This is a genomic window from Rhizobium ruizarguesonis (assembly GCF_017357285.1).
GTDB classification, from domain to species: domain Bacteria; phylum Pseudomonadota; class Alphaproteobacteria; order Rhizobiales; family Rhizobiaceae; genus Rhizobium; species Rhizobium ruizarguesonis.
This window is the reverse complement of record NZ_CP071679.1, coordinates 228,901-286,363: the sequence shown is the minus strand read 5'-3', so window position 1 is coordinate 286,363 and position 57,463 is coordinate 228,901. Positions and strand designations below refer to the sequence as shown.

Here is a 57,463-nt window from a genome sequence, read left to right as displayed (position 1 = left end):
AACGAGCTCAACACATATGATTTTGCCGGCCTCTCCCCCGAGACCACGATTGCCGTTCTGCCCATCGCCTCGACGGAACAGCACGGCCCGCATCTGCCGATCGCAACGGATGTCGCGATCGCGACCGGCATGCTGGCGGAGCTGAAGCGGCAGCGGCCGGAGGATCTGGACATCCTGGTCCTTCCGACACAGGAGATCGGCAAGGCCAACGAACACATCTACGGCCCCGGCACGCTGTCGCTCAGTGCCGAGCTGCTCATCCCCGTCTGGACGGCGATCGGTGCAAAGGTTGCCGAAGCCGGGCTGCGGAAGATGGTGATCGTCAATTCCCACGGCGGCAATGTCGACATCATGAGCATCGTCGCGCGCGAACTGCGCGTGCGCCATCAAATGGCGGTGGTCTCCACGCAATGGGGCCGTTTCGGCCACCCGGAAGGTATGGTCAGCGACCACGAGAGCAAATACGGCATCCACGGCGGCGATGTCGAGACGTCGTTGATGCTGCACTTCCGCCCCGAACTGGTGCGCATGGACAAGGCCCAAAACTTTGCCTCGAAGGCCGAAGGGATGCGGGAGCAATCCAAATTTCTTCAGCCTCTGCCGCCGCATTCGCTGGCCTGGATCGCGCATGACCTCAATCCCTTCGGCGTGGTCGGCAATGCCTCGATCGCCACAGCCGAAAAGGGCGAGGCGATCTGCCGCCATCAGGTCAAGGGATTTGTCGAACTGCTCCAGGATCTCAAGGCCTATCCGCTTTCGAATCTCTATGTGAAATAGGCTCAGCCGCGGGTTTCACATCCGGTGGGATATGACCCTTGGCCTGTAACTCCTGCACCAAGCCGAGCAGTTCGGCGAGCAGATATTCGACGAAAAGGCTGGTGGCCGCGTCGAGGGGCGCGCGGGCGCGGGCAAACAGCTTCATCTGCTGGTAACGCGCATGCGGCTCAGCGATCGGCCGGAAGACGAGTTCACCGCGCCGGCATTCGGTGATGACGTCGAGCGGATTGAGCAGCGTCAGCCCCGTGCCGCATTTGACGAGCTGTTTCAGCATCTCCGATGCATTGGTTTCCAGCACCGGCTCGACCGAGATCGGCAGGCGCGCAAAAGCAAGGTTGATCACCTCGCGCAGGCTGGTGCCCGGCTGCGCCAGAACCAGCTTTTCCTGGGTGACATCGGCAAGGTTGATCGGCCCGGGGCCGATCAGCTGATGCCCTGGCGGCAGCACGACACCGATCGGGATATCGAAATTTCCGAGCGTGCGGATGCCGGGCATGGCGGGGATGTTGAAGCCCAGACCGATATCCACCTCGCCTGATACAACAGGGCTGGCCGTCGTGCCGCCGGTATCGTTACGCAGCTGGACGAAGACGCGCGGATGCTCTGAAAGAAAGCGCGCGATGATTTCGGGCAGCGGCCCGGCGGCAAGCCCAACGGTCGTCACCATGCGCACCTTTCCTGCCTGCTGCATCTTGAGGCTGCGGATGCGCCCCTCCAGGCGCTCGTAATTCTTCAGCACGTCCCGAATATGCTCGATGCAGAGTTCGCCGGCAGCCGTCAGCCGCAGGCCACGCGGCAGCCGCTCGAAAAGCGGCGCCCCGATTTCCTCCTCCAGCGCCAAAACCTGCCTGTTGACCGCCGATGACGCCACGTTGAGGCGCGCGGCCGCCTTGCGGATCGAACCGCAACGGGCGATCTCGTTGATGTAAAGAAGGCGTCTGGAGTGCAACATGATCTCTCCAATGCATAAATTTTGCGCAGGGCGCACAAATTATCTTCAGCTTTCCCAGAGATGCCGAAAAGGCATCAATGCGCACGAATTTTGATGCTTTTCAAAGCGCATGGCAATGGCTCAAATTCCCTCAAAAGGGGGCCGAGCAAGGCTTCCCTCGGCTCAAAAGGGGAACTGCCAACCATGTTGAAAGCACAGACGAAGATGCAATTCCTGGGCTGCCTCGGCCTCGCCTCGATGCTTGCCGCCGCCTCGCCGGCGCTCGCCCTCGACAAGGTGAGCTACGGGACGAACTGGCTTGCCCAGGCGGAACATGGCGGCTTCTACCAAGCCGTCGCCGACGGCACCTATGCTAAATATGGCCTCGACGTCACCATCGTCCAGGGCGGCCCGAATGCTGCAAACAGCGCGCTGCTGATCTCAGGCAAGCTCGATTTCTACATGGGCGGCCCGCAGGGCGAGATATCCGCCGTCGAGCAAGGCATTCCGCTGGTCGATGTCGCCGCGATCTTCCAAAAGGATCCGCAAGTGCTGATCGCCCATCCGGATAACGGCGTCGACAAGTTCGAGGATCTCGCCAAGCTGAAAACGTTGTTCCTCAGCAAGGACGGCTACCTCACCTATTTCGAATGGATGAAGGCCAACTTCAAAGGCTTCAAGGACGAGCAGTACAAGCCCTATAACTTCAGTCCCGCCCCCTTCCTTGCAGACAAGGACTCTGCTCAGCAGGGGTACCTGACCTCCGAACCCTACGAGATCCAGAAGCAGGCAGGCTTCGAGCCGAAGGTCTTCCTGCTCGCCGACAACGGCTATTCGCCCTACTCGACGATGATCACGACGACGCAGACAATGATCGACGGCAAACCCGACGTCGTGCAGCGCTTCGTCGATGCCTCGATCGAAGGCTGGTACAACTACCTCTACGGCGACAACGCCAAGGCGAACGGACTGATCAAGAAGGATAATCCTGAAATGACGGATGGCCAGCTCGCCTACTCCATCGCCAAAATGAAGGAATATGGCATCATCGAATCCGGCGACAGCCTCGACAAGGGCATCGGCTGCATCACTGATGCGCACTACAAGACGTTCTTCAACGAGATGGTGGCGATCAAGGTCTTCAAGCCGGAGACGGATTACACCAAAGCGTTTACGACGAAGTTCGTCTGCAAGAGCACCGGCGTGGCACTGAAGAAGTAGTCCGACCGACGGCTTTCCTGGTCCGCCATTAAGGACGTGGCGGGCCGTATCCTCCCGCATGAACGAGACAGCAATGCTCCCAGCAGACGCCCAGGCGGTATCCCCGAAAGAGACGCGCAAGCGGCCGCTTGTTGTCATGCAGTCGGTCTCGAAGGTCTTTTCCAGCGGCACTGCCGCCCTTTCGAACATGTCGCTGACAGTCGAAAGCGGCGAGTTCGTCAGCCTGCTCGGCCCTTCCGGCTGCGGCAAGTCGACGGCGCTGCGCATCATAGCCGGTCTTGGCGATGTCACCTCGGGAACGATCGACTGGCCGAGTTCGCGCATCAACTCCAGGGGTCTGCCGGAGGGCGATATCGGCTTTGTCTTCCAGGAGCCGACGTTGATGCCCTGGAAGAACGTGTTCGACAATGTCCATCTGCCGCTGAGGTTGAGGCGCGTTTCGAAGGCAGCCGCGCATGATCAGATCATGGAAGTGCTGACCACCGTCGGCCTTCAGGATTTTGCCAAGGCCTATCCGCGCGAGCTTTCCGGCGGCATGAAGATGCGCGTCTCGATCGCCCGTGCGCTGGTGACGAAGCCGAAGCTGCTGCTGATGGACGAGCCTTTCGCCGCGCTCGATGAGATCACCCGCCAGAAGCTCAACGACGACGTGCTGCGGCTGTGGAAGGCGACCGGCATTACGGTGATTTTCGTGACGCATTCGGTCTTCGAGTCCGCCTATCTCTCGAACCGCATCGTCGTGATGAAGGCAAGGCCCGGGCGCGTGCATGCCGACGTCCCGCTGATCACCAGCCTCGAACGCGACGCGCACTACCGCACCTCGGAAGAATACCGCAAGGCCTGCGAAACGGTATCGCGTTCGCTGATCGGGGCGATCAATTCGGCAGGGGATCATTGATGAGTGACGAAACTGGCACATCGCCGCTGCTCGTTAAGGGTACCGCAAGCGCAAGGCGCCGCGATCTTGCGCTGCGCATCGCCATCCCCTTCCTCGTCATCGCCCTGATGATCCTCGTCTGGTACGCCTATGTGAAACTGTCCGGCGTGCCGCCCTATATCCTGCCAGGACCGGCCGCTGTGGCAAACGCCTTCGTGACGGATTGGGGTACGCTTGCCCCTGCCCTCTGGGTCACCACCAAGATCACCTTCATCTCATTGATGCTGGCGCTTGTCGGCGGCGTCGGTTTTGCGATCTTTCTCGTGCAGTCGCGCTGGGTCGAGCTTGCCTTCTATCCCCTTGCCGTCATCCTGCAGGTAACGCCGATCGTCGCCATCTCGCCGCTGATCCTGATCTACGCTCCCTCCACGCAGGTAGCGCTGCTGATCTGCGCCTTCCTCGTCGCCTTTTTCCCGATCCTGTCGAATATGGTCCAGGGCCTGAAGAGCGTCGACCACAATCTGATCAACCTCTTTGAGCTCTACGGCGCCTCGCGCTGGCAGACGCTGCTCTTTCTCAAACTGCCTGCCGCCCAACCCTATTTCATGACCGGTCTTCGCATCGGCGGCGGCCTCGCGCTGATCGCCGCCGTCGTCGCCGAATTTGCCGCGGGCTCTGCCGGTGCCGGCTCCGGTCTTGCCTTCCGCCTGCTGGAAGCGCAGTACCGGATGAACATACCGCGGCTCTTTGCGGCGCTCTTGATGCTCTCCATGCTTGGGGTGGCGATCTTCGGCCTCACCACCTTCATCGCCTGGCTGAGCCTTCATCGCTGGCATGAAAGCAGCATCAAACGGGAAAACTGATGACCTATTCCTTCATATCCCCGCCGAATGCGGCCCGCTTCGTGCTGAGCAATGCGACAGTGCCCGCCGTCACCGTCGAGCAAGTCGACGTGCCGGTCACGGAAGGGCTGGCCACGGTCGATATCGTCATCAGCGACGGCATGATTGCCGCCATCCGGCCGGCCGGCACCGCACCCACCGATTATGCCAGGACCGATCTTAAGGACGGCATGGTCTGGCCGTGCTTTGCTGATATCCATACCCATCTCGACAAAGGCCATATCTGGCCGCGCCAGGCCAATCCCGACGGCAGCTTCATGGGCGCGCTCGATGCCGTCAGGGCCGACCGGGAAGCCAACTGGTCAGCCGCAGACGTCAAACGGCGCATGGAATTCTCGCTCCGCTCCGCCTATGCCCATGGCACCAGCCTGATCCGCACGCACCTGGATTCGCTTGCGCCCCAGCATCGCATCTCCTTCGGGGTTTTTGCCGAAATCCGGGATGCCTGGAAGGACAGGATTGCGCTGCAGGCGGTCGCCCTCTTCCCGCTGGATGCCATGGCAGACAGCGCCTTCTTTACCGATCTCGTCACAACAATCCGACAGAACGGCGGCCTGCTTGGCGGTGTCACCCGGATGGGGCCGGAGCTTGTCTGGCAGCTCGACACACTCTTCGGGACGGCCGCAGAGCAGGGCCTGGATGTCGATCTGCATGTCGACGAGACGGATGATCGCGGCGCGGAAACACTGAAGGCAATCGCCGAGGCCGTGCTGCGCAACGGGTTCGAGGGCAAGGTGACCGCCGGCCATTGCTGCTCGCTCGCCCGCCAGGACGAAGACACCGCCGCGCGGACCGTCGAGTTGGTCGCCAAGGCGGGTATCGCGGTCATTTCACTGCCGATGTGCAACATGTATCTGCAGGATCGCCACCCCGGCCGCACCCCGCGCTGGCGCGGCGTCACGCTGTTCAAGGAACTGGCCGCCGCCGGTGTCGCGACCGCGGTCGCATCCGATAATACCCGCGACCCCTTCTATGCCTATGGCGATCTCGATCCGGTGGAAGTCTTCCGCGAGGCCGTACGGATTCTGCATCTCGATCACCCGCTCGATACTGCCGCCCGTGTCGTCACCACCTCGGCCGCCGCCATCGTCGGACGGCCGGACAAGGGCCGCATCGCCGCCGGCGATCCTGCCGATCTCGTGCTCTTCAGCGCGCGGCGCTGGAGTGAATTCCTGTCCCGTCCGCAGTCTGACCGCGTCGTGCTTCGCCGCGGCAAGGTGATCGACCGCAGCCTGCCGGATTACCGTGAACTCGATAACGTCGTTGGAGCCTGACATGGCCGATTATCAGAAGATCAAAAAGGAACTCGAAGGCATCGCCGTTGAGGATAATCCGGCGTTGGTTCGCCAGAAGAGCCGGGATTTCTACTGGTATTCGCCTGTACTCAAAGCTCAGCTCGACAATGTGACGGCCGATCTCGTCGTCACACCGAAGACCGAGGAAGAGGTCATCCGGACGCTGAAGGTCGCCTATGCCCATGGCGTACCGGTCACGCCGCGCGGCGCCGGCACTGGCAATTACGGCCAGGCCATGCCGCTTTCCGGCGGCATCGTTCTCAATCTTGCCGCCATGGACAAGATCAAGGAGATCCATCCCGGCCGCGTCATCTGCGAACCGGGCATCGTGCTTGCTCAGCTCGACAAGCAGACCAAGGCCCATTCCGGCCAGGAGCTGCGTTTCCACCCCTCCACCGCCCAGACGGCGACGGTCGGCGGCTTCATCGCCGGCGGCTCGGGCGGCGTCGGCTCGATCACCTGGGGCGGCTTGCGCGACCTCGGCAACATCCTGCGCCTGCGCGTCGTTACCATGGAGGCCGAACCGCGCGTCCTCGATCTCACCGGCTGGGATCTCCAGAAGGTGAGCCACGCCTACGGCACCAACGGTATCATCACCGAGATCGAGATGCCGCTTGCACCTGCCTATGACTGGGTCGATGTGCTCGTCGGCTATGACGACTTCATGGAAGCGGTGCGCTTCTCCGACGCACTGGCGAAATGCAACGGCATCCTCGTCAAGGAGATCGCGCCGATCGCCGCTCCCATTCCTTTCGACTATTTCACCCGCCACAAGCCTTACATCCGTCAGGGCCAGTCGATCGTCGTGCTGATGATCGCGCCGCACTCCATGGATGCTTTTCTTGCCTTCACGGCGGCGCAGAAGGGCGAGATCATGTTCCGCTCCGACAAGGTGGAAAGCATGCGCGGCATCCCGCATGCCTACGAGCTTGCCTGGAACCACACGACATTGCGTGCGCTCAAGGTCGATCCGAGCTTCACCTATCTGCAGGTGCAATATCCGGGACCGGATCATGTCGCCAAGGTTCGGAAGATGGTCGAAATCTTTGGTGACGAAGTGCCGGGTCATCTCGAATTCATCAAATTCGACGGCCAGATCCAGTGCTCCGGCCTGCCGCTGGTGCGCTATACCACCGAGGAGCGGCTGGAGGAGATCATCAAGATCCATCAGGACAATGGATGCCCGATCTTCAACCCGCACCGCTATACGCTCGAAGAAGGCGGCATGAAGCGCACCGACGCGGTGCAGCTCGCCTTCAAGCAGGAAACCGATCCGAAGGGCCTGCTCAATCCCGGCAAGATGATCGCGTGGGACAATCCCGATTTCGATTTCAACGCCGGCAAGAACTATCTCTTCCCTGGTCTGGCGGCCCTGATGGAGGCCTCATGAGGGTTCTCGTCCTCCACTCTCACCCGGTCGAGGAAAGTTACGGCAAGGCGCTTTACCGGCAAACCGTCGAGAGCCTGCAGAAGGCCGGGCATACAGTGGATGGCTGCGACCTCTATGAAGAGCAGTTCGATCCGGTGCTCTCGCGCCGCGACCGGCTCGTCTATCACGACTATCCGGAAAATCTGAAGTTGGTGGAATCGCATGTCGAAAGGTTGAAGGCGGCCGAGGGGCTGGTGATCTGCACCCCGATCTGGAACTTCGGCTTTCCGGCGATCCTGAAGGGATATTTCGACCGAGTCTGGCTGCCGGGCGTTTCCTTCGAGCTAGTCAACGGCAAGGTGGAATCGCGGCTGCGTCACATCCGCAAGCTCGCAGCCGTCCTGACTTATGGCGCAACGCCCTTCCGGGCCTTCGCCGCCGGCAACCCGCCAAAGAAAATCGTCAAGCGCGTACTGAGGGCGCAGATCAATCCGGTGAGGCCGGTGACCTTCCTCGCCCATTACGACATGAACAACTGCACGCCGGAGACGCGGGCAAAATTCCTCGCCCGCGTCGGAGGGGCAATGGAGCGATTCTAGAGCAGTTCCAGCAAAAGTGCGCCGCAGTTTTGCCAGGCAAAGCGCGAAGCGCCTTTGCCTGGAATTGCATGAAAACAAAGAGGTAGAGCATCTCCGTGCTTCGAAGAAAAAAGGAAATGCTCTACAAGATTTTCGCGGCCGTCACCTCGACCTCGACGAGGAACTCGGGGCGCGTAAAGCCGCCTATGACGAGCAAGGTGGAAACCGGCTTCGGATCGAGCGTATAGCGATCCCGTACAGCCATATAGGCCGGGAAGTCCTCGCGGCGGGTGACGAAGCCCGAAATGCGGATCACATCGGCAAAACTCATCTCCGCCTCTTCGAGGATCGCCTTGATCGCCTCGAAGCAGAGTTCCGCCTGAGCAGTGACATCGCTCGGAACGGCATCGTCGAGACCGATACCAAGCTGGCCCGACGTGACGAGCAGCGCTGCGCCAGGCGGCACCAGCAGGCCGTGATTGTAATTTCCAAAAGGCCGGCGCACCGAGGCCGGATTGAAGATCTTCCTCATCGATCGCTCTGAAATTTTCCCATAGGTCGGCAGATACCGCGACCCTACAGGATGCGGCAGGATATGAGAATATCGCTGCCGCTCATGATGCCTTGCGAGGAGTAATGCGGGACAACCGCCTTGGAGGGATCGAGCCGATGATCGTCCAGGCGCCAGGTCACTATCTTTCGGTATTTGATCTGACGTTAGCCGCGCGTCATCTTTGCGTCACGCGCCGCGAAGCGACCAAGTGGATTGGCCGGTTGCCTTCGAAGGCCCGTCCGCTGCGCTGCCCGTCCGCCGCGCTTTTGTCGCCGTCCAATTGAAACTGGTTGACCAGATCCCGTAGGCGGCCTGCCTCGGAGGACAATGAGGCAACGGCAGCCGTCGACTGCTCGACCATCGCCGCATTTTGCTGGGTCGCCTGGTCCATCTGATTGACCGCCGTGTTGATCTCAGCAAGTCCCGTCGACTGCTCGCGCGCCGATGTGGCAATCGCATCCATGAGTTGGTTGATCTGTACGACGTACTCACCGATCGACTTCAGCGACGTTCCGGTTTCGAGAACCAGTTTCACGCCATTTTGCACGTCAGTTGACGACTTTTGAATAAAGCCCTTGATCTCCTTGGCCGCTTGAGCGGCGCGCTGGGCAAGCTCGCGGACTTCCTGGGCGACAACGGCAAAACCCTTGCCCGCCTCACCCGCACGGGCAGCCTCAACGCCGGCGTTCAACGCCAAGAGGTTCGTCTGAAAGGCGATTTCATCAATTGCACCAATGATATTTGAAATCTGCTGTGAACTGTCCTCGATGCGTCGCATCGCCCCTTCGGCCTCCGAGACGACAGTTGCCGACCGCTGAGCGCTGATATCGGCTTCTTTGGCGACATTGCGCGCTTCGTCGGTGCGTTTGGTCGCCATCGTCACATTGGACGTGATCTCGTCCAGGGCTGCTGCCGTCTCCTCGAGAGAAGCTGCTTGTTGTTCGGTACGCTTGGAAAGATCCTGCGCGGCAGATGCAATCTCACCGGTACCATTATCGATGCTATGCACCGTCTCGAGCACTGCGCCGATCGTAGCGCCCAATTGCCGGAGCGAGGCGTTGAAGTCTTCGCGCAAGGCTTCATATTCAGCCGCAAATTGTTCTGAAAGCTGGAAGGATATGTCGCCTGCTGCAAGCCGCCGGAGACCTTCGCCCAATGTCGTGGTCGCGAAGCGCAATTGTTCCGCCTCGCGTTCGGTGCGCTGCTGGGCTGCGGCGCGCGCTGCCTCGCTCTCGCTGCGGGATTCAGCGGCTTCCTTCTCGAGCCTGACGACGTTGAGGGCATTCTGACGAAAGATTTCAACCGCACCGGCCATTTCGCCGACTTCATCGGCGCGACCGGCATAGGGAATATCACTGTCAAGATCGCCATCCGACAGGCGCCTCATGGCGGAGGCGATGCTTCGGATTGGGTTGGCGATGCCCGATATCGCAAAGAAGATGCCGGCTATGGCAAGAAGCACGGCCAGCGCTGCGATCGCGGCCGTCAGCAGGAAAGCGGATTGTGCGGTATCACCGCTCGCGGTCACAAAGCCTTCGGCCTGGTTGAGAATGAAAGCGACCAGATCCGCCACCGCCTTGTTCACCAGCTCGGCTTGCGGCTCCATATTTTCCTTGAAGAGGCGGATTGCTTCAGGCGTCTTCCCGTCATTTTCAAACGCGGTCATTTGCTCTGCCAGCGCGCGATATTTGGCGAGTTCCGGCTTGATCTGGTTGATCAGTTCGCGCCCCCGCTCCGTGCGGACGCCTTTTTCGTATTCGCCGACAACCGTGTCCAGCGCAACGCCAGCAGCGTCGATCTCTTGCTGTCCGGCCTTCTTTTGCTCCGCTGTGTCCACGAGAAGGTATTGCCCATAGACGAGTTTCAGACCGAGGAAGTCGTCCTTGATCTCGCGAGCCGTCACAAGCCGCTGCATCCAGAAGGTCCCGATCTGCTCGGTATTGGCACGAAGTGTCGAAATCGTGCTCAGCGAAACATAGGACAGGCCAACCATGAACAGACTGATGATCGACAGCTTTAAGATCAGGGCTTGCTTGATACTCGGGCGTTTCATGCGGGTCTCCTCGAAGCTACTGGGACGACCGGTGTGCCGGCTGATGCAAGATCTCGCACCAGATTCGATAATTTAGTATTAACTAAACAATGATCCCGCTCTATTTTCCGAGATCTTCTGAGTGGGTCCATACTTCCGCGATCAATTAAACGCCATGCGACTTAGAGTTCCTGGAAATCAAAGGAAATAGCAGCCATGGCGAGCGAAAATGCCAGCGCCATCGGGTCTCGATAACAAGACAAGGAATCGGTCGACATTGACCCGGCTTTGGACATTGAGATCGGCACGATCTGGTCATCTTCGCCATGGAGAACCAATCCTGCCGTCTGCGAGATCGGCAAGCACCTGCAGGCTTGCCAATCGGTCCACGGAACACATACTGGGTCCGTGCAGCAATCTGACAACCAACTTGCCGGCATTGAAATCGCGCTCTGGTAGTATTCCAAGGACGAAGGCGACTGGAACCGCTGGATGCAGTCGCTTTCACCGGATGAACGGGGGCGCGCCGCGACCTATCGGTTTGAACGAGACCGGGCCTCTTTCATTGCCGGCCGGTATATCGGCAACTGTTGAGCGTGCAAACCGGGATATCGCCGAGCAAGCTCCCATTGTCTCCAGACAAGCACGGCAAGCTAAGACTTGAGGGAGATGACAGGCTGCAGTTCAGCCTCGCCAACGCCGACGGGCTTGTGGCGGTCGCTGTCGCTTCAGCATGTGATCACCTGGGAATAGACTGCGAACGCGCCGACGTCGAGATCGAGGAGGCGGCGTTGGATAACTATTGCAGTGCAGACGAACGGCGCTGGCTGATGGAATTGCCTGCGCGCGAACGCGCGCGTGCGGCTAAGGCACTCGGCGTCGGGCTGCGCGAGGATCCCCCGCAACGTCACCTTTTCCTGGAAGGATGGCATCCCTGTCATGGTCGGCGGCGACCGCGATCGGCGATGGCATCACCATCTGGTCGAAAGCGGCAGCCAGCACGTCGTCGCGCTGGCTGCTTGCTCTCAATCCGAGTTTCCCGGCATTTCTATCAGCCTATTTCAGGACGACAGCAGGCCGTCCGATACCGCGCACCCGCCACCGCTAGGGATGGGCAGGTTGTCTTGCTCGACTACGACTGGTCTCGACAGAGTGTTTCATGACAGGGGCGACCGTCTCGGCAAGCAGCAGCCCGTATCTGATTTAATGGCGCCCGTCCGGTAGCGGACAGGCTTCGCCGCAGCCGCCCACGCCCGGCAGATTGTAGCGCAGGCAGCAAACCTTCCGACGGGCGAACTCAAGTCCGCACTGCTGGCGCGCAATGCGGATCATGCCGAACATCGGATTGCGCCGGCCGCACGGCCATGCGGGCTCTTCAAGCAGCGCCAGGCCGCCTTCGACGAGGCTGGGCTCGTGACGATGGGCGACTTCCTTGAGGATCCAGGAGAGATATGCCGCAACATTGTTCCAGAGAAGCTTCGGAGCAACCCCTGCATTGGCGGCGATCGCCGCGATGATAGGCTCGGCGTGGCCGCGCATCAGCCGATGAAGCTTAGCAGTTGGATCGGCGGCAACGTCGGGCCTTCCGGACATCACGAATGCTTCCGGCTCACCCGTATGCTCGTTGCAGACGAGCGAAAGCCCGTCGATCTCCAGCGGCAGCCCGATGCGGTGCACGAACATGTGGACGCTGGGCGCGATCGTCAGCATGCTGAAATAATAGAGCGTCCACATGGAGACGATCGCGCGGCGGTCGCTGCCCTTAAATTTTTGCGCATATCGGCCAATGATCTCGTCGAAGATCGCCCGGTCGCAAAGATGCCTGCAGGGAATGACAATGCCAGTCTGCGGCGGGGAACTGAGCAGCTTGCCGCGGCAATAGGAGAATGGGCCGTCGCCCACCAGGCCGTCGAGGTCGACGGCCTGGTGGGCGACGGGATGATCAGCGATCAACGTCGCGGGCTGGAGCGCTCCGCTCGTCTCCGCCGCCATGCCTTACCACCGATACTTCAGGGTCGCCGTCATGTTGCGGCCCTTCGTTAAAAATAGGCTATCTCTATAAATTCGCGATACATTATCAGAAACATTCAAAAAAACGCGTGCCATTGCTTGGTCCCTACGCCACGGGCGCGGGCGGAACCTATGCAGCGAAATTAGCCTTGTCAACTTAAGATGACTATTTTAGTCCTCTTTTAATCGACAAAAATCCACGCCTTCGACACTCCCGAACAGGTTGCACGTAGATTGGGGCGTAACGTCCCGTGCGGTTAAATTGCCAACGGAGGCGTTCTGTCGTGCGAGCGCCCAACTGCGGACCGCGACGAGTGTCAACCTGCCGGTCTTGATGGGGATCGGGCTGACGATCCCGCGTTGTTGCAGATGCAGTCTGTAGTTGATTTACGGGATCGCTCGGCAATCATCTGACGCTTTGGCGCTGCTATGTTGGTGCGTACCAAGGGTTGATAACCTTAAGCCCTGCGGCTTCGAAGGGACTAGAGTCGCGGGTAGCGACAATAAATCCGTTCGCCGCGGCAGTTGCGGCAATATAGGCATCTGCTTTACCGATTGCCCGACCTGCTGCGCGTGCTCGCGCCATTAATTCCGAATAGCTCTGTGATGCAGCCATGTCGAAGGATAGAACGCGTCCTGAAAATAGAGGCAGAACTTCCTGTTCTAGTCGATCGTCGAGGACGGTCTTTCGCCTTCCGCTAGGCATCGCGGCAATGCCGAACCGTAACTCAGCCACTGTAATCGCTGAAACGAACAGCGTTTCCACTGCTTGGGCATCGATCCACGCCAGCACCTGATTATCGGGTGTGGGTTTCCATGGCTCCGAGATGACGTTGGTATCGATCAGGATCATTCGAAACTCATAGGTTCCGCAGGCGTTTTGTCTCGGACGAGCTGCAGATTATCCACGTCGTCGTTCGAAAGCCCTGCCTCGCGTCCGATTGATGCTAGCAACGAGCCCAACATCACGCGTTCAGCTGGCCGTACCGCTGTTTCTAGGATGTCACGGATTTCTGCTTCGGTACTGCGGCCGTGATGAGCTGCCCTCACTCTCAACGCACGATGTGTCTCGTCAGACAAATTGCGTATTGTAACTGCCGCCATCGATTGCACTCCCTTAACGCTGATGGTCATGCTATCAATATATGGAAATTGATATCACCTAGCAACTCTTCGAATTGGTTTGGAATGACGCTTTTTGAACTGCAACAAATTGCAACCGTCTTCCAACTGCCACTCCCATTAGAGCCGCCGGCCAATTACGGGATCAGACCCGTGGTCCGATATGCCCGGATAGTCCGGTCGTAGATGCCGATATCCTGGCAGCCGCGCGCAACCAATTGGCCCCCCTCGATGGCAGCGAAGATCGCCATGGCGTGCTCCCGCAGGTCCTGCTCGCTTGCCGAAGGCTTTGCCCTTGAGAGCACCTTAGTCAGCCAGCCGACATTCATCGCGGCGAATTTGTCCACCTCGGTTCTGACCTCCGCAGGAAGGTCGTCAAGTTCCGCGCTCATAATGCCGCACAGGCACATGCGATTATCGTTGGCCAGGGCAGCGCGAAAGATCGCCGCGTATCTGTCCATACACCAACTCGCATCGTTGGAAGTGGCCAGCAGCTCCGCCAGGTAGGCTGCGCCCTCCTCCGTATAACGACGCGCCAGCGCGGCGCCGAGATCGCCCTTGGTCGGAAAATGATAGTGCACGCTGGCGCTTTTGATCCCGACCTCTTTCGCGAGTTCACGAAAGCTCAGCGCATTGTAGCCATGCGACTGCACCGTCGCTTTTGCGGCGGTCATGACCGCCTCGCGCATATCCGTTTTGGTTTTTGCCATCATCAGTCCATACCTATCACTCGATAGATAGTTGTTGACGACCGAAAAGGGAAGAGATATCTCTGGATCGTAATCTATCTATCGATAGACAGATAAAGGAGTCTCTCATGAAAATCTTCGATCGCCCTGGCTTTCCAAATCCGGCCCGTATCCGCATCGTGCTCGCCGAGAAGGGGTTCGAACCGCAGGTCGAGTTCGTCTCCGTCGACCTCATCGGCGCCGAACATAAGCAGCCGGCCTTCCTCGAAAAGAACCCGTCTGGCGTCCTGCCGGTTCTCCAGCTCGACGATGGCACCTACATCAGTGAGGCGACCGCCATCACTGAATATCTCGACAATCTCGACGGCGATCCACGGCTCACCGGCAAGACGCCGAAGGAAAAGGCCGTCATCCACATGATGCAGAAGCGGGCCGAGACCGAGCTGCTCGATGCGGTCGGCGACTACTTCCATCATGCGACGCGCGGCCTCGGCGCCGAGCTGCAAGTGTTCAAGAGCCCGGAATGGGCCGGCCGACAGGACTGGGGCAACCGCCAGCGCGATAAGGCGCTAGCCGGAATGAGGTATTTCGACTCGGTGCTGCAGGACCGTTCGTTCGTCGCCGGCGATACATTCTCGATGGCCGACATCACGGTGTTTGCCGGGCTGATGTTCGCGGACGCCGCCGGCATTGCCATCCCTGAAGATCATTCCGCGCTGAAGTCCTGGCGCGCAAAAGTCTCCGAACTGCCGAGCGTCAAGAATCGCAGCGGCCAGATGTTCGTCGCGGAGGATCTGCGCAGGCTCGGCTTCTAATCCCTCGCACGAAAAGCGATGCGAACACCGCACCGACGCCCAACCACAGTCGCCAATCGCGCCGCCCATGCGGCACAATTCTCACGGAGTTTCCTCATGTCTACGGTTTCAACACCCGACAGCGCTTCCCGGCGCAACCTGCTGAAAGGGGTCGCCGGCGTCGGACTGGCGGCGGCCGGTGCCAGCGCGAACTCGGCGGCAGCAAAAACGCCCGCGTCAGTCCATACCGGGAAGCCCACAGGCGACCGCCTGGTCACGAAAGACGGCACCAGCCTCTACTTCAAGGACTGGGGCACCGGTCCCGCCGTGGTGTTCAGCCATGGCTATCCGCTCTCGTCCGACGCCTGGGAAGACCAGATGTTCTTCCTATTGCAGAACGGCTATCGCGTCATCGCCCACGACCGTCGGGGCTTTGGCCGGTCGAGCCAGCCGTCCGGCGGTTACGACTACGACACCTTCGCCGACGATCTGGCGCAACTGGTCGAGGCACTCGATCTGCGCGAGGCAACCTTCGTCGGCCATTCGATGGGCGGTGGCGAGGTCGCACGCTATGTCGCGCGTCACGGCCAAAGCCGGGTCGCCAAGGTCGCCTTCGTCTCCTCGGTGACACCCTTCCTGCTGAAGACTGCGACCAATCCGAACGGTGCTCCCAAGGAGCTGTTCGATACGTTCCGCGCCGCCGTGCAGGCAAACCGGTCACAGTGGAATCTCGACGTCACCATGCCGTACTACAGCTTCAATCGTCCGGGGGCGCATGTCTCGGAAGGCCTGCGGGAGAGCTACTGGCGGCAGGGACAGGCAACCGGCTTGCCTGCCGCCTACCATGCGCTCGGGGCGTTTTCGGAAACCGATTTCCGCGATGACCTCAGGAAGATCACCGTTCCCGCGCTGGTGGTCCACGGCAGCGACGACCAGATCGTGCCGCTGGAAATCTCCGCGAAGTTGACCGCGGGGCTCGTTCCACATGCCAAGCTCATTGTCTACGAGGGCGGCTCGCATGGGCTGCTGCACGTCGACAAGGACCGCTTGAACGCCGACCTGCTGGCGTTCCTTCGCGGCTGATGGCGTGCAAAGGCCAGGGGCGGGCGGTAGCCCGGCCCCGGCCTTTGCGTACGATCGAATGCGGGTCTGGCAATCAGGACGCCGCGATCTCGTTTACCGACGCGTCGTAAAAGAGATTGTCACCAAACTCCTCCCCGACGATGTCGCGCAGTTCTGCCGACAGCGACACCGCGGCGTCCAAAGGCGCAAACGTCATCGCCACCCGCTGCACGAGCCCGGTCTCGTCGCGCTCGATGACCCCCACCGCTTCCAGATCGAGGCCGGTGCGAAGTGTTGCCTGATATTGCAGGAAATGGCGCTGATCGATCGCACCGTAGAAGGTGGGCTGCTGCGAGGCGTAGAGCGTGCCGACGTCCTCGACCAGGCGCTTGATATTGTCACGGCCCGAAACCGGACGGCGCAGGACGTCCCTCTCAGTTCGGCGTCATCGGCAAGATCATCGAGGAATGGGAGTTTTTCTCCGTTGCTGCCCGTCATGTCGTTCTCCGGAACGCGTGATTTCTGGGGTGGCGGGTGAGCGCCATCCAAACTCAACACCGACCTTGTGGAACATAGTGTGTAATTGCACTTCAAGCAATGAGCCTTGGAATCGGGATGTGGCGGGCCTGCTACTTTGTCTGTCGAACGCCGAGGCTCGGACTTGACACTGTGCAATTGCACATTTAGATGTACCCCATGCCGACACCCACTGGTCCCCATCTCTGTTACGCCCTCGCCGCCCGCCAGAACGCGCGGCATCTGAGCCGTCTTTACGACAATCATCTGGCGCCTGCCGGACTGTCGGTCTCGCAGTTCTCGATTCTGTCACTGCTGGAAGCCTACCAGAGCCTCAAGATCACCAGTCTGGCCGAAATGCTGAGCATGGAGCGCACGACTCTGGTCCGCGCGCTGAAGCCGCTGCAGGCAGCCGGATGGGTTGTCGCCGGCAGAACCAGCGGCCGCGCCTTCGATGTCACCCTCTCCCCTTCCGGCGTCGCGAAGGTATCGGAGGCAGTCCCCCTTTGGGAAAACGCCCAGGCCGCGTTTGAGCGGGAGGTTGGACAGGACCGCGCCGTGCGCATGCGCGATGAAATTCTGGAGCTGAACCTCGGCGGGTAGCTCCCCTTTTTTTATCGAAAAGTGTGTAATTACACATTTTATGCTGCAGCCAAACACAAGGAGATGAAAATGACCGACACGTTCCTCGTTACCGGCGCCACCGGTGAGACCGGCCGCTACACCGTCCAGCGCCTGCTCGAGAAGGGCCACGCCGTCCGCGCGATGGTCCACAGGCAAGACGAGCGCGCCGACGCGCTTCGCAGCGAAGGCGCGGAGGTCGTGGTCGGCGATCTCTTCGAACATGACGACGTGATCCGCGCCGCCGCAGGCGCCACCTCCGCCTATTTCTGCTATCCCGTCCGTCCGGGCATCATCCAGACGACCGCATACTTCGCCGATGCAGCCAAACGCGCCGGGCTTAAAGCCGTGATCAACATGTCGCAGATCTCGGCGCGCGAGGACTCCAAGAGCCATGCGGCGCGCGATCACTGGATCGCCGAGCGGATCTTCGACTGGTCGGGCGTCCCCACCATCCACCTGCGACCGACCTTCTTCTCGCAATGGCTGCTTTACCCGTTTGCGCGCAAGACGATCGTCGAGCAGAGCATCATCGATCTGCCATACGGCGCTGGCCGTCATGCGCCGATCGCCGCCGAGGATCAAGCCCGCCTGATCGCCACGCTTCTGGCGGAACCGGCCGCCCATATCGGCAAGACCTACAGGCTTCATGGGCCGACCGAGCTTGACCAGCCGGGCATCGCCGCAGCCATCAGCGAGGTGCTCGGCCGCAAGATCAGCTACCAGCCGCTGACCATCCCCGCCTATCGCGATCGGCTGGAAAAGTTCGGCCTGCCGGAATTTTTGATCCAGCATTTCTGCGCGATCGCCCTCGACTATCAGAACGGCATCTTCTCGGGCGCAGACAAGATCATCGCCGAAGTGACGGGCGTGCCACCGATGACCGTTCAGGACTTCGTCACGTCGCACCGGGCCGCCTTCAATACGCTGAACGCGGCGGCGTGAGCCGCTCCGGCATCGAGGACAGGACATTGGCTTCACCGGGTCCGAAGCGCCGGCTCCGTCCAACCCGCTGGTGGCGGCGCGATGCACGCGCCGCCCGGCCAACCTTCCAGGAGAAGCAAGTTGAACATCGACCTTTCAGGTAAAGTCGCGCTGGTTACAGGATCCACCGAAGGCATCGGATTTGCCATTGCCCGCGGCCTCCATGAGGCGGGCGCAGCGGTAATTATCAACGGCCGCAGCCAGCAAAAGGTCGATGCGGCGGTGGCGCGCCTCGGCGGCCCTGCGCGCGGTCATGCGCTCGACCTCGCCGGCGCCGAGGGGTGCGACGCGATGATCCGGGCCGAACCCGAGCCGGACATCGTCGTCAGCAACCTCGGCATTTTTCTGCCCCTGGACTTCTTCGAGACCGACGATGCGATCTGGGACCGCCATTGGCAGGTCAACGTCATGGCAGGCGTGCGCCTGGCGCGCGCCTACCTTCCGAAAATGGCTGCCAAATCGTGGGGGCGCTTCATCTTCCTCGGTTCGGAATCCGCCTTCAATATCCCTGTCGAGATGATCCACTACGGCGTCAGCAAGACCGCCGACGTTGCAGTTGCACGCGGTCTCGCCAAGCGCATGGCTGGCACGGGAGTGACGGTGAACTCGGTGCTACCGGGCCCGACCATGTCCGAAGGCGCCGCCGAGATGCTCAAGGGGCATGTCACCGCCGAGCGGTCCTTCGAGCAAGCCGGCATCGACTTCGTCAAGACGCATCGTCCGACCTCCATCATCGAGCGGCCGGCAACCGTCGAGGAGGTTGCGAACATGGTGGTCTACGTCGCGTCCCTCCAGGCGTCCGCGACGACCGGCGCGGCACTGAGAGTCGATGGCGGCGTCGTAGACTCGCTCGTCTAGCGCCCGATCGAAACGCGCGCCCCGCCGGTTCTCCGGCCTCCAGATCGCAGGAGAACCGTTAGGCTACGGAGTCCCCGGACCTTCCCCCTCGGCTCCTCGACCAGCTCGGTCGGCAGAGATCAAGGTGGCCGTAAAACGTCCAGATTCCAAACTATTTTCTACGAAAGCAGGAGAGAAAGAGAACGACCTGTCTTTCTTCGGTCCATTTACATGCCTATGTTTCAAACGTGGGCTTGTCGACCTCCTGGCTGACGCCACACGCTAGTCCGCATTGGTCATAAATCAGATTTGGGAAGAGAGATGACACGATACGTTATCGTGGGGGCAGGCGCGGTAGGTGCGAGCCTCGCTGCGCAGTTCGAACTTTCCGGCATCACATATGCGCTCGTCGGACGCGGCGCACAGATCGGTCATATAAAGAAGTATGGTCTGAGCTACCAACGTCCCTCTGGCAAGCGACAGATCGGGCTTAACGCTTTCGACCTCAGCGACCCGCCCAAATTGGCCCTCGATGATATCCTGTTGTTAACGGTCAAAACTCAGGACGCGGCAAGCTCCCTGGCCTCCTGGTCATGGCGTCAAGTGTCGGATTCAGCGGGGGCAACGGCTGCCAGTCTCGCCATCGTCACCTTTCAAAATGGCTTGGCGACAGAAGCGATGGCGCTCAGAACTTTCGCCAGGGTTTACGGAGCCAGTATTCTGACGCCTGCACGGTTTACCGAGACCGGCTCCGTTGCGGTGGCGGGTGATCCGCAGGTCGGCGTGGTCACCATAGGGCGTTTCCCGTCGGGTTTTGATGAAACAGCCGAGCAGATTGCGGCGGACCTCACCCGCGCAAATTATCTGGCGGAAACCAGCAATGATATCCGCCGTTGGAAATCAGCCAAACTTCTTCACAACGTCAGAAACGTCTTGGAATTGTTCGTTGGGGCCGAGGATCTCCGCGTCTCAATCGCCGATGCGCTGGTCAATGAAGCTCGTCAAGCTCTTGAGGCTGCCGGTTATAACCTCGCCTCACCCTCGGAGCGGACCACAGATCTTTCAGGGTGGCGCATAGCTCAGGACAGTGGCATCCATCCCGGTCAACAATCGACTTGGCAGAGTTTTACCAGAGGCGCTTCGAGTGAAGTCGATTTTCTCAACGGCGAAATCGTCTTGCTGGGTCGTTTGCACAATATTCCGACACCCTACAATGAGGTTGTCCAGCATCTTGCTGGCAGATTGGAGCATCAGGGCGGCTTCACGAAAGCACTGGCGCTTGACGCGATTCAATCACTTGTCGACAGACCCGATCAGGGCAGCAACACCGGTCTCGCCGCAGCGACCTGATGTGTCGCCTTCCAATTGTTCAACGATGCAACCACCAACCTGAAGCGATCCAATGAGAGAACCAATATCAGAACAGATCCTCGCCGCAGCCGGCGGGCTATTTTACAGCGAAGGTATTCGGGCTGTTGGGATAGATCGCATTATCGAAGAAGCGAAAGTTGCAAAGGCAACGCTCTATCGACACTTCCCGTCCAAAGATCATCTTGTTGCAGCCTATCTCCAGGATCGCCACGAACGTGTTATTCGCTCCTTGCGGGAGGCCTTGGACGCGACGGGTGCTCCGAGAGACCAGGTCAGAGTTATTTTCGAGCGCCTGTATGAAAAGGCCGACAGCCCGGAGTTCCGGGGCTGCGCATTTGCTCTTGCGGTAGCCGAGCATGGCGATTCCGAACGCGTCGTGACGGTCGCTCGCACACATAAGAAAGCCGTAGGCGACATCTTCCGCGCCGTCATATCCAAGGCCGGGCTCGGCCTTGACCAGACGGCCGCGCATCTATCGCTTCTTTATGAAGGCGCGCTTGCGACGGTGGCAGTGGGACGTGACCCGACAGCGGTTCTCGTCGCCCGAGACTGCGCACTTTCCGTCTTCGACGCCGCGATCCCACACGACCGGACATCTTGAGAGCACCAGAATAATGACAAAGATCATTGACTATTTCTTCGGCATCGGCTCGCCATGGGCTTTCATCGGTTTGGACCCATTCGCGGCACTGGCGTCCGAACAGAACGCAACGATCCGCCCGTATGTCATCCCCCTGATCGAGGATAACGGCGCGATCTATTCTCGCAACCGGCCGGAGGCCCGTCGCGCTTATTGGACGAAGGATCTCAAGCGTTGGGCGGCCATCCGGGGCAAAACGTTGAACTTCGAAAACCGTGCAGCCTTGTCGGATCCAACGCCCGCCGGCTTCCTTGTCCTTGCCGCCATCGATGCGGGCGAAGACTGGCTCAGGCTGACGAAAGCGCTGCAGGAGGCCTTCTGGTTGCGCGGAGAAAATATCGGTGACGCAGAGGTCCGTCGTGCGATCGCCGATGCCGCGGGTTTCGATGGCGCGGCTTTGGAAATACGTGCCCAGGGCGAAACTGTGCAATCCGCCTGGAAAGCAAATTATGAGACGGCCAGGGGCGCCGGCGTCTTCGGGCTTCCGACCTTCCGCTATGACGGCGAACTTTACTGGGGGCAGGACAGCCTGCCCTTCCTCGAGCGTCACATGAAGGGCGAAAAGCTCATCGCCTGATCCATCGCAAAAACATGGCTGACCGCTCCGAGGCGGCGGCCCTGTTTTGCGTCCTCATGGCCTTCATCAAGAATGCCATCGATCCGAAAGGCATCATGAATCCGGGAAAAATCCTTCCGGAACAGGTTTCACTGGCCAGTTTGAAAACGGCCTGATCGCCGAGGATACTGTCAAATGAACAGGTTCAAGACCCATAGCTCCCATTGGGGCGCGTTTTCAGGCCGATACGAAAACAGAGGTCTTGAGATCCGGCCTCATCCCGGCGATCCGCATCCATCGCCATTACTGGGCAACATTCCGGCGATCGCCCATAGCCCTATGCGTATCAGGCGGCCGGCGATCAGGCGCGGCTGGCTCGAAGGCACGCCGGATCACGCGCAGAATCGCGGGGCGGACGACTATGTCGAGGTCAGTTGGCGGCGCGCAGCTGACCTTGTCGCAAAAGAGCTGCAGCGCGTTTACAGAAATTTTGGTCCGGAGTCCGTGTTCGGGGGATCCTACGGCTGGTCGAGTGCCGGACGCTTCCACCATGCGCAAAGCCAGATCCATCGGTTTCTCAACGTGCTGGGTGGTTACGTCAGTTCCGTCAACACCTACAGCTCCGGCGCTGCAATGGTCATCCTCCCGCACGTGTTGGGACCATACGACCATTTCGACCGCAAGAGCGTCACCTGGGATGCCATCGAGCGGAGCAGCGAACTGGTCGTCGCCTTCGGCGGAATGGCGCTCAAGAACACGGACGTGCATGGCGGCGGCATCAGCGCGCATATCGTGCGCCAAAAGCTGAACGGTGCGAGCGCCCGCGGGGCGCGCTTTGTCCTCGTCAGCCCGCTGAAGAACGATTTTCCAGCCGAACTGAATGCACAATGGCTGCCGATTATACCGGGTACCGATGTCGCGCTGATGCTCGGCCTTGCGCATGCGCTCGCCCGTGAGGGACTGCACGATCGCGGATTTCTCGACCGCTATACCGTTGGCTACGAGCGTTTCGAGGCCTACCTGCTTGGCCGCAGCGATGGCGTCGAAAAGAGCCCGGAATGGGCGTCCCACATCTGCGGAATCGGCGCTGACGTTATCAGGAATCTCGCGCGTGCCATGGCCGGCGCCAGGACATTAATTACCGTCAGCCATTCCCTCCAGCGAGCCGACCACGGCGAGCAGCCGGTCTGGATGGGCATCGTGCTGGCCGCAATGCTCGGGCAGATCGGACTGGATGGCGGCGGCTATGCCTATTCCCTCGGCGCTTTGGGGAATATCGGTAAGGGCCAGCTTGGCGTTCCATTGCCGACCCTTGGCCAGTTCAAAAATCCCGTGGCGGATTTCATTCCCGTCGCGCGTATCGCCGACATGCTCCTCAATCCAGGCGATGAATTTCACTATAACGGCCAGGCGATGCGTTATCCCGACATCCGCCTCGTCTATTGGGCGGGAGGCAACCCGTTCCATCACCATCAGGATATCAACAGGCTGCGGGCGGCCTTCAAGAAACCGGAGACCATCATCGTCCATGAGACGGCCTGGACCTCGTCGGCGCGTCACGCGGACATCGTGCTGCCGGCGACGACCACGCTCGAGCGTGACGATATTGGTGCGGCGGACCGCGATCCGCTGATGGTCGCCATGAAGAAGCTGATCGAGCCGGTCGGCGAAGCACGGGACGATTATGAGATTTTCTCCGAGATAGCGGGCCGTCTCGGCAAGATCGAAGAGTTCACCGAAAACCGGACCAGTAAGGAATGGCTCGCCTTTCTTTTCGAGACGACGCAAAAGGCGCTTGCCGCCGCCGGGCACCAGGCTCCCACCTTCGAGGCATTCTGGGAGCGTGGAGAGATGCGCCTGCCGCTCAAGCCCAACGATGGCGGACCGGCGCGCGCCTTTCGGGATGATCCGTCCGGATCTCCGCTACAGACGCCATCCGGAAAGATCGAGATCTTTTCCGAGACGGTCGAAAGCTTCGGCTATGACGATTGCCGCGGCCATCCGCGATGGTATCCTCCCAGGACAGATGCTGAAGGCGATGAAAACCGCTTCCCGCTCCATCTGGTCTGCAACCAGCCGCATCAGCGGCTGCACAGTCAGCTGGACTACGGCGATTTCAGCCGTTCCACCAAGATAAAAGGCCGGGAACCCGTTCGCATCAACCCGGTTGACGCGGCCAGGCGCGGCATCTCGGATGGCGATATTGTCAGGCTGTTCAACGTGCGCGGCAGTTGCCTTGCGGCAGCGGTGATCAGCGAAGGCGTGCGAGAGAGCGTGATGCAGCTTGCGACCGGTGCATGGTTCGAACCGGACGATGCGGCCGCCGACAAGGCCATGTGCGTGCACGGCAATCCGAATATCCTTACTCGCGACGTCGGAACCTCCCAGCTCGCCCAGGCCTCGACCGGGCAGCTCACCAGAGTGGAGGTAGAACGTTTCGTCGGCGAACCTCCCCCTGTGCGGATATTCGAGACGATGAAATTCGTGGAGGGTGCTGCCGAGCCCGGCAGGATCGCCGATCCAAAGTGAATCCCCGATGGCACCTGCCGCCCGGCGAACCCTGCCTATAGAGGCCGTTGCCTCCTGGGGTCACTGAACAACAAGGGCTGGAAATCCTCGATCCAAACGCGCCCTCTTGTTGAAAAACGTGCCGCGTTAAGGATCTCCACACACCGCAAAAAGCTGATCCTTACCGGGACCGGAAACGAAACAAAAAAATCTACAAAAACTATAGAAAAAGAATAACCAGTCTTTCTTGGTCGACGCGCATTGCCTAGGCTGTTCCCCATGAATTCTGTCAAAGAAACTGAGGAACGCATCCGATGCCGAGAGGCAAATAGCGATCAGAAAGCGAGCCTTGCGGCCGCGCCACGACACTCATCAGGCTGCTTAACCCAGTCATAATCATCTCGCGGTCAGGGCGAGCGCCTCGCCGGTCGATAGGTCTGCCGGCGGATGATGCCGTACGCCTGATGCAGCGACACCAGGATCAAAATGTATGTGCGGAACGGCAACAGCCCGCGCCGCAACCCTATCGAACACAACCCGAACCATCAGGATTTGCTCATGACCGAACGTTCTACGTTGCTCTCTCTTTCCCGGCGCCGTCTGCTGATAACGACGTCCGTGGCGGCGACTGCACTTTTGGTGGTAACGGCAGGCTTCACTTCGGCTCAGAGCGCTGACGGCAATGGCGGTGAGATCACTTTCCTGATCGACTCGCTGGGTGACACCTGGATCCCGAACAACAGCGCGATCTCCAGCTTCCAAGGCCACATCTGGGGCCACGTGGCCGACAAGCTCCTCTACGTCGACGCTGACGGCAAGGTCAGCCCCTGGATCGCGGAGAAGTGGGAGCAGAACGACACGGCCACCGAGTTCACCCTGCACCTGAAGAGCGGCGTGACTTTCTCCGACGGCACCGCGCTCGATGCGTCGGCCGTCGTCGCCAACCTCGATATCTGGTACGCCGGCCGCAAGAGTGACGGTATCAACCCGATTGGGCTCTTTCCGAAGACCTACGACCACGCCGAAGCAATCGACGCGGCCACGGTGAAGGTCTTCTTCAAGAAGCCGACACTCGGCTTCATCCCGACCCTCGGTTATCACGGCTCGATCCTCATCTCCCCGAAGACCCTCGCGCAGCCCGCCGCCCAGCAGGCCGACCTCAGCAAGACTTCCGGAAGCGGCCCGTACGTGGTTGAATCCTGGAAGGAGGGCGACTTCGTCAAGCTGGTCAAGCGCAAGGATTACAACTGGGGTCCGGCGGCGGTCGGCCACACCGGTCCAGCCTATCTCGACACAATTACCTACAAGCTGGTGTCCGAGCCCTCGCTTCGCGTTGCCGCTGTGCAGTCCGGCCAAGCCGACGTCGCTTACAACGCCTCGCCGCAGGAGCTGGAATCTCTCAAGGCAGAGGGCTTCACCACCGCGACGCCACGCTATCTCGGCTTCGTGAACGGCTGGGCAATCAACACCAAGCTCGCGCCATATGATGACGTGAAAGTACGCCAGGCCCTCCAGGCCGGTATCAATCGCCAGGAGATCATCGACACCGTCTACACACCCGACTGGAAGCTCGCGACGTCGTTCATCCAGAGCAACGTGCCCGGAGCGACCGACCAAAGCGACCTCTTGGCTTACAACCCCGAAAAGGCCGAGAAGCTCCTCGACGAGGCAGGCTGGACCAAGGGCGCCAACGGCATCCGCACCAAGAACGGCGAGCCGCTGGTGCTGACGCTGCATTCCAACCCCTACCTCGCAACGTCGAAATCGGTCGACGAACTCATCGCCCAGCAACTCGGCAAGATCGGGTGGAAAGTCGCTATCCGTGCCTACGATGTCGTCACCTTCGGCCAAAAGGTCAAATACGGCGGTCCGGCCGTACCGGCCTACGAGGTGACGCGCAGCTTCATCGACGCAGGCACCGTCGCCAGCATCCTGACGAACGCCAACAACGGCGAGAACTGGTTCGCCCTCGACGAGAGCGACAAGACGCTCAACGAGCTACGCGACAAGATCGCCAGCGCTGGTTCCACCGAAAGCCGCAAACCGCTCCTCGACGAACTGCAGAAGTACATCCTCGACCAGGGCTACTTCATCCCGCGCACGCAAATCGTCCAACGCATCTACGTGCAGTCTCCCAAGCTCAAGGGCGAGATCTACAACGGCGTTGCCTATGCCAGCTACTACACGGCCACGAAAAGCGAATAGTCCCGCAATTCAACCGGACAACGCAAGAAGGTGACAGGCATGAGCAAAGCTTACCTCAACTACGCCGCAAAGCGCCTCGTGCAGGCGATCGTCGTGATCCTGCTGGCTTATGTCTTCACCTTCGTCGTCGTCAGCATCCTGCCCGGCGACCCGATAACCAATGTCCTGAACAATCCTCAAAACGGGTTCACGCAGGAGGAGATCAAGGAGATCATCGCCGCCCAGGGTCTGGATAAGCCGATCCCGGTGCAGCTATGGACATCCTTTTCCGGCTTCGTGACCGGCGATCTGGGCCTGTCGATGCGGACCAATCGGCCCGTGTCGACCCTGATCGCCGAGGTGCTGCCGTCGACGTTGGTCCTTGCTTCCGCGGGCCTCGTCGTCGCGCTGCTGTTGTCGGCGGTGATCGCCTATGGCACGCAGTTTCTTCCAAAACAGTTTGGCCAAGGCCTGCTGCGAGGTTTCCCGTCATTGTTCCTGTCGGTGCCCAACTTCGTGATCGGCCTGGTGCTGATCCACCTCTTCGGTTTCCAGCTCGGCGTCTTCCGGGTGATCGAGCCCGACAGCTTCTGGGCGACACTTTTCGCGGCGATCGCGCTCGGCATCCCCATCTCCGCGCAAATCGCCGAAGTCCTCATCGCCAACCTCGACCATGAGTCCGGGCAGGAATACGCCGCCGTCGCGCGCGGTCGCGGCCTTTCGCAAATGCGCCTGTTCGCCAAGCACCTGCTCAAGCCGTCGTCGCTCCCTGTCGTCACCGTCATCGCGCTGACCATCGGCGAACTGCTTGGCGGCTCGCTGATCACCGAGACGGTGTTCGGACGCACCGGTCTCGGCAGCCTGGTGCAAAGGTCGGTGAGCACGCAGGACCTGCCCGTGCTTCAGGCGGTCGTCTCGCTGGCGGCGGTGGTCTTCGTGATCGTCAACCTGATCGCCGATCTTGCCTACCCGCTGCTCGACCCGCGCGTAAAGCTCCTCGGCGCTCCCGAGCGTCGTCCAACCACAGCCGACGAAATTTCCGTCGGCATTTCCAAGGTGGTGACGCCATGACCCTCGCCTCCACCTACTCACCCTCGCGCGTCACCGCGGTCGGGCGGCTGACGGCGCTGCGCGTACCGCCGGTCGTCGCGCTCTCTTTGGCGATCGTCGCGCTGGCGATCGCCTGGTCGCTCGCCCCGAGCCTGTTCACCAGCTATGACCCGGTCAACGGCGTTCCCGCGCAAAAGCTGCTGGGCCCCAGTGCGGCGCACTGGTTCGGCACTGATCACCTCGGTCGCGACCTCTATACCCGCGTCGTCTATGGCACGGCCTCCTCTGTGGCGAGCGCGCTGATCGCCGTGGTCATCGGCGTTGTCGCCGGCGGCCTCATCGGCCTGCTGGCCGGCTTCTTCGGCGGCTGGGTGGATACCCTGTTTGCCCGCCTGGTCGACGTGCTGCTTGCAATTCCAAAATTCCTGCTGGCCGTCATCGTCGTCACCGCGATCGGCTTCGACACCACCAACGCCGCCATCGCAACCGGCGTCTCGGCGGTGGCTCTCTTCGCCCGGGTGATGCGCTCGGAGGTCATCAAGACCCGGCAGGCGACGTTCGTCGAGTCTTCATTTCTCCTGGGTGGCTCGCGCTGGCACATCCTGTGGCGCCACGTGCTGCCGAACGCGTCGCGCTCGGTGCTGCCGCTTGCAGTGCTGCAGTTCGGCGACTCGATCCTGGTGATCGCCAGCCTCGCTTTCCTCGGTTACGGCGACCCGCCGCCCGCCTCCGACTGGGGCCTGCTGATCTCGATCGGCAAGGATTACCTCAAATGGCCGTGGCTCGTTTACGCGCCCGCATTCGTCACGATCGCAACCGTCCTTTCTGTGAACAGGATCAGCCGATGGCTTCGCAAGACAGACTGACTGAGCTTTTCGCCCGTATTGACGCCACCGGATCGGCGCTCCCGCAATCGGCCCCCCTGCTCCGGATCGACGGGCTGTCGGTTTCCTACGGACCGCAGGAAGTCGTCAGCAACGTCGGGTTTGAACTCGGCCGCGGCAAGAGCCTCGCCCTCATCGGAGAGTCGGGATCGGGCAAATCGACGATCGCGCGCGCGGTGTTGCGACTGCTCCCCACGGGTGGACGCGCGACCGGCCGCGTCGAGTTCAACGGCCAGGAGGTGCTGGGGCTCTCGGAACGTCGTTTCCGGCCACTGCGAGGACGTGCGATCGGGTTCGTGCCGCAAGACCCCGGCAATTCGCTCAACCCGGTCCGGACGATCGGCGCCCAGGCGATGGAGGCGGCCGCGCTCATCGACCAACCCAACACGGCAATCCGCAAGGCGCTCGTCCTGGAAACCTTCGCCCAGGTCGGGCTCGACAACCCCCAGCGCGTATACGACTCCTACCCGCACCAACTGTCCGGCGGCATGCTGCAGCGCGTGTTGATCGGCCTTGCCGTTCTTCCACGCCCGTTGCTGCTGGTCGCGGACGAGCCGACCTCGGCGCTCGACGTCACGATCCAGAAGCGCATCCTCGACCTGCTTTCCAAGTTGCAGCACGAGCTTGAGATCAGCTTGCTCCTCATCACCCACGACCTGGCGATCGCCGCCGAGCGGGCCGATGCGCTGGTGGTCCTCAAGGACGGCGTCGTTCAGGAAGCCGGCAACACTGCGGCTGTCTTCTCTGCGCCCGCCTCGGCATATGCTAGGAAGTTGCATGCCGACGTCCCGGCGCTCAACCCGGACCGCTACCGTGCGCTGCGCGATCCCGCCTTCCGTTTCCTCGGGACCAAGGCCGACAAGGCACCGAAGATCGAGGTTAGCGGCGTCACCAAGACGTTCACGGTGGACGGCAAGGTTCTGACGGCCGTCAACGACGTGTCGTTTGCCGTCCAGGCTGGCACCACACACGCGCTGGTCGGCGAATCCGGTTCGGGCAAGACGACGGCAATCCGGCTGCTGCTTGGGCTCGAACAACCCGACATCGGCACGATCGCGGTCGCCGGCGAGCAGCTCCATGGTCGTTCGCACGAGTCGCTGCGCGCGGTATGGCGCCACCTTCAGCTCGTCTATCAGAATCCGTTCACCTCGCTGGACCCGACCTGGAAAGTCGAGCAGCTGGTGCGCGAACCGCTCGACCGGTTCAAGATCGGAACAGCCAACGAACGCGCCGAGCGAGTCCGCGAAGCGCTGGCCAATGTCGGACTAGGAGAACACCTGCTTTTGCGCAAGCCGGAAGCCTTGTCAGGTGGCCAGCGCCAGCGCGTGGCGATCGCCCGAGCGCTGGTCCTCAAGCCTGATGTGATCGTGCTCGATGAGCCCACTTCCGCGCTCGACGTCAGCGTCCAGGCGGATATCGTCGAGGTGCTGCTTTCGCTGCAGGCCAAGCTTGGCTTGACCTATGTATTCGTATCCCACGACCTGGCCCTGGTTCGCCAACTCGCCCACACCGTCTCGGTGATGCAGTGCGGACGCATCGTCGAACATGGGATCGTCACCGACATCTTTGAAAGACCCCAGCAGCCCTATACCCGCTCGCTGCTGGAATCGATCCCATCCGGCATTGCCGGGGATGCCCGCGTGTCACGCCTGGAACCCCGTCGCATCATCAGCAGGGAAAAGATCGCATGACCATCGCTGCCCCTCTAAATCCTCTGCCCGTGTCGTTCCGCCCAAAGCAGCGGCTTGGCTTCAACACCAGGGTGTCGTTCAACGACGAAGCCGGACCGGCGCAAGGTCTGCGCGACGGGATCGAGTTGTTCAAGGAAGCCGAGCGGCTGGGTTACCAGTCGGGCTGGGCCTATCAGCGACATTTCGATCACTACCTGTCCTCGCCGCTTCCGTTCTTCGCCGCCGCCGGTCAGCACACCAAGCACATCAACCTGGGATCGGCGGTCATCCCGATGCGCTACCAGGATCCTATCCTGCTTGCCGAAGCGGCCGGTACGACCGACTTGCTCATCGATGGCCGGCTTGAACTTGCCATATCGACCGGTGCCAACGCGGCGTTCGACGCAGTGTTCGGTACAGTCGACACCGATGCCCGGACGGAAGCCAAACGGCGCCAGGCACGCTTCCTCTCGGCGATTGCGGGCGAAGTCCTCCATACTGTCGTTTCGCCGGGCCAGGGTGCTCCGCAAGGTGCGGAATTGCGGGTAACGCCGCATAGCCCGACCCTGCGCTCCCGCATTCGGCAAGGTTCAGCCAGCCTCAGCTCGGCCGTGCAGGCAGCCGAACTCGGGATCGGACTCATCTCGGGAACCGTGCAGCACGGCCAGGCCGAGGGCGAGACTTTCGGGCAGTACCAGGCTCGCATCATCGAGACGTTCCGTACCACCTGGCTCACGATCTGGGGAACGGAGCCGCCACCCGTCGCCGTCGCCGCCTCCATCCTGGTTGGGACGACCGCAGAACTTCGAGAGAAATACGCTGCCTATGACCTCGAGCGTCGCACCATCGGAATTGCCGCGTCGCGTCCCAAAGGTGCCCTCGCGCCTCCCAGCCAGCCTGTCGGCGCTCAGATCTCGCCTGTCTTCCAGGGCACGCCCGATCAAGTGATTGAAGCCGTGTTCAATGACCCGGGCCTCGCAGCCGCGGACGAGGTCGTGCTCTTCCTGCCCCCCGCCTTCGGCCTCGCGGAGAACGTAAGGTTGCTGACCGATCTGGCCGAGACAGTTGCTCCAGCACTTGGCTGGTCGCCTGCCTTGTAACCCATGCAGAGGCTAAACGGCTTGATGCCAAGACAGTTGAAGACGGCCTGTGTCAACGCCATGGCGGGGAGTGGGTCCTACTCCATCCGCCACGATAGCGAATATTTTCTATAAAATCGATAGAAAGAGAATGACCTGTCTTCCTCGCGGCGCTACCGCGCCCTAACGTCAATGCAATGGTCTGCAACCTGAAGGAGCTCACATGTCCGCGGAATTCATTAGCGTCAGCTTTCCTAACGCGTCGAACGACCTCAACCCCATTCCCGACGCGCCTGTAGATTCTCGTTTCCTGGAGCGGTACGCACGTGCCCTTGATGATTACGGTTTCAACTACACGCTGATCCCCTACTCCTCCTCCTCCTTCGATCCCTTCACGCTCGGCGCAACCGTCCTGGCACACACGAAGCATATCAAGATCATCGTGGCTTTGCGCCCGAACACCGTCTATCCAACGGTCGCCGCCAAATCGCTTGCAACACTCGATCAGTTGAGCGGCGGGCGTGTTGTCGTTCACTTCATTGCGGGCGGCAGCGACGAAGAGCAGGCTCGCGAAGGCGACTTCCTCAACAAAGAGGAGCGTTACGAGCGGCAGGAAGAATATATCCGGATCCTCCGTCTGGCCTGGACGTCCAAAGAAGCCTTCGACTTCGATGGCAAATACTACCAGTTCAAGCAATTCCGCAGCGCGGTGCGCCCAACCAGTGGCCTGATTCCGATTTCGGTCGGCGGTTCGTCGGATGCCGCCTATCGCATCGGGGGTTCTCTGGGCGACATTTTCGGGCTCTGGGGCGAGCCGCTTGCAGAAACAAAGCAGCAGATCGAACGGATATACGCGGAAGCGGCAAAGGCAGGCCGGACGGATCGCCCTCGCATATGGGTTACCTTCCGGCCGATCGTGGCGGAAACTGACGAGTTGGCATGGGAGAAGGCGCATAGAGTTCTCGACCAGTTGAACGAAAACCGTCAGAAAGGCTTGGCACGCGCACCACTCAATGCGGCACGCCCGGCCAATGTCGGCTCTCAGCGGCTTCTTGACATCGCGGCGCGCGGCGATGTCCATGACCGCGCTCTATGGTATCCGACGGTGACCGCGACCAATGCTGGCGGCGCCACCACTGCGCTGGTGGGTTCGCCGCGCACCATTGCCGATTCCATCCTCGACTACATCGATCTTGGCTGCGATCTGATCTCGATCCGCGGCTATGACAATTACAATGATGCGGTCGATTACGGCCGTTACATCCTGCCGCTGGTGCGCGAAGGCATTCGCGAACGGGAAGAGGCGAATAAGAAGAAAAGTGCTGCGTGATATGTGCAGTCTGGCCCGAGCGCCGGACTGCACACCCCCTTTTCTCAACGCAGCCGGATCTGCTGTCCTTTGCCTAGGGGCATTGTTCCCTTAACAGCCAGAAAGCGTCGACCCGCATGGCCTATGATGTAATCGTTCCAGATGAAACCGTGCGTGTTCTCGCGGAAGCCGCACCGGATGCGGATCGAACCGGCCAATTTCCCTGGACCGGTATCTATGCCGTTCATCAGAGCGGCCTGCTCGAGAGCACCGTTGCAACCCGCTATGGCGGTGAAGGCGGAACACTCGGCGATGCGGCCCACATTCTGGCGGCGCTGGGGCGGGGTGATCCCTCGGTGGCGCTGATCAGCGCCATGACGATCTTCAATCATCTCGGCCAAGCCGCAAAGAACCATTGGCCTGATGATCTGTACAGGCGTCTGCTGGCGGAGGCTAAGCAGAAACCGTTATTGCTCAACGCCGCGCGCGTCGAGCCGGAACTGGGGTCTCCGGCACGTGGCGGTCTACCCGCGACCGTTGCCCGCCGCACGGCAAACGGCTGGTCGATCACGGGTCGCAAGCGCTTCGTGACCGGCGCATACGGTCTGACGCATTTCCTTGTCTGGGCGCATACCGACGAGACGCCCGCGCGTGTCGGAACGTTCGTCGTGCCGAACGGATTGCCCGGCATCGATGTGATCGAGAACTGGAACAGCCTGGGCATGCGCGCCACAGGTTCGCATGACGTCGAATATACCGACGTCGAGATCTCGGCGGAAAACGTGCTGGAACTCGTCGATCCGTCGGTGGCCCAGCAGGACAATCGCGCCCATGCGGCGATGACCTTGGCGCTGACCGCGATCTATCTCGGCGCGGCCGAAGCCGCGCAAGCGGCCTTCATCCGCTTCGCACATGAACGCGTGCCGGCCAATCTGGGCCATCCCATTGCCCGAACAGAGCGGTTTGTGGCGCTCTCGGGCGAGATCGACCTGCTGGTCGCTGGCGCCCGGCAGATCATTTTTGGCGCGCTTGAGGCCGACCATGGTGACGCGGAAAGGATGATAAGGGCTCGGCTGATCGCGGGCCGGCAACTGCGTGAAGCCGTGCAGATCGCGGTACGCGGCATCGGCAATCCGGGTCTTAGTGCCGACTTGGGGCTTGAACGGCATTTCAGGGATATCCAATCCGTGCTCGTCCACGCGCCGCAGGAAGATACATCCATTTCGATATTGGGCCGTGCCGCCTTTGACCGATGGAATAAAGAGGAAACTGCCCGCTCGAGCTATCCGGCAGAGCTGGCGGTCCTCAAAACAGCATAGCAAACAGAGCGCCTCGCCCGATGACCTCCCTCCTCCCTCGCATGATCGAGGCGAACTCGCGAAAGGAATTTAGATGAGCAACGATCTGATCGTCGGCTTCTCGGGCAATCTGTCCCGCCCGTCCAGCACCAGGCGCTTCGTGGAGAGCGTCGCGGAATCGCTGGCGAAGCAGGCAGGCCTGCAGCATGCGGTGTTCGACATCGAGGACCTCGGCACCTCACTGGCGGCCGCAAGATCGGTCGCGGACCTCGATCCCTCAGCAAAAAAGGTGATCCAAACAATCATCGAAGCTGAAGCGCTCGTCATCGGCTCGCCAACCTACAAGGGGAGCTATACCGGCCTGTTCAAGCACGTCTTCGATCTCCTCGATCCGGCAGACCTGCGCGGCAAACCCGTCATCCTGACGGCAACCGGCGGGGGCGATCGACACTCCCTCGTTGTCGAGCATCAGCTTCGCCCGCTGTTTGCTTTTTTCGAGGCCTTTGTGCTGCCGACGGCAATCTACGCCTCAAGCCGCGATTTCACGGATGGCATTCCGTCAACGGCTATTCTCGGTCGCGTAAACCAGGCGCTGGCGGAGGCTTCCGTCCTTGTGAAGGTCCGATCGACAGCAGACGCGATTGCCGCAGAATAAGCAGTCGGCGGGCAAAAATGACTGCACCAAAGAAATACGTCGTCGGCATCACCGATCACATGTTCGGCGCGCCTGATCTCGAGGCAGAAGTGCTCGGCGACGATGTCGAGATCGAGTTCTTCGCCAGCACCGACGAAGCATCTTTCGATCCAGATCGATTGGCGAGGCTCGATGCCCTGATGGTCTGGGGCGCGCGGCTCGGGTCGCGCAGCATCGCCCATCTTTCCCGCTGCAAAGGCGTCGTGCGCTACGGTGTCGGCTACGAGAAGATCGATCTTTCGGCTCTGGCGGATGCAGGCATTCCGTTCGCCAACAATCCCGATTATGGCACGGAGGAAGTCGCCGACCATGCAGTCGCGATGATCCTGTCCCTGCACCGGCGACTCTGGGAGCACGACGCTCGCGCCCGTGGCTACACGTCCGGATGGCAGGTCCATAGCCTGAAGCCGCTTAGCCGCTCGAACCGGGCCGCGGTGGGTGTTGTCGGCGTCGGGCGGATCGGCACAGCGGTGGTGAACCGCCTGAAGCCATTTGGATTCCGCATCCTGGGTTATGATCCCGGCCAGCCGCCAGGTCATGAGAAGGCGATCGGCTATGAACGCACCGACCGGCTTGACGACCTCTTCGCCCAGGCGGATATCATCACCCTGCATTGCCCGGCAAATAACCAGACGCGTGGCATTCTGGACGGGAGTGGGCTTTCCCGGCTCAAGCCTGGAGCCATCCTGGTCAACACCGCGCGCGGAGAGCTGCTCGACGATCTCGATGCGCTCGAAGCCTCACTGCGAAACGGCCAACTCGCGGCGGCGGCAATCGACACGCTGGCGCAGGAGCCGCCGCGCGAGCATCCGCTGCTGACAGCATGGCGCGATAGGAGTGACTGGCTTGAGGGGCGGCTGGTAATAACGCCACACAATGCCTTCTACTCCGATCATGCAGCCATCGAGATGCGCCACAACGCAGCGCAGACGGTCAAAATCCTGCTCGACGAGGGCCGGCTGCGAAATCAGATCACGGCGTGAGCGGCTGTCATTTGGAAACGAGACGTCAGGTCGAGCGCTTGCTATCCCGCTCTGACCGGAGGGCAAATCAGGTGTAGGTCTACCGACTGAAGGGTGATCGCCTTGACAGGAATCGAACCGTGAATTCAGCCTGGCACGCATGAGACTTTGGCTCGATATGACACGTTAACGACATACTGTCGTCCGCTGGTACAAAATCATTAGGGCAAGCATATCGTCTTTTGGAGCGGAATTCGCGGTTCGTCTTGCCGCCGGTCGTCTGCTCCCTAGATCCGACACATGGATACCGAGCGAACCACAGCTCCTATCAAATCGGTAAGAGCGTCTTCGCGGAAACCTCTCCAGAGGTTGAGCCCGGCCATTGTAGAGCAAGTCGAGCGCCTGCTCGGTGGACGCACGCGTGATATCCGTCTCAATGGCGAGCTGGCTCGGCTTTTTGGCGAACGCTCCTGGCCGCGGACTGCCAAGATCATCCGCGCGTGGATGGTTTGGGTTATCGTGCTCGACGTCCTGACGTTGGGCCTCAACGCGATCTTGCTTCCGACCGAAACCGTCATGTCGATGCTTTGGCCTGCGTCTATCCTTCCCCCCGCAGCTCTTGTCGCCGCGATAGCCTTCCTGCGGCCGCGCGCTTTGTGGGTGCAGGGAGTTTTCCTCCTCTCGGCTGTTTTTCTCATCCTCCTGTCCGTCGCCTTGGTGGGCGTGAACACCGGTGGCGAGTTTTACGAGCGGCATTTGACCATCATGCTTTTTGTGGCCGTCACCGCCATTATCATATTTCCCGTTCCACTCGGTTGGGCGATGGCGATCGGTGCTGCTGCCCTCGGTATCTACCTTGTGTTTCAACTGCGCAATCCGGGTATCGAAGCGGGAAGTGCTCTGGCCGGGACGCTGTTTTTCGCAAGCGGTGTGGCTGCAACCGTCGTTGCCCGACGCACCGCCACCATCTTCGCTCAGAAGACTTTTCTACTTGAGTTACGAGATCGAAGTCGCCTCGCAGAGCTTACTGATGCTAATTCGCAGCTGGAATTGCTGGCGCGGACAGATCCGCTGACGGGTGTCGCCAACCGGCGTTCGATGATGGAAACGCTCCATCATTTCTGGGATGAGGACCTAAAACGAACGAACGGCGCGGCGATGCTGATGTGCGATGTCGACGACTTCAAGCGCCTCAACGATAATCTCGGGCATGCCGAAGGCGACCGCTGCCTGGTGAAAGTTGCCGGCATCATTCAGAGCAGCATGAGGGACGAGCGGGACCAGGTCGCCCGGTATGGAGGCGAAGAATTTCTCGTCTTTCTCCCAGGCTCTGATGAACAAGAGGCCCGGGGGGTTGCTGAGAGAATTCGCAGCCGAGTAGAAGCTGCATCTCTTCCAAATCCTACCTCCCGCGTCGGCCCCTGGGTCACTGTCAGCATCGGAATAGCAATATTGATGCAAAACAGCGAACTCGTGTCGGCAGAGCACATGCAGCGCCAAGCGGATGCGGCGCTCTATCTTGCCAAAAAGACCGGGCGCAACTGCGCGATGGTCCATGCTTCAGAGGTCGGTCAAGCCTCCGACTAAAGCCCTTCGCCTTTTTTATTGTCCAAAAGGACGACCTTAAAACGGCTGCAAGCCGGGTCCGGTGTCAGCCTCCCATACTTGACCATTTGACAGATATCCTACAAGTGGATATGTAACATGCATCTTATCGGCGATGCGAGAAAGTGACCGGCATGACATTGAAATCGATGAAGCCGCTGACGCGCGCGCCGCTGCTGCATGTCTCCGTTCAGGAAAGTCTGCGCGCCTACATCGACGACAACGGCCTTGCGCCCGGAACCCTGCTTCCGGCGGAAGGAGAGCTTGCCACCCAGCTCGGTGTCAGCCGCAATTCCCTGAGGGAAGGCATTAAGGCGCTGGAATCGCTCGGCGTGCTGGAGACGCGGCGCGGTGTCGGCATTTTCGTGAAGGCCTTTTCCTTCGAGCCGCTTCTCGACAACCTCGCTTACGGCCTCGGCGGCGCCCTGCGACAAATCGAGGAAGTCCTCGAAATCCGGCGCACGTTGGAAGTGGGATTGATCGGCAAGACGATCGACGTGATCGAGGAGGAGGACATCGCCGAGCTGCGTGCCACCGTCAATCGGATGCGCGCCCATGCCGAGCGCGGTGAAACCTTCGCGGAAGACGACCAGCTGTTCCACCGACTGCTGTTTCGCTGCCAGGACAATGAAACGCTCGTGCGGCTGATCGATGTCTTCTGGCTCGCCTTCTACAAGGCATCGGATTTCGTCAATCTCGAAAATACCGATCCGATGGCGACGTGGCGCGACCATGCCGCGATCGTCGATGCGATCGAGGCAAGAGATCTGGAGGAGGCGCGCAGACGCCTGGATCGTCACTACGAGGGCATTGCCCGGGTGATTGCCAACAACAAGACAAGTTCAAACGTGGGAGGAACACATGAAAAGACTGTCTAGATTATCCGTTATTGCGCTTGGCGCCCTGCTGTCGACGGCGGCCGTTCCGGCTCTTGTCGTTTCGGGCGTTGCAGCTGAGGCTCAGGCAGCCACGCTATCCGGCGGCTTCGATGTCGGCCCCGGAGGCTTCCAGGGCAACTTCAATCCGCTCGCCGCGACCGCCGGCTTCACCTGGCTCAGCGTCTACTACGAACCGCTGATCACCTATGATGAGAAGCTGCAGAAGGTCGTCGGCGCGCTGGCAAGCTCCTACGAGGTCAGCTCGGACCAGATGACCTACACGTTCAAGCTGGCAGACGCCAAATGGCATGACGGCAAACCGTTCACCGCCAAGGACACGAAGTTCACCATCACCCTTGCGATGGATGCGAAAACCGGCTCGGTGCTCGCTGCCCGGCTGAAGGGCATATCGTCGGTCGAGACGCCGGACGATCACACGGTTGTCATCAAGCTCAGCGCACCCAGCAGCAGTTTTCTCGACACGATGACCAAGGTGATGATGCTCCCCGAGCATGCGCTCTCCTCGATTCCGGCCGACCAGCTGGCGAAGAACGCGTGGTGGTCCACAGCTCCGATCGGCACTGGTCCGTTCAAATTCACCAAATACGTCTCGGATCAATATGTCGAACTTGCTGCAAACACTGATTATCGCGGTGGCAAACCCGCACTGGAACGCGTCATCAATCGCTATTTCGCCAACCCGACCGCAGCGATCGCGGCGCTGAGAGCCGGCGAAATCCAGTTCACCTATGTCGATTCCAACGACGTGCCGACCTTCAAGGACAACAAGGACTTCAAGGTCATCGAAGGCAACTCTTTCGTCGTTAACTATCTCGGCTTCAACCACGATTCCCCGCTCTGGAAGGACGTGCGCGTCCGCCAGGCGGTGATGTACGCGATCAATCGCGATGCCATCATCCAGAGCCTCTATGGCGGTGCGGCCAAGCCTGCCAATTGCGCCTATGTTGCCGAACAGCTGATACCCCCTGATATCGATAGCTATGCCTATGATCCCGAGAAGGCCAAGAAGCTTTTGACGGATGCCGGCTGGGACCAGATCAATGGCGGCAAGCCGATCACGCTTCTGACCTATTACACCACGCCGCTGGCGACCAACGTGCTTGCCGCAGTCCAGGCGATGCTTGCCCAGGTCGGCATCAACATCGTCCCGCGCGCCGTCGATGCGCCGACCTATAACAGCATCGTGCTCAATGCGACGCCGGACGTTGCCCAGTTCCAGATGGTTTATGCCGGGCTGCAGAACGGGCCGGATGCCGGAAGCATCAATGTCGGCCTCAACGAGAAGCAGATCCCTCCGGCCGGACCGAATGTCGCCAGGGTTCGCATGCCTGACCTCACCAAGGCGCTCGATAGTGCCTTGGCCGAGCCGGACAGTGCCAAGCGGGATGCCGCCTACCAGGACGTCTGCAAGGTGATGAACACGAACCTGCCCTGGGCGACGCTCTGGGTGGCAAACCGCTACGGCATCGTCTCGACCAAGGTGAAGGATTTCGTCTGGACGCCGGCGCCAGGCGGCGGCCCCTACCAGGCCAACCCGCAGAAATGGTCGATCGCCGAATAGGCGGTTTCCGGGAAAGCCTTGAGGGTGGCTTCGGCCACCCTGACAAGACGGATGAACCATGCTCCAATACAGTCTCAGACGCCTGGTCATAGGAATAGGCATGCTCGTCGCCCTGAGCATGCTGATCTTCCTGCTGCTGCGCCTGACGCCCGGCGATCCGATCGATGCCTTTATCGATCCGAACCTGCCGATGTCGCCGTCAGACCTTGCCGATCTGCGCAGAAACCTCGGGCTCGATCAGCCCTTGCCCGCGCAGTATCTGGGCTGGTTGCAGCAGGCGCTGACCGGCAATCTCGGCTATTCGATCAAGCGTCTCGATCAGCCGGTTCTCGGCCTAGTGCTGTCACGGATCGGCCCGACGGTGCTCTTGATGGGCACTGCACTTGTCTTCGCCATCGTCGCAGGCATCGCCTGCGGAGTGATCGGCGCCGTCCGCCGCAATTCGCTTGCCGATCTCTCCTTATCCGTGGTTGCGCTTGCCGGCATTTCGAGCCCGGCATTCCTCAGCGCGCTGATCGGCCTTTATATTTTCTCCGTCCGCCTGCACTGGATGCCATCAGGCGGCATGCTGACGCCGGGCGAGGAATTCTCGGTGGGCGATCTCCTCCACCATCTGATCCTGCCGGCGGCACTTCTGTCTGTCGCGCAAGCCGCATTGATCATGCGTTACATGCGCGCTTCGCTGCTCGAAGTCCTGAACCAGGATTACGTGCGCACCGCCCGCGCCAAGGGCGTTCGCGAGTTCTGGGTCATCACCAAGCATGCCTTGCGCAATGCGCTTCTTCCGATCGTCACGCTGATCGGCTCCACCATCGGGCTTGCAATCGGCGGCGCCATCTTCATCGAGAGCGTCTTCAACTGGCCGGGCATGGGTCTCTTGCTCGTCGACGCAGTGCAGACCCGCGACTACCCCGTCATCATGGGGGCGACGCTCGTCATCGGCACCTGCGTTATCGTCGTCAATCTTCTGACCGATATCACCTATGCGGTCGTCGACCCGCGCATCAAGGTGGGCTGATCATGCTGGCACGCTCTTCCGAACGCCGGAGCCCCGGACCACTTGCCCGCGCCTTCAGTCGGTTTCTGCTCAATCGCGCAGCCGTTGCCGGCGTCTGCATTGCCATTCCGATGCTGCTGCTGATCCTTTCCTATCCGCTATGGTGGGCTTTCCGGCCGAACGACATCGATCTTCTGGCCATGAATAGCGGCCCGACGGCGACGCACTGGTTCGGAGCCGATGGTGTCGGCCGCGACGTCTTCGCCCGCGTGCTCGAAGGCGGCCGGATTTCGCTGCTGGTCGCCGTCGCATCCACCGCGCTTTCCGCGGTCATCGGTTTTCTTTTCGGGGCAATCTCGGCGCTGGCAGGACGCTGGACGGACGCCGTCTCGATGCGCTTCGTCGATCTGGTGATGACCCTGCCGCCCGTCATCTTCCTGCTTGTGCTCGCCTCGATTGCCGGCACCGGCATCTGGCCGACGGTGCTGGTCATCTCGCTGCTCTCCTGGCCGCTGCTTGCGCGCATGATCCGCTCGCGGCTGCTGGAATTGCGTGAACGCGACTTCGTCATGGCCGCTCGCGGCATGGGCGCCGGCATCGGACATCTGCTCTTTCGCCACGGCCTGCCGAACTCGATCGATATCCTGGTGGTCTATGCAACGCTGCAGATTGCCAATGCCATCCTGCTCGAGGCGGGGCTGTCCTTTCTCGGTCTCGGCATCGCCCCGCCGGCAGCAAGCTGGGGCAACATGCTGAACGCGGCCCGCTCGACCGCCGTGCTCGAACAATATCCGTGGCAATGGCTCTTCCCCGGCGCCGCGCTGATCCTTGCCGTCCTGGCGATCAACTTCATTGGCGATGGCCTCAGAGATGCCTTCGACCCGCGTGCCGAACTGATTTGACAATCGAAAGAAGCGAAAATGACCAAATTCAAGGGTGTCGTTCCCCCCGTCGTAACACCGCTCAATCCGGATCTCACCGTCGACTACCCATCCTATACGCGCGTGCTCGAGCATCTGATCGGTGCCGGCTGCCATGGCGTATTCGTGCTCGGCTCGACGAGCGAGGTGATCTTCCATGACGAAAAGACCCGGCGGGACATCATCGAACATTCGGCCAAGGTGGTGAATGGCCGGGTGCCGCTGATCGTTGGGGTCATCGATCCAACCACGGATCGCGTCATCGCCCATGCGAAGGTTGCAAAGGCCGCTGGCGCCGATGCGGTCGTGGTGACGGCGCCATTCTATACGGTCACCAGCCAGTCCGAGATCCTCGACCACTTCCGTTATATCCGCGACGCGGTGGACATTCCGCTGATCGCCTACGACATTCCGGTCTGCGTTCACGTCAAGCTGCAGCGCCAGACCGTGGTCACGCTTGCCAGGGAAGGCGCCATAATCGGCCTCAAGGATTCCAGCGGCGATGACGGCAACTTCCGCTATGCGCTCCTCGACCTAGCCGAACACAAGGACGTCTTCCTGATGACCGGCTCCGAGATCGTCGTCGACACCGCCCTGCTGATGGGCGCCCATGGTGTTGTCCCTGGTATCGCCAATGTCGATCCGCACGGCTATGTCCGCCTTTGGAATGCTGCGCAGCGCGGCGACTGGGTCGCCGCGAAGAAGGAACAGGAGCGCCTCTGCCGCCTCTTCGAAATCGTCTGGGTCGCGCAGGGCCGCGTCAGTGGCGGCGCAGCCGGCATCGGCGCCTTCAAGACCGCTATGCGCAGCCTCGGCATCATCGATTCCGCCGTCATGCCGCGGCCGCGTGCCTCCCTCAACGAAGCCGAAACCGCGCGGATCGATGAGATCCTGCGTGCAACCGGTCTGCTGAACTGAGCCAGCTGATGGAACAGACCGCCGAACCCGTACTCGACATCAGAGGATTGCGAACGATCTTCCGCATCCGCGGCGGTGAGATCACGGCGGTCAACAATATCGACCTGACCGTTGCCGCCGGCGAGACGCTTGCGCTCGTCGGCGAATCCGGCTCCGGCAAGTCGGTCACCAGCCTGTCGGTCATGCGGCTGCTCACCCGCAACATCGGCGTGATCGCCGCAGGCAGCATCCGCCTTGCGACGAGCGACGGCGTGGTCCGCGATCTCGTCTCCCTCGATGAAGAGAGCATGCGCAGGATCAGGGGCGACGACATCGGCATGATATTCCAGGAGCCGATGTCGAGCCTCAATCCCGTCTTTACCATCGGTGACCAGATCGCCGAGCCGATCCGCATCCATCGCGGTGCCGATCGCAAGGCGGCGATGAACGCAGCCGTCGCGTTGCTTGAAAGCGTCGGCATACCGGACGCTCGACGCCGTGCCGGCCAATATCCGCACGAACTGTCGGGCGGCATGCGGCAGCGTGCGACGATCGCCATGGCGCTCGCCTGTGATCCGGCGCTGTTGATCGCCGACGAGCCGACCACGGCGCTCGATGTGACCATCCGGGCGCAGATTCTCGACCTGCTCCTCAAACTGCAGCGCGAGCGCGGCATGGCCATGCTCTTTGTCACCCACAATCTCGGCGTCGTCGCCGAAATCGCCCATCGCGTCGCGGTGATGTATGCTGGACGGATCGTCGAAGAAGGGCCGGTCGGCGAGGTCTTCCGTAATCCCAAGCATCCCTACACGATGGGCCTTCTCGCCTCCATGCCGCGCCTTGGCCATGCGGCGCGGATGAAACAGGCCGGCGAAAAGCTCGCTGCGATCCCCGGCATGGTCCCGAGCCTGATGAACATGCCGAGCGGCTGCGCCTTTTCCCCGCGCTGCAAGTTCGCGATCGAAGCCTGTCGCGTCACGGTTCCCGCGCTCGAACAGGTCAATCCGCAGCACCGCAGCCGCTGCATCAGATGGCAGGAGATCTAGATGAGCGCACCGCTGCTTTCCGTCCGCGACCTTTCGAAACATTATACCTCCCGTGGCACGCGGCTGAACATTCTTCAGGGCATCTCCTTCGATATCGGCAAGGGTGAAGTCGTCGGGCTTGTCGGCGAATCCGGCAGCGGAAAGACCACGATCGGGCGTTCCGTCCTTCGCCTCGTCGAACCCTCGTCCGGCAGCGTCCGTTTCGACGGGACGGAGCTCACAGCGCTTTCCGCCTCCGCGCTCAGACGGCAACGGCCGCGCATGCAGTATATATTCCAGGACCCCTTCGCCAGCCTGTCGCCGCGCATGACGATCGGTGAGATCCTGACGGAAGGCTTGCAGATCCAAGGGATCGGCACTGCCCGCGACAGGCTCGACCGGGCACGGTCGGCCTTGGCAGAGGTCGAACTGCCCGCCGATGCGATCAATCGGTACGCGCATGAATTTTCCGGTGGCCAGCGCCAACGCATCGGCATTGCCCGGGCGTTGACCTTGTCGCCCGACTTCATCGTCGCCGACGAGCCGGTCTCGGCGCTCGACGTGTCGATCCAGGCGCAGGTGATCAACCTGCTGCGCGACCTGCAGCAGCGGCTTGGCCTGACCATGCTGTTCATCTCGCATGACCTCGCCGTCGTCGAATATATCTGCGACCGGGTGATCGTGCTCTATCTCGGCCGCATCATGGAAGTCGCGCCGAGTGCCGATCTCTATGCGAGACCGCAGCATCCCTATACGCGCGCCTTGCTCTCGGCGATTCCCTCGCCTGATCCGGATGCCCGCCGTAACAGGCAGATCCTGAAAGGCGATATTCCAAGTCCGGCCAATCCGCCGAGCGGATGTGTTTTTCGCACACGCTGTCCGAGCGCGCTCGAGGCCTGTGCCGGCGCCGTTCCGCAACTGCGGGAAGTCGCGCCGGGCCACTTCAAGGCCTGCATTCGCGACGACCTCAACTGATCCGTCATCCATCGGGGAAAAACAGATGAACGCGAAGATGCCGCGTCCCGCCATCGGCGGAAATTGGGCGAGCCTGCTTCTGCCGATCGCAGCCGATGACAACATCGAATTCGGCAAGCTCGGTGAAGAGATCGACATCCTCATCGATGCCGGCGTCGATGGTATTTACTCAAATGGCACGGCCGGCGAATTCCACAATCAGACGGAGGTGGAGTTCGACAGGATCCAGGCAATGCTGGCCGAGCGCTGCAAGGCGTCTTCAAAGCCATTCGTCATCGGCGCCTGCCAGCCCGACCCGCTGATCATGCTCAATCGCGTCCGCCGCGCCGCCGCGCTCGATCCCCGCGCCATTCAGGTCATCTTGCCGGACTGGTGGCCGCTCACCGATGCCGAAGCGGTCGACTTCCTGAAACGAGCGGCCGAGGCTGCCGACGGAATTCCGCTCATCCTCTACAATCCGCCGCATGCAAAACGCGTGCTGGCACCAAAGGAGCTGGGCATGGTCTGCGCCGCGGTGCCTGAGGTAATCGGCATCAAGCTCGCCGATGGCGACGCCTCCTGGTATGCCGAGGCACGCCGGCATCTGTCCGGGCTTTCGCTCTTCGTCCCCGGCCATCATCTCGCAACCGGTACCAAGGAAGGTGTGGCAGCAGGCTCCTTTTCCAATGTGGCCTGCCTTAGTCCCCGCGGCGCTCAGACCTGGACGGTTTCGATGCGAAACGATATCGACGCCGCACTCGATCTGGAGCGACGCATCTGCACCTTTATGGACGCGCATATCGTCCCGTTTCGGGAGGAATTTGGCTATTCGAATGCCGCTCTCGACAAACTCTTAAGTGCGATCGGTAATTGGGGACCCGTGGGCACCCGTTTGCGGTTTCCCTATCGCTCGATAGACACGGCAGAAGCGGTCAGATTGCGACCGATCGCACGCGCCGAACTCCCCGATCTTTTCCCCTGAGTTGGCGGGCCTGGCGCAGAAGCAACCTGCGTTGGTTTGTCTTGGTGGGGATCGAACCGAAGAGACAAGGTCCGATATGGCGCAGAACGAAAAGCTCTACCATCCCAGCCGAGCCGATATCTTGCTGGAGGCCTCTTTCAGCAGAACGATGAAGCGGTCGACGTCGCTCTTTTGCGTGCGGAAGGCCGGGGCGCCGACATTCACCGCGGCGATCACGGATCCGTCGAATGCCAGAACCGGCACCGAGACGGAGACGAGTTGATCGCTGACTTCACCGTAACTCACACAAAATCCCTGGCGGCGGATTTTATCCAATTCAGCAACCAGCTTGCCACGATCCGTGATCGTGCGCTTGGTCAGCCGCGGTAAAGTCTCGGGGATCATTTGCAGCTGCACCTGGGGGTGGAGATAGGCGAGAAGCACCTTGTAGGAGCCTGCGGTGAGCGGCCGTCTTCGACCGATCATCGCCTGCACCCGCAAGTCGCGCATCGGTTCGAACTTTGCAATACACAGGGATTCCCCATTGTCGATGATCCTGAGCTGGGTCGTTTCGTTCGCCTTCTGGCCGACTTCTTCAAGAATAGGATTGGCTATTCGCACCAGATCAACCTGTGTCGAGGCAGCGGTGCCGAGAATGATCGCAGTCGTTCCCAGCCGGTAAGTGCCCGTATCGCTCTTCCGCACCAGGCCGCGCCGTTCCAGTGTGCGTAACATGCGTAAAATTCTCGGCTTGGTTTCCCCAATGTTCTGTGCGACCTCGGTCAGTCTGATGTCCGGGTTTTTGGCGACATTCAGCAATACCTCGATGCAGACATCAACAGATTGCACGATATCACCTTTTGACGGTTGTCTTTTGTCCATGGGACCAGAATTTTCTCCGCGACCAAAGCTGAAGGATTGGCGTAGTTTCGAGTTACGCCTATCGTAACGCGCTTGTTTTCCGTTTGACAGCCCCCTTGAGGCCCCCTTACCAATTTGCGTCGAGAGTGGACGGGAACCTGCTCGTACCGACCAAGCAAGGTCGCCCCAAAAACGCTAAACCGGGATGGAAGAAATGGCCGCAAAAACATTGACGCGGGCAGCGATCGGGCTGCTTGGCACGATTGCTATTCCTGCAATGGTCGCCGCACAGGAAACCCCGCTGACGATCGGGATGTCGACGACGCCGACGACGCTGGATCCTCATGAAGACAGTTCGGCGCCAAACAATGCGACCTCGCGCCATATCTGGGACAGCCTCATAAACCTCACGGGAACGTCGGCAAATGCGCCGGAACTCGCCACCGAATGGAAGGTTGTCGACCCTACCCACTGGGAATTCAAGCTGCGGAAGGGCGTGAAATTCCATGACGGCAGCGAGTTCAACGCCGATGACGTCATCGCTTCGCTTCTGCGTGCCCGCGACAAGCCCAGCCAGAGCTTTGCCTCCTACACTCGCAATATTGTCAATGTCACCGCCACGGATCCCTATACCATCGTCGTCGAGACAAAGGTTCCGGATCCGATCCTGCTGAATTCCGTCAGCCGAATTCGCATTATCAGCGCCGATTGCAAGGAGGCACCGGTCCAGGATTTCGACAACGGCAAGTGTGCAATCGGAACCGGGGCCTATTCCTTCGTCTCCTATTCGCCAGGCAGCAACCTGACCTTGAAGCGCAATGACAGCTATTTCGCAGGCCCCTCGCACTGGTCGAACGTCACGCTGCGCTTCCTGCCCGATGACGGCGCCCGTCTGGCATCGCTTCTCTCCAACGAGATCGACATTGTCGAAACCCTTCCTGCCGATGGAATGGCACGTGTGGAAGCGAGCGATAATCTGCAAGTCATCAACGGCCTGTCTTCCCGCTTTGTTTATCTTGGCCTCGATGTCAGCCGCGATGTTTCGCCTTTCGTGAAGGCTGCGGATGGTTCCGATCTCGACAAGAACCCGCTCAAGGATGAACGGGTGCGTCAAGCAATGCTGATGTCGATCAACCGGCCGGCAATCGTCGACCGCGTCATGCAGAAGAACGGCACGGTGGCCGACCAATTCGTCACCCAAGGCTATGCGGGCTATTCCGAAAAAGTCGAGAAGGTGGGTTATGATCCCGCCGCCGCCAAGGCGCTTCTGGCCGAGGCCGGTTATCCCGATGGCTTCAGCCTGACCCTGCACGGTCCCTCTGGCCGTTACGTCAAGGATGCCGAAGTTCTGCAGGCGGTCGGCCAGATGTTCACACGCATCGGGATCAAATCGAAAGTCGAGGTCCTGCCCTGGTCGATGTATTCGGAAGCCTATTCAAAGGGCACCTACAGCACCTATTTCGGCTCCTGGGGTGTGAACACCGGCGAAACCACCAATCCGACTGTCGCGCTCGTCGCGACGCGCGACGAGAAAAAGGGGACCGGCAGATATAATGGCGGCGGCGTGTCCGATCCGAAGATCGACGAGGTGCTGGCCAAGGCGAGTTCGACACTCGATGAAGCTGCACGCGCGCCCCTTCTCGAGGAGCTGTCGACCGAGACCTTCAACAACCTCTGGCTCCTCCCGATGCATTACGAAAACGTCGTGCTGGGTGCGAAGAAGACCGTGTCCTACACCCCGCGCGGCGACAAATATACGCTCGCTTATGACGTGAAGCCGGCGGACTAATGCATGTCGTCCAAAAGCCTGCAGCGGTTTTGGGACAAATAAAGATTTGAAGTGCGTCGCATCGATCCATTCGATGCGACGCGGTTTAACAGCATCATGGGGCCGCACCAGGGCCGTCCCTTTCTTCATCTCCCAGGAGACATTCATGCAGGAACTTGGAACGGGCGAAGCCGTCGCCCGGGCGAAGGCCATCTATGACTATGGCCAGACGGCCATCTTCGCCTCTCAGGCCGATCCCCGCCTCCATATGGTGCTTTATGTGCCACCGACGGCGGCAGACGGCCGCAAGCTCGACCTCCTGGTCGCGGTCCACGGCACCGGGCGCACGTCGGCCATCGACTTCCGCGATGGTTTTGCCGAATTCGGGCTCTACAACGACTGCGCCATCCTTTGCCCGATCTTCCCGGTTGGCGTTCTCGGCGATGGCGCGCGTTCAGGCTACAAGTTTCTTGAGGAAGGCGACATCCGCTACGATCAGGTCGTCCTTGCCATGGTCGTGGAGATGGCCGACAAATACCGCCAGGACTGGTCCAAATTCGCCATGTTCGGCTTCTCCGGCGGCGGGCATTTCGTGCACCGTTTCACCATCCTGCATCCGGAAAAGCTCTGGGCGGCATCGATTGGCGCACCTGGTTCCGTCACTCTTCTGGATCCGACGCGTGACTGGTGGGTCGGCGTTCGGGATCTGGAGGCGCGCTTCGGCAAGGCCTTCCGGCCCGAAGATCTCGCCAAGGTGCCGGTGCATATGATCGTCGGCGACGCCGATCTGGAGACCTGGGAAATCACCCACAAGCCGGGTGGCAAATATTATATGGATGGCGCAAATGACGCCGGCAAAACGCGGCCCGAGCGCCTTGCCGCCTTGGCGAGCTCATTCCGCAAAGCGGGTGTCGATGTGACGTTCGATCGTGTTCCGGGCGTCTCTCACGACCGGATGAAAGTTCTGGGCTACGTCAAGGCCTTCCTGGCAAAGGTGCTGGAGGGCCGTCGCGCAAAATGAGAAATGCAACGATCGTAGCGCCTCAGCCGGAGGCGGTCGAAGCCGGCGCGGAAGTTCTCGAACGCGGCGGCAATGCCATCGACGCAGCACTTGCCTGTGCTTTCGTCCAGGGCGTGGTCGACCCGCAAATGGCCGGCATCGGCGGCTTCGGCTCCATGCATGTCTACATGCCGAAAAAGGGCGTGCACGAGATCCTCGAATTCTATGCGCGCGCGCCGTTGAAGGCTGCGCCGGACATGTGGCTCGACAAGATCAAGCACCAGAGCCGCGACGGCTTCGGCTACGTGCTTGAAGGCAATATTTCGGATATCGGCTACCTTGCCGTCTGCACTCCGGGCTCGCTCAAGGGCTATGAGACCGCGCTGCGCGACTACGGCACCTTCGATTGGGCCGATCTCATCAAACCGGCCATCCGCCTTGCCCGTAACGGTTTCATGATCCGAAACCACATGCACTGGTATTGGGCCAAGGACCAGTCGAATGACGGTTTTGCCAACACGCTCGACAAGCTGCGCTTTTCTGAAACGGGCCGGAAAGTCTATTTCCACGACGACGGCACGCTCAAGAATGTCGGCGACCTGCTCGTCAACAAGGACATGGCAGAGACCCTCGAACGCATCGCGCGAAGCGGCGGCTCGGACATCTTCTATCACGGCGAACTGGCCGAACAGATCGCCGGCGATTTTAAGGAAAATGGCGGCTTGATCGATCGGCAGGATCTGGCGCGCTACGAATTGTCGAAGGTAGAGCCGGTTTGGGGCGACTACCGCGGCAACCGCATCGCCACCTCGCCTCCGCCAGGCTCGGGCTTCCCGATGCTGGAACTCCTGCATATCATGGAGCAGTTCGATGTCGGCTCGCTGCAGCATGGCAGCGCCGAACATGTCCGCATCCTGTTCGAAGCGATGAAGCGGATGACGATCGACAAGGACGCGCATATGGGCGATCCCGCCTATGTCGACGTGCCCTATGAAAAGCTGCTGTCGAAAGAGCATGCAAAGGTGCATGCCGGCGCGATCAAGGCGGGCGAGATCGCCAGCGTATCGCGCCTTGATGGGTCGCAGCGCGACACCACCCACATCTCGGTGATCGACAAGGACGGCAATGCCGTCGCGATGACCCACACCCTCGGCAGTCCCTCGGGCGCGATCACCGACGGCCTCGGCTTCATGTACAATGGCACGATGAGCCGCTTCAATCCGCTTCCCGGTAAGCCCGGCTCCATCGCGCCCGGCAAGCGGCGTCCCAGCTCGGCGGCGCCGACGATCGTCTTTAAGGGCGACGAACCCAGCATCGTCATCGGAGCGCCAGGCGGCAGCTATATTGCGCCCGCCGTTGCGCAATGCCTGATGAACTTGATCGATTTCGACATGTCCGTGCTCGAAGCCGTCTCGGCGCCGAGGATCGTAGGGGTGTCAAATACGATCGACATCTGCAATCGCATTCGACACTCTGTCGAAGACGAGCTGCGGGCGCAGGGCTACCCGGTGGCGCGGTCGCCGCAGACATATGCGTTCGCCGCAGTCCACGCGATCAAGATTGACGGCGGCATCTCGAAAGGCGCGGCCGATCCGCAGCGCGACGGGATGGCGATCTCCGTCGCTTAAAGCATGTCGCGCAAAAGTGCGCAGCGGTTTTGCGACAACGACGTGCGTAGAAACAAAGACGTCGATTCAAAACGTTACAGCGTCCTGCGGCTCTCGAAAAGACGAGCGGCGCTGTAGGGAGAGGTTCAATGGTCACATCCATTATCAGGCGGTTGATACAGGCGTTGTTCGTCATTGTCGCGATGACGATCATTGTCTTCATCGGCGTCAATGTGATCGGCAACCCGGTCGACATCCTCATCAACCCGGACGCCAATCAGGCCGAGCGGGCACTCGTCATCGCGCATTACGGTCTGGATCAGCCGCTGTGGAAACAGTATCTGCTGTTTCTTCAGGGACTTCTGCACGGGGACTTCGGCGACAGCTTCGTTTATGGGCGGCCGGCGCTCGGTCTGATCCTCGAACGTCTCCCGGCGACGCTCGAACTGGCGATCACGGCTCTCGGCATCGCGCTGCTGTTCGGCCTGCCGCTTGGGCTGTATGCAGGGCTCTACCCCAATCGGATTTCCTCCAAGCTGATCATGAGCGGCTCGATTCTGGGCTTCTCGCTTCCGACCTTCTGGGTCGGTCTCATGCTGATCATGGTGTTTTCCGTCGAGCTCGGCTGGTTGCCGACGAATGGCCGCGGCCCAACGCGGGAACTGCTCGGCGCACAATGGTCGTTTCTGACCGCAGACGGCATCAGGCACCTCTTATTGCCCGCCTTCAACCTGGCTCTGTTCAAGACGTCGCTCATTCTTCGGCTGACCCGCGCCGGCGTGCAGGAGGTCCTTCCTCAGGACTATGTGAAGTTTGCCCGCGCCAAGGGATTGCGAGAGCGGCGGATCATTTCCGTGCACGTTCTCAAGAACCTGATGATCCCGGTGGTGACCATCATCGGTCTCGAGTTCGGCTCACTCATCGCCTTTTCGGTCGTCACCGAAAGCATCTTTGCGTGGCCGGGCATGGGCAAGCTCATCATCGACTCGATCAACGTTCTCGATCGCCCCGTCATCGTCGCCTACCTGATGATGATGGTGCTGCTCTTCGTCGTCCTCAATTTCATCATTGATATCTCTTACACCCTTCTGGATCCGCGGGTCCGGCTGGAAGGAAAGGCTTGACCCCATGGCCGAACCAAACACGCAAGACACAAGTGCTCCAGCGCCCGAACCCAGTCGTCTGTCGAAAGGGATCGCGGATTTCTTCAGCTCTCCGGTAGCCGCGATTGCCTTCCTCACGCTGGTGATGATCTGTTGCCTGGCGCTGTTTGCGCCATGGATCTCTCCGCAAAATCCCTATGATTTGATGCAGCTCGACATCATGGATGGACGACTGCCGCCGGGTTCCGAATCCATGACCGGGCTCGTCTATCACCTCGGTACCGACAGCCAGGGCCGCGATATCCTGTCCGGCATCCTCTATGGCCTGCGCACCTCTTTGCTGGTGGGTGTTCTGTCGGCTTTCGCTGCTGCCATCATCGGAACCTCGGCCGGACTGTTCGCCGCTTACATGGGAGGGCGCACGGAAACCGCGATGATGCGGCTCGTCGACCTGCAGCTGTCATTTCCGACCATATTGATGGCGCTGATGATGCTCGCCGTCCTTGGCAAGGGCGTGTCCAACGTGGTGATCGCACTTATCATCGCCGAGTGGGCGACCTATGCCCGCACCGTCCGCGGCACCGCTCTGGTCGAGCGCGAGAAGGAATATATCGAGGCGGCCCGGATGCTGCGCCTGCCCGGATGGCGCATCCTCTTCAGGCACCTGCTGCCGAACTGTCTTGCGCCGGTCATCGTCATCGCCACCATGCAGATCGCCCGGGCAATCGGTCTGGAAGCAACCTTGTCCTTCCTCGGTCTCGGTGCATCCGTGACCGAACCCTCGCTCGGCATGCTGATCTCGACGGGCTACCAGTATCTTCTGACGGGCCTCTACTGGATCAGCTTCTTTCCCGGCATTGCCCTTCTGGTCACGATCGCGGCGATCAATCTCGTCGGCGACCGGCTGCGCGATGTGCTCAACCCGAGGAACATGTCATGACCCCATTGCTGCAAGTGAGCAATCTCGTCACCGAATTCGGTAACGGCAGGGGACGGCCCAGCCTTTGCGCCGTCAATGATGTGTCGTTCACGGTGGAGCGCGGCAAGGTCCTTGGTCTTGTGGGAGAATCCGGATCCGGAAAGTCGGTGACCGGCTTCTCGATCATGCGGCTCCTCGATAAACCCGGCCGGGTTGCCGGCGGCAGGATCATCTTCGACGGCGCCGACATCGCGAAATATTCGGATGAAGAGATGCGGCAACTGCGCGGCAAGCGGATCGCCATGGTGTTCCAGGATCCGATGATGACGCTCAACCCGGTCCTGACGGTCGGTACGCAGATGGTGGAAGCCGTCCAGGCACACGACCGGGTATCGAAGGATACCGCCCGGCAGCGGGCGCGGGATGCTTTGGCGCTGGTCGGAATACCAAGCCCTGAAGAAAGGCTTGCCGCCTACCCGCATCAGTTCTCCGGGGGAATGCGCCAGCGTGTGGCGATCGCCATTGCGCTTCTTCACAAGCCGGACCTCATCATCGCCGATGAACCGACAACGGCGCTTGATGTGACGATCCAGAGCCAGATCATCTCCGAGTTCCAGAAACTCACCGAAGAGGGAAATACGGCGGTGATCTGGATCACCCACGATCTGGCGATCGTTTCAAGATTGGCCGACGAGATCGCCGTCATGTATGCCGGCCGCCTTGTGGAGACCGGACCGGTGGGCAAGGTTCTGACCGATCCTCACCATCCCTACACGGCCGGTCTGATCGCGTCCGTTCCCTCGCAAAACAGACGCGGAGAGCCGCTTCGCCAGATCCGTGGCATGACACCGGCGATCAACCGGCTCCCACAGGGATGCAGTTTTCGTACGCGCTGTGATCGGGCAACCGACGGCTGTCTGGTCATGCCGGCGCTCATGCCGGAAGGCGATCGTTCCTTCCGCTGCATTCATCCCGTAACGAAAGAGGTAGCATGATGATCGCGACCGCCGCGCCCCTGATCGAAGCGAGGAACGTGTCGCAGCGCTTCGGAGCCAAGCCCGACCTCGCCGCCAAGATCGCGCTCAAGCTCAAGCTGGCCAAACCTGCGCCTGTCGTTCACGCGCTTGATAATGTCAGCCTCAGCATTCGGCCCGGAGAGGTTGTCGGCCTTGTCGGCGAAAGCGGATGCGGAAAGTCGACGCTCGGCCGCGCCATTGCAGGGATCACCTCGCCAAGCCAGGGCCAAATTCTTTGGAAGGGGATGGACCGAAGCGCCATGTCGAAAGGTGAGCAGCATCAGTTCGGTCTCGCCAGCCAGATGATCTTCCAGAATCCCATGGCGGCTCTCAATCCGCGCATGACCGTCGAGGAGCTTATCTGGGAGGCGCCTCGAACACATCGGCTTGCCCGCTCGACGGAACGCGACGCCTATGTCGACAGATACTTGATGCTGGCCGGTTTCGACCCGGCCATGAAAAAACGATATCCGCATCAGTTTTCCGGTGGCCAGCGGCAGCGCGTCAATATTGCGCGCGCGCTCGCCGTGCAGCCGAAATTCCTCGTCTGTGACGAAAGCGTCGCGGCGCTCGACGTTTCCATCCAGGCCCAGGTGATCAACCTGTTCATGGAACTTCGTGACAAGCTCGACCTGACCTATTTGTTCGTCAGCCATGATCTCGGCGTCGTGGAACATATTTCCGATCGCGTTGCGATCATGTATCTCGGCCGCATCGTCGAAGAGGCGCCTGTCGAGGAGGTTTTCAGGCGGCCCAATCATCCTTACACGAAAGCGCTCTTGGCCGAGGTGCCGCGCATCGAATCCGGCAAGCGGCAGTTCAAGCCCGTCGACGGCGAACTCCCCAGCCCGATAAACCCGCCGAAAGGCTGTCACTTTCATCCGAGATGCCCGTTTGCGATGGATCGCTGTCATATGGAAGCGCCGGTGAAAAAGGAAATTGCACCGAGGCACCTGTCGGCTTGCCACCTCAACGATGAATGATCTCAAACGATAGGATCGCTGATTGCTTCAGGCAATCATCCCTGTTCTAATGTGCATGAGCGCCGCCCGGACGGGACACTTTTTTCAACCCGGCTCCCGCTGCAGCGGTGTCCGCCAGGGACGCATCGCCGAGCGAGATGACGCCGGTTAGGCGTTTGTCACGATTGACGACGGGAAGGCGGCGGACCTGGACCTGCCCCATATTGCGGGTCACGTCGTCGACATCTTCGTCTTCGAAACAATATTTGACATCGCGCGACATGACTTCGCGCACCTTTGCATCGCCCCCGAGTCCGTCGGCAAGCCCGCGCACGACGAGATCGCGGTCGGTGATCGTTCCGACGAGCCGGTCGTTGTCGCCGACCGGCAGGAAGCCGATCTGCCTGTCGGCCATGCATCTCGCGATTTCGGCTATCGTCTGACTAGGGTTGGCGATTTCTACATCGCGCGACATGATCTCTGACACTTTCATGGTCTTTCCTCCTGCTTGTGCGGTTAGCGGAACGTCAAACGTGAGAGTCGTTCCGAAAGGAGGCGGCTCCATTTATGCCCGCTCCTCCTGGTCGCTCCTCGAACCATCTTCAACGGGCTTATCAGGATCCGACCAGAGGGCCTGGACTTCTGCCGGCAGTCCGTGGCGCACTTTCCGCACCTTGCCCGGATCACTATAGTAACGTAGGCCCCCAAAACCGATCTTACGGTTGGCGTCGATTGAACATGATGATGGTTCGAATCTATCAAACCAGCCAGGGAGACGAAAGTTCCGGAAGCCATCGTTAATTGCTCCGGCCGCATCGTCAGGAATCCGACGTGCCCTCCTCCTCCACGAATATCCCCCAAGCGGCGATGAAGAGAGCGGCTATCAGCGGCCCGATCACGAAACCATTGATGCCTAGTAGAGAAATGCCGCCAATGGTGGAAATGAGGACAACATAGTCGGGAAGCTTGGTCTCCCTGCCGACCAGGCGCGGCCGCAGAAGATTATCGACAAGACCGATGACGAGGGCGCCGACCGCAACCAGCACAATCGCCTTCACCCAAAAGCCGGCAAGGGCCAGGTAAACGGCCGTGGGTATCCAGATCAATGCGGCGCCGACCGCAGGCAGCAGCGACAGGAAGCTCATCAGCACGCCCCACAGAAGGGCTGGTTCGACGCCGAGTGCCCAGAAGGCGATCCCGCCGATCGAACCCTGGATGATGGCGATGATAATATTGCCTCGCACGGTCGCGTGAATGACCGAGGTGAATTTGGAAGTGAAGCGCAGCGTATGGGCGTCGCTGAGAGGCAGCGCTCTTCTGATGACACCGGCAAGGCACGCCCATCCCGGAATACGAAGAACAGGAGATAGAGCATCACGCCGAAGGTCACGAAGAACCGCAGGGTGTTCTGGCCGAGGCTCAAGGCACGCCCGGCAAAGAAGCCGCCGCCCTGCATCAATGCCGAGGAAACGCGATCCTGAAACGTATCGGCGCCATTCAGCTCGATCTTCCGGAGCCAGTCGCGGAGGAACAAGGGCAACGCTTCCTGCATTTTCTGGATAAAGCTTCGGACATCGATCTCGCCGCTGTCCATGCGTTGGTAGAGAAGGTTGCCCTGCTGGACGAGTGAACTGAGGACGATCAGCCCGGGAATGATAACGACGCAAAGACAGATCAGCACGGAGAGCGCTGCAGCAAGGTTTGCCCACCCACCCAGCCGGGCCTCCAAACGGGCGTGAAACGGGAAGAAGATGATAGCGAGGACGACTGCCCAGAATATCGCCGAATAGAACGGTAGCACGACGGCGACGAACGCAATGGTCACGAGGACCAGAAGCACATAGAAACTGACACGCTGAAGGAGCATTCGATCTTTCCGCTTCGAGACCGCGATGATGGTAGCACAGATGCGGCGGTAGCGCTGGGCCTCCCCTCCACCCTAACGGCGCGATAACGCAGGCGCCGTCTCGCAACCGGCCGGAACTTCTACCTGCGATTTTCGTTATGCGGCTCATGTTAATGAAGCAATCAGTCCAGCCGACGCTCGGAACTACAATTCACGTAGAAGATCAGGATGTTCACATCATTGACGGTGGCAACCCACATGGCATTCCAGTCCTCCTGCTGCATGGCTGCGGCAGCCTTGCGCAGGAAATTTTGTTTCCCTTCGACAACAGCGATTTCCGGATCATTGCACCCGACCGCCCTGGCTATGGATTGAGCACGCCGCTTGCACCGGCTGAGCGTGGACCTGAGGGACAGTCCTTCTGGCTTGAACACCTTCTCGCCTCTCTTGACCTGCCGGAGGTGACGATCGTCGCGCACTCGATCGGCAGCGCAGCCGCGTTATACCTTGCGGCAAGAAGACCGGACCTGGTCAGGGGGCTTTTTCTCATCTCTCCATGTTGCAGGCCAGTGCCGCCGAAGCCGTTGATTGTGCTTAGATCGGCGGTCGCCCCGGTGGTCGGGCCGTTGATCCGCCAGCACGTCATCGGCCGGTGGCCCGCATTCTTTCTCGATCGAGGCCTGAGGTCGTCCTCCTTTCCCAATCCCCTGCCTTCTCATCTCTCGGACCTGCCGGCCTCTCACGTGGTCAATCCCATTACCATCCGCACGATGGCAGACGAGTTGCGCGCCTTCAACCGAGACATGGAGCGCCTTCCAGATCTGCCTGGCGATCTTCCCCTGCACGTTCTCTTCGGGATGGCGGACCGCGTGATTTCACCGAACTGGCATATCGATTGGCTTTGCAGGAAGCATCCGGGGCCGATCGTCAGATTGCTGAAAGGTGTCGGGCATTTGCCCCATCATGTGGTCCCTGCCGTGGCGCGACGGATGCTTGGTGACCTTGTGGAGGCATCCGCACAAGAAACGGAACTCCCGCGTGTGAGGAGCATCGGCTCGCAGGCGGTTGCGGAAGCGCCATCTCGCAAAGAGTACATGCCGGTCTTCAGAGGAGATGAATCCCCGGCCCTTTAATTCGAAGCGCCGCGGCATTCCAGAGCAACGATGGGGCAATACCAGACACAGGAG

At 60.6% G+C, this 57,463-nt stretch carries 53 protein-coding genes and 2 pseudogenes (1 of these 55 cut by a window edge); 44 read left to right on the top strand and 11 right to left on the bottom strand.

The genetic code is table 11. From position 1 onward, the window contains the following. Positions 1-777: the 3' portion of a creatininase family protein gene (locus tag J3P73_RS25880; RefSeq protein WP_174826992.1), read on the top strand. Its footprint begins 90 nt before the window's first position; 777 of the gene's 867 nt are visible here — the last part of the coding sequence; the start codon falls outside the window, past its left edge; its stop codon occupies positions 775-777. On the opposite strand, the gene J3P73_RS25875 is transcribed toward J3P73_RS25880, so the two are convergent. Further along, positions 740-1,729, bottom strand: coding sequence for a LysR family transcriptional regulator (locus J3P73_RS25875; protein ID WP_130687372.1), 990 nt, complete (start codon positions 1,727-1,729; stop codon positions 740-742). The genes J3P73_RS25880 and J3P73_RS25875 overlap by 38 nt on opposite strands. A gap of 183 nt (positions 1,730-1,912) precedes the next feature. Between J3P73_RS25875 and J3P73_RS25870 the strand changes: the two genes are divergently transcribed. The 6 genes from J3P73_RS25870 to J3P73_RS25845 all read left to right on the top strand — a co-directional run bounded on the left by J3P73_RS25870 (position 1,913) and on the right by J3P73_RS25845 (position 7,971). Then, positions 1,913-2,929 carry an ABC transporter substrate-binding protein gene (locus J3P73_RS25870; RefSeq protein ID WP_027688076.1) on the top strand — a complete coding sequence of 339 codons (1,017 nt, stop codon included), beginning with the start codon at positions 1,913-1,915 and terminating at the stop codon, positions 2,927-2,929. A 73-nt stretch (positions 2,930-3,002) separates the two neighbouring features. After that, complete coding sequence (locus J3P73_RS25865) at positions 3,003-3,827, top strand: ABC transporter ATP-binding protein (protein WP_027688077.1); 825 nt, start codon at positions 3,003-3,005, stop codon at positions 3,825-3,827. Then, on the top strand, positions 3,827-4,669 hold the full coding sequence (locus tag J3P73_RS25860) for an ABC transporter permease (RefSeq protein ID WP_042940894.1): 843 nt from the start codon (positions 3,827-3,829) through the stop codon (positions 4,667-4,669). The genes J3P73_RS25865 and J3P73_RS25860 overlap by 1 nt, the downstream gene beginning before the upstream one ends. Then, positions 4,669-5,982: a cytosine deaminase gene (locus J3P73_RS25855; protein ID WP_027688079.1), complete on the top strand. Its 1,314-nt coding sequence runs from the start codon at positions 4,669-4,671 to the stop codon at positions 5,980-5,982. The genes J3P73_RS25860 and J3P73_RS25855 overlap by 1 nt, the downstream gene beginning before the upstream one ends. A gap of 1 nt (position 5,983) precedes the next feature. After that, positions 5,984-7,393: an FAD-binding oxidoreductase gene (locus J3P73_RS25850; protein WP_027688080.1), complete on the top strand. Its 1,410-nt coding sequence runs from the start codon at positions 5,984-5,986 to the stop codon at positions 7,391-7,393. Beyond that, entirely contained in the window at positions 7,390-7,971 is a 582-nt protein-coding gene (locus tag J3P73_RS25845) for an NAD(P)H-dependent oxidoreductase (protein ID WP_018480374.1), read from the top strand. Before J3P73_RS25850 ends, J3P73_RS25845 begins: the two co-directional genes overlap by 4 nt. A gap of 121 nt (positions 7,972-8,092) precedes the next feature. Here the strand turns inward: J3P73_RS25845 and J3P73_RS25840 are convergent, their stop codons facing one another. Both J3P73_RS25840 and J3P73_RS25835 read right to left on the bottom strand, forming a co-directional pair. Continuing rightward, positions 8,093-8,482 (bottom strand): RidA family protein, encoded by a 390-nt coding sequence (locus tag J3P73_RS25840; protein ID WP_027688081.1) that lies wholly within the window; start codon positions 8,480-8,482, stop codon positions 8,093-8,095. A 196-nt stretch (positions 8,483-8,678) separates the two neighbouring features. Next, positions 8,679-10,556 (bottom strand): HAMP domain-containing methyl-accepting chemotaxis protein, encoded by a 1,878-nt coding sequence (locus J3P73_RS25835; protein WP_024321535.1) that lies wholly within the window; start codon positions 10,554-10,556, stop codon positions 8,679-8,681. A gap of 387 nt (positions 10,557-10,943) precedes the next feature. On the opposite strand from J3P73_RS25835, the pseudogene J3P73_RS37690 reads away from it, so the two are divergent. After that, positions 10,944-11,621 (top strand): annotated as a pseudogene (locus tag J3P73_RS37690) (4'-phosphopantetheinyl transferase family protein); the annotation flags it as partial. Positions 11,622-11,738: 117 nt separating this feature from the next. Here the strand turns inward: J3P73_RS37690 and fhuF are convergent. From fhuF to J3P73_RS25810, 4 genes are all read right to left on the bottom strand, one after another. Next, the gene (gene fhuF / locus J3P73_RS25825) at positions 11,739-12,527 is read right to left on the bottom strand and encodes a siderophore-iron reductase FhuF (protein ID WP_130687373.1); all 789 of its coding nucleotides are present in this window, start codon (positions 12,525-12,527) and stop codon (positions 11,739-11,741) included. A gap of 445 nt (positions 12,528-12,972) precedes the next feature. Continuing rightward, positions 12,973-13,398, bottom strand: coding sequence for a type II toxin-antitoxin system VapC family toxin (locus J3P73_RS25820; protein ID WP_027688084.1), 426 nt, complete (start codon positions 13,396-13,398; stop codon positions 12,973-12,975). Continuing rightward, positions 13,395-13,649 carry a FitA-like ribbon-helix-helix domain-containing protein gene (locus tag J3P73_RS25815; RefSeq protein WP_075224380.1) on the bottom strand — a complete coding sequence of 85 codons (255 nt, stop codon included), beginning with the start codon at positions 13,647-13,649 and terminating at the stop codon, positions 13,395-13,397. The genes J3P73_RS25820 and J3P73_RS25815 overlap by 4 nt, the downstream gene beginning before the upstream one ends. A 155-nt stretch (positions 13,650-13,804) precedes the next feature. Next, entirely contained in the window at positions 13,805-14,380 is a 576-nt protein-coding gene (locus tag J3P73_RS25810; protein ID WP_018480381.1) for a TetR/AcrR family transcriptional regulator, read from the bottom strand. A 104-nt stretch (positions 14,381-14,484) separates the two neighbouring features. Here J3P73_RS25810 and J3P73_RS25805 point away from each other — a divergent pair, with 104 nt between their 5' ends. Together J3P73_RS25805 and J3P73_RS25800 are read left to right on the top strand one after the other, a co-directional pair. Continuing rightward, complete coding sequence (locus J3P73_RS25805; protein ID WP_027688085.1) at positions 14,485-15,171, top strand: glutathione S-transferase family protein; 687 nt, start codon at positions 14,485-14,487, stop codon at positions 15,169-15,171. Positions 15,172-15,267: 96 nt separating this feature from the next. Further along, positions 15,268-16,233, top strand: coding sequence for an alpha/beta fold hydrolase (locus tag J3P73_RS25800; protein WP_027688086.1), 966 nt, complete (start codon positions 15,268-15,270; stop codon positions 16,231-16,233). Between the two features lie 73 nt (positions 16,234-16,306). Here J3P73_RS25800 and J3P73_RS38290 read toward each other — a convergent pair whose 3' ends face one another. Next, positions 16,307-16,477, bottom strand: a complete 171-nt coding sequence (locus tag J3P73_RS38290; RefSeq protein ID WP_231286869.1) for a hypothetical protein — start codon at positions 16,475-16,477, stop codon at positions 16,307-16,309. A 431-nt stretch (positions 16,478-16,908) separates the two neighbouring features. Here J3P73_RS38290 and J3P73_RS25790 point away from each other — a divergent pair, with 431 nt between their 5' ends. The 26 genes from J3P73_RS25790 to J3P73_RS25665 all read left to right on the top strand — a co-directional run bounded on the left by J3P73_RS25790 (position 16,909) and on the right by J3P73_RS25665 (position 45,215). Beyond that, a complete protein-coding gene (locus J3P73_RS25790; RefSeq protein WP_024321542.1) occupies positions 16,909-17,331 on the top strand; it encodes a MarR family winged helix-turn-helix transcriptional regulator in 423 nt (140 codons plus the stop codon). 69 nt (positions 17,332-17,400) lie between these two features. Next, positions 17,401-18,294 (top strand): NmrA family NAD(P)-binding protein, encoded by an 894-nt coding sequence (locus tag J3P73_RS25785; protein ID WP_027688088.1) that lies wholly within the window; start codon positions 17,401-17,403, stop codon positions 18,292-18,294. A 120-nt stretch (positions 18,295-18,414) separates the two neighbouring features. Next, complete coding sequence (locus J3P73_RS25780; RefSeq protein ID WP_024321544.1) at positions 18,415-19,191, top strand: SDR family NAD(P)-dependent oxidoreductase; 777 nt, start codon at positions 18,415-18,417, stop codon at positions 19,189-19,191. A gap of 300 nt (positions 19,192-19,491) precedes the next feature. Next, on the top strand, positions 19,492-20,520 hold the full coding sequence (locus J3P73_RS25775; RefSeq protein ID WP_207580030.1) for a ketopantoate reductase family protein: 1,029 nt from the start codon (positions 19,492-19,494) through the stop codon (positions 20,518-20,520). 52 nt (positions 20,521-20,572) lie between these two features. Next, positions 20,573-21,142, top strand: coding sequence for a TetR/AcrR family transcriptional regulator (locus tag J3P73_RS25770; RefSeq protein WP_024321546.1), 570 nt, complete (start codon positions 20,573-20,575; stop codon positions 21,140-21,142). Between the two features lie 13 nt (positions 21,143-21,155). Continuing rightward, positions 21,156-21,758, top strand: coding sequence for a 2-hydroxychromene-2-carboxylate isomerase (locus J3P73_RS25765; protein WP_024321547.1), 603 nt, complete (start codon positions 21,156-21,158; stop codon positions 21,756-21,758). Positions 21,759-21,772: 14 nt separating this feature from the next. After that, positions 21,773-21,913, top strand: coding sequence for an FAD-linked oxidase C-terminal domain-containing protein (locus J3P73_RS25760; RefSeq protein ID WP_245002747.1), 141 nt, complete (start codon positions 21,773-21,775; stop codon positions 21,911-21,913). Between the two features lie 19 nt (positions 21,914-21,932). Further along, the gene (locus J3P73_RS25755; protein WP_207580029.1) at positions 21,933-24,266 is read left to right on the top strand and encodes a molybdopterin guanine dinucleotide-containing S/N-oxide reductase; all 2,334 of its coding nucleotides are present in this window, start codon (positions 21,933-21,935) and stop codon (positions 24,264-24,266) included. Between the two features lie 537 nt (positions 24,267-24,803). Next, positions 24,804-26,450: an ABC transporter substrate-binding protein gene (locus J3P73_RS25750; protein ID WP_027688092.1), complete on the top strand. Its 1,647-nt coding sequence runs from the start codon at positions 24,804-24,806 to the stop codon at positions 26,448-26,450. 39 nt (positions 26,451-26,489) lie between these two features. Beyond that, positions 26,490-27,500: an ABC transporter permease gene (locus J3P73_RS25745; protein ID WP_027688093.1), complete on the top strand. Its 1,011-nt coding sequence runs from the start codon at positions 26,490-26,492 to the stop codon at positions 27,498-27,500. Next, positions 27,497-28,345 (top strand): ABC transporter permease, encoded by an 849-nt coding sequence (locus tag J3P73_RS25740; RefSeq protein WP_027688094.1) that lies wholly within the window; start codon positions 27,497-27,499, stop codon positions 28,343-28,345. The genes J3P73_RS25745 and J3P73_RS25740 overlap by 4 nt, the downstream gene beginning before the upstream one ends. Next, complete coding sequence (locus tag J3P73_RS25735; protein WP_164597561.1) at positions 28,324-30,054, top strand: dipeptide ABC transporter ATP-binding protein; 1,731 nt, start codon at positions 28,324-28,326, stop codon at positions 30,052-30,054. The genes J3P73_RS25740 and J3P73_RS25735 overlap by 22 nt, the downstream gene beginning before the upstream one ends. Continuing rightward, entirely contained in the window at positions 30,051-31,133 is a 1,083-nt protein-coding gene (locus J3P73_RS25730) for an LLM class flavin-dependent oxidoreductase (RefSeq protein ID WP_024321553.1), read from the top strand. Before J3P73_RS25735 ends, J3P73_RS25730 begins: the two co-directional genes overlap by 4 nt. A gap of 202 nt (positions 31,134-31,335) precedes the next feature. Next, positions 31,336-32,442, top strand: a complete 1,107-nt coding sequence (locus J3P73_RS25725) for an LLM class flavin-dependent oxidoreductase (protein ID WP_024321554.1) — start codon at positions 31,336-31,338, stop codon at positions 32,440-32,442. A 116-nt stretch (positions 32,443-32,558) separates the two neighbouring features. Further along, positions 32,559-33,740, top strand: a complete 1,182-nt coding sequence (locus J3P73_RS25720; protein WP_130663244.1) for an acyl-CoA dehydrogenase family protein — start codon at positions 32,559-32,561, stop codon at positions 33,738-33,740. Between the two features lie 73 nt (positions 33,741-33,813). After that, the gene (msuE, locus tag J3P73_RS25715) at positions 33,814-34,374 is read left to right on the top strand and encodes an FMN reductase (protein ID WP_130663245.1); all 561 of its coding nucleotides are present in this window, start codon (positions 33,814-33,816) and stop codon (positions 34,372-34,374) included. Positions 34,375-34,391: 17 nt separating this feature from the next. Continuing rightward, complete coding sequence (locus tag J3P73_RS25710) at positions 34,392-35,396, top strand: C-terminal binding protein (protein WP_024321557.1); 1,005 nt, start codon at positions 34,392-34,394, stop codon at positions 35,394-35,396. Between the two features lie 279 nt (positions 35,397-35,675). Continuing rightward, positions 35,676-36,962 carry a GGDEF domain-containing protein gene (locus tag J3P73_RS25705; protein WP_024321558.1) on the top strand — a complete coding sequence of 429 codons (1,287 nt, stop codon included), beginning with the start codon at positions 35,676-35,678 and terminating at the stop codon, positions 36,960-36,962. 152 nt (positions 36,963-37,114) lie between these two features. Continuing rightward, entirely contained in the window at positions 37,115-37,858 is a 744-nt protein-coding gene (locus tag J3P73_RS25700; RefSeq protein ID WP_024321559.1) for a FadR/GntR family transcriptional regulator, read from the top strand. Then, positions 37,842-39,440: an ABC transporter substrate-binding protein gene (locus J3P73_RS25695; protein ID WP_024321560.1), complete on the top strand. Its 1,599-nt coding sequence runs from the start codon at positions 37,842-37,844 to the stop codon at positions 39,438-39,440. The genes J3P73_RS25700 and J3P73_RS25695 overlap by 17 nt, the downstream gene beginning before the upstream one ends. A gap of 58 nt (positions 39,441-39,498) precedes the next feature. Continuing rightward, a complete protein-coding gene (locus tag J3P73_RS25690) occupies positions 39,499-40,458 on the top strand; it encodes an ABC transporter permease (RefSeq protein WP_130663249.1) in 960 nt (319 codons plus the stop codon). 2 nt (positions 40,459-40,460) lie between these two features. Next, entirely contained in the window at positions 40,461-41,339 is an 879-nt protein-coding gene (locus J3P73_RS25685; RefSeq protein ID WP_130663250.1) for an ABC transporter permease, read from the top strand. An 18-nt stretch (positions 41,340-41,357) separates the two neighbouring features. After that, positions 41,358-42,275 carry a dihydrodipicolinate synthase family protein gene (locus tag J3P73_RS25680; protein WP_024321563.1) on the top strand — a complete coding sequence of 306 codons (918 nt, stop codon included), beginning with the start codon at positions 41,358-41,360 and terminating at the stop codon, positions 42,273-42,275. 8 nt (positions 42,276-42,283) lie between these two features. Continuing rightward, positions 42,284-43,300, top strand: a complete 1,017-nt coding sequence (locus J3P73_RS25675; protein WP_207580028.1) for an ABC transporter ATP-binding protein — start codon at positions 42,284-42,286, stop codon at positions 43,298-43,300. Further along, positions 43,301-44,254, top strand: a complete 954-nt coding sequence (locus J3P73_RS25670) for an ABC transporter ATP-binding protein (RefSeq protein ID WP_027688107.1) — start codon at positions 43,301-43,303, stop codon at positions 44,252-44,254. A 25-nt stretch (positions 44,255-44,279) separates the two neighbouring features. Beyond that, on the top strand, positions 44,280-45,215 hold the full coding sequence (locus tag J3P73_RS25665; protein WP_207580027.1) for a dihydrodipicolinate synthase family protein: 936 nt from the start codon (positions 44,280-44,282) through the stop codon (positions 45,213-45,215). A 96-nt stretch (positions 45,216-45,311) separates the two neighbouring features. On the opposite strand, the gene J3P73_RS25660 is transcribed toward J3P73_RS25665, so the two are convergent. Beyond that, on the bottom strand, positions 45,312-46,076 hold the full coding sequence (locus tag J3P73_RS25660) for an IclR family transcriptional regulator (RefSeq protein WP_027688109.1): 765 nt from the start codon (positions 46,074-46,076) through the stop codon (positions 45,312-45,314). Between the two features lie 193 nt (positions 46,077-46,269). Here J3P73_RS25660 and J3P73_RS25655 point away from each other — a divergent pair, with 193 nt between their 5' ends. The 7 genes from J3P73_RS25655 to J3P73_RS25625 all read left to right on the top strand — a co-directional run bounded on the left by J3P73_RS25655 (position 46,270) and on the right by J3P73_RS25625 (position 54,451). Continuing rightward, a complete protein-coding gene (locus J3P73_RS25655) occupies positions 46,270-47,844 on the top strand; it encodes an ABC transporter substrate-binding protein (RefSeq protein WP_024321568.1) in 1,575 nt (524 codons plus the stop codon). Positions 47,845-47,989: 145 nt separating this feature from the next. Next, the gene (locus J3P73_RS25650; protein WP_130656361.1) at positions 47,990-48,844 is read left to right on the top strand and encodes an alpha/beta hydrolase; all 855 of its coding nucleotides are present in this window, start codon (positions 47,990-47,992) and stop codon (positions 48,842-48,844) included. Continuing rightward, positions 48,841-50,451 (top strand): gamma-glutamyltransferase, encoded by a 1,611-nt coding sequence (gene ggt / locus J3P73_RS25645; protein WP_130693125.1) that lies wholly within the window; start codon positions 48,841-48,843, stop codon positions 50,449-50,451. The genes J3P73_RS25650 and ggt overlap by 4 nt, the downstream gene beginning before the upstream one ends. Positions 50,452-50,579: 128 nt before the next feature. Further along, positions 50,580-51,554, top strand: a complete 975-nt coding sequence (locus J3P73_RS25640) for an ABC transporter permease (RefSeq protein ID WP_130693126.1) — start codon at positions 50,580-50,582, stop codon at positions 51,552-51,554. A gap of 4 nt (positions 51,555-51,558) precedes the next feature. Further along, the gene (locus J3P73_RS25635) at positions 51,559-52,473 is read left to right on the top strand and encodes an ABC transporter permease (RefSeq protein WP_130693127.1); all 915 of its coding nucleotides are present in this window, start codon (positions 51,559-51,561) and stop codon (positions 52,471-52,473) included. Continuing rightward, entirely contained in the window at positions 52,470-53,447 is a 978-nt protein-coding gene (locus J3P73_RS25630) for an ABC transporter ATP-binding protein (RefSeq protein ID WP_027688114.1), read from the top strand. Before J3P73_RS25635 ends, J3P73_RS25630 begins: the two co-directional genes overlap by 4 nt. Then, complete coding sequence (locus J3P73_RS25625; protein WP_027688115.1) at positions 53,447-54,451, top strand: ABC transporter ATP-binding protein; 1,005 nt, start codon at positions 53,447-53,449, stop codon at positions 54,449-54,451. Before J3P73_RS25630 ends, J3P73_RS25625 begins: the two co-directional genes overlap by 1 nt. A gap of 46 nt (positions 54,452-54,497) precedes the next feature. Here J3P73_RS25625 and J3P73_RS25620 read toward each other — a convergent pair whose 3' ends face one another. Continuing rightward, on the bottom strand, positions 54,498-54,923 hold the full coding sequence (locus J3P73_RS25620) for a CBS domain-containing protein (protein ID WP_024321575.1): 426 nt from the start codon (positions 54,921-54,923) through the stop codon (positions 54,498-54,500). A 325-nt stretch (positions 54,924-55,248) separates the two neighbouring features. Next, positions 55,249-56,297, bottom strand: a pseudogene (locus tag J3P73_RS25615) (AI-2E family transporter). Between the two features lie 137 nt (positions 56,298-56,434). Here J3P73_RS25615 and J3P73_RS25610 point away from each other — a divergent pair. After that, positions 56,435-57,409, top strand: a complete 975-nt coding sequence (locus J3P73_RS25610; protein ID WP_024321577.1) for an alpha/beta fold hydrolase — start codon at positions 56,435-56,437, stop codon at positions 57,407-57,409. Positions 57,410-57,463 lie beyond the last annotated feature (54 nt).

Coding starts and splice junctions, on each gene's coding strand:
- J3P73_RS25690 (WP_130663249.1), top strand. CDS start 39,499: ATGCTCCAATACAGTCTCAGACGCCTGGTCATAGGAATAGGCATGCTC.
- J3P73_RS25855 (WP_027688079.1), top strand. CDS start 4,669: ATGACCTATTCCTTCATATCCCCGCCGAATGCGGCCCGCTTCGTGCTG.
- J3P73_RS25735 (WP_164597561.1), top strand. CDS start 28,324: ATGGCTTCGCAAGACAGACTGACTGAGCTTTTCGCCCGTATTGACGCC.
- J3P73_RS25625 (WP_027688115.1), top strand. CDS start 53,447: ATGATCGCGACCGCCGCGCCCCTGATCGAAGCGAGGAACGTGTCGCAG.
- J3P73_RS25650 (WP_130656361.1), top strand. CDS start 47,990: ATGCAGGAACTTGGAACGGGCGAAGCCGTCGCCCGGGCGAAGGCCATC.
- J3P73_RS25790 (WP_024321542.1), top strand. CDS start 16,909: ATGCCGACACCCACTGGTCCCCATCTCTGTTACGCCCTCGCCGCCCGC.
- J3P73_RS25740 (WP_027688094.1), top strand. CDS start 27,497: ATGACCCTCGCCTCCACCTACTCACCCTCGCGCGTCACCGCGGTCGGG.
- J3P73_RS25800 (WP_027688086.1), top strand. CDS start 15,268: ATGTCTACGGTTTCAACACCCGACAGCGCTTCCCGGCGCAACCTGCTG.
- J3P73_RS25850 (WP_027688080.1), top strand. CDS start 5,984: ATGGCCGATTATCAGAAGATCAAAAAGGAACTCGAAGGCATCGCCGTT.
- J3P73_RS25720 (WP_130663244.1), top strand. CDS start 32,559: ATGGCCTATGATGTAATCGTTCCAGATGAAACCGTGCGTGTTCTCGCG.
- J3P73_RS25785 (WP_027688088.1), top strand. CDS start 17,401: ATGACCGACACGTTCCTCGTTACCGGCGCCACCGGTGAGACCGGCCGC.
- J3P73_RS25810 (WP_018480381.1), bottom strand. CDS start 14,380: ATGATGGCAAAAACCAAAACGGATATGCGCGAGGCGGTCATGACCGCC.
- J3P73_RS25745 (WP_027688093.1), top strand. CDS start 26,490: ATGAGCAAAGCTTACCTCAACTACGCCGCAAAGCGCCTCGTGCAGGCG.
- J3P73_RS25675 (WP_207580028.1), top strand. CDS start 42,284: ATGGAACAGACCGCCGAACCCGTACTCGACATCAGAGGATTGCGAACG.
- J3P73_RS25640 (WP_130693126.1), top strand. CDS start 50,580: ATGGTCACATCCATTATCAGGCGGTTGATACAGGCGTTGTTCGTCATT.
- J3P73_RS25755 (WP_207580029.1), top strand. CDS start 21,933: ATGAACAGGTTCAAGACCCATAGCTCCCATTGGGGCGCGTTTTCAGGC.
- J3P73_RS25840 (WP_027688081.1), bottom strand. CDS start 8,482: ATGAGGAAGATCTTCAATCCGGCCTCGGTGCGCCGGCCTTTTGGAAAT.
- J3P73_RS25860 (WP_042940894.1), top strand. CDS start 3,827: ATGAGTGACGAAACTGGCACATCGCCGCTGCTCGTTAAGGGTACCGCA.
- J3P73_RS25875 (WP_130687372.1), bottom strand. CDS start 1,729: ATGTTGCACTCCAGACGCCTTCTTTACATCAACGAGATCGCCCGTTGC.
- J3P73_RS25835 (WP_024321535.1), bottom strand. CDS start 10,556: ATGAAACGCCCGAGTATCAAGCAAGCCCTGATCTTAAAGCTGTCGATC.
- J3P73_RS25870 (WP_027688076.1), top strand. CDS start 1,913: ATGTTGAAAGCACAGACGAAGATGCAATTCCTGGGCTGCCTCGGCCTC.
- J3P73_RS25820 (WP_027688084.1), bottom strand. CDS start 13,398: ATGATCCTGATCGATACCAACGTCATCTCGGAGCCATGGAAACCCACA.
- J3P73_RS25695 (WP_024321560.1), top strand. CDS start 37,842: ATGAAAAGACTGTCTAGATTATCCGTTATTGCGCTTGGCGCCCTGCTG.
- J3P73_RS25805 (WP_027688085.1), top strand. CDS start 14,485: ATGAAAATCTTCGATCGCCCTGGCTTTCCAAATCCGGCCCGTATCCGC.
- J3P73_RS25730 (WP_024321553.1), top strand. CDS start 30,051: ATGACCATCGCTGCCCCTCTAAATCCTCTGCCCGTGTCGTTCCGCCCA.
- J3P73_RS25670 (WP_027688107.1), top strand. CDS start 43,301: ATGAGCGCACCGCTGCTTTCCGTCCGCGACCTTTCGAAACATTATACC.
- J3P73_RS25660 (WP_027688109.1), bottom strand. CDS start 46,076: ATGGACAAAAGACAACCGTCAAAAGGTGATATCGTGCAATCTGTTGAT.
- J3P73_RS25700 (WP_024321559.1), top strand. CDS start 37,115: ATGACATTGAAATCGATGAAGCCGCTGACGCGCGCGCCGCTGCTGCAT.
- J3P73_RS25775 (WP_207580030.1), top strand. CDS start 19,492: ATGACACGATACGTTATCGTGGGGGCAGGCGCGGTAGGTGCGAGCCTC.
- J3P73_RS25865 (WP_027688077.1), top strand. CDS start 3,003: ATGCTCCCAGCAGACGCCCAGGCGGTATCCCCGAAAGAGACGCGCAAG.
- J3P73_RS25765 (WP_024321547.1), top strand. CDS start 21,156: ATGACAAAGATCATTGACTATTTCTTCGGCATCGGCTCGCCATGGGCT.
- J3P73_RS25610 (WP_024321577.1), top strand. CDS start 56,435: ATGCGGCTCATGTTAATGAAGCAATCAGTCCAGCCGACGCTCGGAACT.
- J3P73_RS25750 (WP_027688092.1), top strand. CDS start 24,804: ATGACCGAACGTTCTACGTTGCTCTCTCTTTCCCGGCGCCGTCTGCTG.
- fhuF (WP_130687373.1), bottom strand. CDS start 12,527: ATGGCGGCGGAGACGAGCGGAGCGCTCCAGCCCGCGACGTTGATCGCT.
- J3P73_RS25770 (WP_024321546.1), top strand. CDS start 20,573: ATGAGAGAACCAATATCAGAACAGATCCTCGCCGCAGCCGGCGGGCTA.
- J3P73_RS25630 (WP_027688114.1), top strand. CDS start 52,470: ATGACCCCATTGCTGCAAGTGAGCAATCTCGTCACCGAATTCGGTAAC.
- J3P73_RS25760 (WP_245002747.1), top strand. CDS start 21,773: ATGGCTGACCGCTCCGAGGCGGCGGCCCTGTTTTGCGTCCTCATGGCC.
- J3P73_RS25685 (WP_130663250.1), top strand. CDS start 40,461: ATGCTGGCACGCTCTTCCGAACGCCGGAGCCCCGGACCACTTGCCCGC.
- J3P73_RS25845 (WP_018480374.1), top strand. CDS start 7,390: ATGAGGGTTCTCGTCCTCCACTCTCACCCGGTCGAGGAAAGTTACGGC.
- J3P73_RS25705 (WP_024321558.1), top strand. CDS start 35,676: ATGGATACCGAGCGAACCACAGCTCCTATCAAATCGGTAAGAGCGTCT.
- ggt (WP_130693125.1), top strand. CDS start 48,841: ATGAGAAATGCAACGATCGTAGCGCCTCAGCCGGAGGCGGTCGAAGCC.
- J3P73_RS25815 (WP_075224380.1), bottom strand. CDS start 13,649: ATGGCGGCAGTTACAATACGCAATTTGTCTGACGAGACACATCGTGCG.
- J3P73_RS25680 (WP_024321563.1), top strand. CDS start 41,358: ATGACCAAATTCAAGGGTGTCGTTCCCCCCGTCGTAACACCGCTCAAT.
- msuE (WP_130663245.1), top strand. CDS start 33,814: ATGAGCAACGATCTGATCGTCGGCTTCTCGGGCAATCTGTCCCGCCCG.
- J3P73_RS25620 (WP_024321575.1), bottom strand. CDS start 54,923: ATGAAAGTGTCAGAGATCATGTCGCGCGATGTAGAAATCGCCAACCCT.
- J3P73_RS25635 (WP_130693127.1), top strand. CDS start 51,559: ATGGCCGAACCAAACACGCAAGACACAAGTGCTCCAGCGCCCGAACCC.
- J3P73_RS25665 (WP_207580027.1), top strand. CDS start 44,280: ATGAACGCGAAGATGCCGCGTCCCGCCATCGGCGGAAATTGGGCGAGC.
- J3P73_RS25710 (WP_024321557.1), top strand. CDS start 34,392: ATGACTGCACCAAAGAAATACGTCGTCGGCATCACCGATCACATGTTC.
- J3P73_RS25725 (WP_024321554.1), top strand. CDS start 31,336: ATGTCCGCGGAATTCATTAGCGTCAGCTTTCCTAACGCGTCGAACGAC.
- J3P73_RS25655 (WP_024321568.1), top strand. CDS start 46,270: ATGGCCGCAAAAACATTGACGCGGGCAGCGATCGGGCTGCTTGGCACG.